General features: G+C 59.6%; 51 protein-coding genes, 5 tRNA genes and 1 pseudogene (2 of these 57 cut by a window edge). 30 read left to right on the top strand and 27 right to left on the bottom strand.

Annotation, left to right across the window (positions count from 1 at the left end):
* The 6 genes from nifE to nifH all read right to left on the bottom strand — a co-directional run.
* On the bottom strand, window positions 1-1,061 hold the 5' portion of the coding sequence (gene nifE, locus ABLX76_RS05945) for a nitrogenase iron-molybdenum cofactor biosynthesis protein NifE (protein WP_087848923.1). 313 nt of this gene lie to the left of the window's left edge; only the first 1,061 of its 1,374 coding nucleotides appear in the window; its start codon is at window positions 1,059-1,061; its stop codon lies beyond the left edge, outside the window.
* Between the two features lie 565 nt (window positions 1,062-1,626).
* Window positions 1,627-2,289, bottom strand: coding sequence for a NifB/NifX family molybdenum-iron cluster-binding protein (locus tag ABLX76_RS05940; protein WP_348874194.1), 663 nt, complete (start codon window positions 2,287-2,289; stop codon window positions 1,627-1,629).
* Between the two features lie 10 nt (window positions 2,290-2,299).
* Entirely contained in the window at window positions 2,300-2,518 is a 219-nt protein-coding gene (nifT, locus tag ABLX76_RS05935) for a putative nitrogen fixation protein NifT (protein ID WP_004203557.1), read from the bottom strand.
* 39 nt (window positions 2,519-2,557) lie between these two features.
* Entirely contained in the window at window positions 2,558-4,120 is a 1,563-nt protein-coding gene (nifK, locus tag ABLX76_RS05930) for a nitrogenase molybdenum-iron protein subunit beta (RefSeq protein ID WP_196536952.1), read from the bottom strand.
* Window positions 4,121-4,175: 55 nt separating this feature from the next.
* Window positions 4,176-5,624, bottom strand: coding sequence for a nitrogenase molybdenum-iron protein alpha chain (gene nifD, locus ABLX76_RS05925; RefSeq protein ID WP_032456353.1), 1,449 nt, complete (start codon window positions 5,622-5,624; stop codon window positions 4,176-4,178).
* 16 nt (window positions 5,625-5,640) lie between these two features.
* Window positions 5,641-6,522, bottom strand: coding sequence for a nitrogenase iron protein (gene nifH / locus ABLX76_RS05920; protein WP_004203553.1), 882 nt, complete (start codon window positions 6,520-6,522; stop codon window positions 5,641-5,643).
* 403 nt (window positions 6,523-6,925) lie between these two features.
* Between nifH and nifJ the strand changes: the two genes are divergently transcribed.
* Window positions 6,926-10,438 (top strand): pyruvate:ferredoxin (flavodoxin) oxidoreductase, encoded by a 3,513-nt coding sequence (gene nifJ, locus ABLX76_RS05915; RefSeq protein WP_243806165.1) that lies wholly within the window; start codon window positions 6,926-6,928, stop codon window positions 10,436-10,438.
* A 19-nt stretch (window positions 10,439-10,457) separates the two neighbouring features.
* Here the strand turns inward: nifJ and ABLX76_RS05910 are convergent, their stop codons facing one another.
* On the bottom strand, window positions 10,458-10,766 hold the full coding sequence (locus ABLX76_RS05910) for a helix-turn-helix domain-containing protein (protein ID WP_023290335.1): 309 nt from the start codon (window positions 10,764-10,766) through the stop codon (window positions 10,458-10,460).
* A gap of 240 nt (window positions 10,767-11,006) precedes the next feature.
* On the opposite strand from ABLX76_RS05910, the gene fusA reads away from it, so the two are divergent.
* On the top strand, window positions 11,007-13,109 hold the full coding sequence (gene fusA / locus ABLX76_RS05905; protein WP_032453436.1) for an elongation factor G: 2,103 nt from the start codon (window positions 11,007-11,009) through the stop codon (window positions 13,107-13,109).
* Window positions 13,110-13,329: 220 nt separating this feature from the next.
* Here fusA and sbcB read toward each other — a convergent pair whose 3' ends face one another.
* A complete protein-coding gene (sbcB, locus tag ABLX76_RS05900) occupies window positions 13,330-14,754 on the bottom strand; it encodes an exodeoxyribonuclease I (protein ID WP_021313318.1) in 1,425 nt (474 codons plus the stop codon).
* 180 nt (window positions 14,755-14,934) lie between these two features.
* Here sbcB and dacD point away from each other — a divergent pair, with 180 nt between their 5' ends.
* From dacD to cobT, 6 genes are all read left to right on the top strand, one after another.
* Window positions 14,935-16,098 (top strand): serine-type D-Ala-D-Ala carboxypeptidase DacD, encoded by a 1,164-nt coding sequence (dacD, locus tag ABLX76_RS05895; RefSeq protein WP_348874190.1) that lies wholly within the window; start codon window positions 14,935-14,937, stop codon window positions 16,096-16,098.
* A 185-nt stretch (window positions 16,099-16,283) separates the two neighbouring features.
* The gene (gene sbmC, locus ABLX76_RS05890; protein WP_086076222.1) at window positions 16,284-16,757 is read left to right on the top strand and encodes a DNA gyrase inhibitor SbmC; all 474 of its coding nucleotides are present in this window, start codon (window positions 16,284-16,286) and stop codon (window positions 16,755-16,757) included.
* Between the two features lie 98 nt (window positions 16,758-16,855).
* Window positions 16,856-17,914, top strand: a complete 1,059-nt coding sequence (locus ABLX76_RS05885) for an FUSC family protein (RefSeq protein ID WP_348874187.1) — start codon at window positions 16,856-16,858, stop codon at window positions 17,912-17,914.
* Between the two features lie 167 nt (window positions 17,915-18,081).
* Complete coding sequence (locus ABLX76_RS05880; protein WP_002911883.1) at window positions 18,082-18,405, top strand: DUF496 family protein; 324 nt, start codon at window positions 18,082-18,084, stop codon at window positions 18,403-18,405.
* A 311-nt stretch (window positions 18,406-18,716) separates the two neighbouring features.
* Window positions 18,717-19,457: an adenosylcobinamide-GDP ribazoletransferase gene (cobS, locus tag ABLX76_RS05875; protein ID WP_023290330.1), complete on the top strand. Its 741-nt coding sequence runs from the start codon at window positions 18,717-18,719 to the stop codon at window positions 19,455-19,457.
* 27 nt (window positions 19,458-19,484) lie between these two features.
* The gene (cobT, locus tag ABLX76_RS05870; protein ID WP_044524049.1) at window positions 19,485-20,552 is read left to right on the top strand and encodes a nicotinate-nucleotide--dimethylbenzimidazole phosphoribosyltransferase; all 1,068 of its coding nucleotides are present in this window, start codon (window positions 19,485-19,487) and stop codon (window positions 20,550-20,552) included.
* 44 nt (window positions 20,553-20,596) lie between these two features.
* Here the strand turns inward: cobT and ABLX76_RS05865 are convergent, their stop codons facing one another.
* Complete coding sequence (locus ABLX76_RS05865) at window positions 20,597-21,706, bottom strand: adenosylhomocysteinase (RefSeq protein ID WP_004203536.1); 1,110 nt, start codon at window positions 21,704-21,706, stop codon at window positions 20,597-20,599.
* 199 nt (window positions 21,707-21,905) lie between these two features.
* Here ABLX76_RS05865 and ABLX76_RS05860 point away from each other — a divergent pair, with 199 nt between their 5' ends.
* The gene (locus tag ABLX76_RS05860; RefSeq protein ID WP_023290328.1) at window positions 21,906-22,637 is read left to right on the top strand and encodes an HPP family protein; all 732 of its coding nucleotides are present in this window, start codon (window positions 21,906-21,908) and stop codon (window positions 22,635-22,637) included.
* A gap of 21 nt (window positions 22,638-22,658) precedes the next feature.
* Here the strand turns inward: ABLX76_RS05860 and ABLX76_RS05855 are convergent, their stop codons facing one another.
* Entirely contained in the window at window positions 22,659-23,048 is a 390-nt protein-coding gene (locus tag ABLX76_RS05855) for a tautomerase family protein (protein ID WP_023290327.1), read from the bottom strand.
* A gap of 116 nt (window positions 23,049-23,164) precedes the next feature.
* Here ABLX76_RS05855 and ABLX76_RS05850 point away from each other — a divergent pair, with 116 nt between their 5' ends.
* Window positions 23,165-24,121, top strand: coding sequence for a LysR family transcriptional regulator (locus ABLX76_RS05850; RefSeq protein ID WP_348874185.1), 957 nt, complete (start codon window positions 23,165-23,167; stop codon window positions 24,119-24,121).
* Here ABLX76_RS05850 and ABLX76_RS05845 read toward each other — a convergent pair.
* Window positions 24,081-24,821, bottom strand: a complete 741-nt coding sequence (locus tag ABLX76_RS05845) for a lipoate-protein ligase A (protein ID WP_101978585.1) — start codon at window positions 24,819-24,821, stop codon at window positions 24,081-24,083. The genes ABLX76_RS05850 and ABLX76_RS05845 overlap by 41 nt on opposite strands.
* 46 nt (window positions 24,822-24,867) lie before the next feature.
* The gene (gene shiA, locus ABLX76_RS05840) at window positions 24,868-26,187 is read right to left on the bottom strand and encodes a shikimate transporter (protein WP_023290324.1); all 1,320 of its coding nucleotides are present in this window, start codon (window positions 26,185-26,187) and stop codon (window positions 24,868-24,870) included.
* 341 nt (window positions 26,188-26,528) lie between these two features.
* On the opposite strand from shiA, the gene ABLX76_RS05835 reads away from it, so the two are divergent.
* Together ABLX76_RS05835 and ABLX76_RS05830 are read left to right on the top strand one after the other, a co-directional pair.
* Window positions 26,529-26,990: a molybdopterin-dependent oxidoreductase gene (locus ABLX76_RS05835; protein ID WP_023290323.1), complete on the top strand. Its 462-nt coding sequence runs from the start codon at window positions 26,529-26,531 to the stop codon at window positions 26,988-26,990.
* A 10-nt stretch (window positions 26,991-27,000) separates the two neighbouring features.
* The gene (locus tag ABLX76_RS05830; protein WP_032428929.1) at window positions 27,001-28,911 is read left to right on the top strand and encodes an EAL domain-containing protein; all 1,911 of its coding nucleotides are present in this window, start codon (window positions 27,001-27,003) and stop codon (window positions 28,909-28,911) included.
* On the opposite strand, the gene ABLX76_RS05825 is transcribed toward ABLX76_RS05830, so the two are convergent.
* Window positions 28,882-29,136 (bottom strand): hypothetical protein, encoded by a 255-nt coding sequence (locus tag ABLX76_RS05825; protein WP_348874182.1) that lies wholly within the window; start codon window positions 29,134-29,136, stop codon window positions 28,882-28,884. The two genes, ABLX76_RS05830 and ABLX76_RS05825, sit on opposite strands and share 30 nt — an antisense overlap.
* Here ABLX76_RS05825 and ABLX76_RS05820 point away from each other — a divergent pair.
* Together ABLX76_RS05820 and ABLX76_RS05815 are read left to right on the top strand one after the other, a co-directional pair.
* Complete coding sequence (locus ABLX76_RS05820; protein ID WP_002911866.1) at window positions 29,135-29,467, top strand: DUF1971 domain-containing protein; 333 nt, start codon at window positions 29,135-29,137, stop codon at window positions 29,465-29,467. The two genes, ABLX76_RS05825 and ABLX76_RS05820, sit on opposite strands and share 2 nt — an antisense overlap.
* A gap of 4 nt (window positions 29,468-29,471) precedes the next feature.
* Window positions 29,472-29,807 carry a DUF1869 domain-containing protein gene (locus ABLX76_RS05815; RefSeq protein ID WP_023290321.1) on the top strand — a complete coding sequence of 112 codons (336 nt, stop codon included), beginning with the start codon at window positions 29,472-29,474 and terminating at the stop codon, window positions 29,805-29,807.
* A 5-nt stretch (window positions 29,808-29,812) separates the two neighbouring features.
* Here the strand turns inward: ABLX76_RS05815 and ABLX76_RS05810 are convergent, their stop codons facing one another.
* Window positions 29,813-30,727 (bottom strand): LysR substrate-binding domain-containing protein, encoded by a 915-nt coding sequence (locus tag ABLX76_RS05810; RefSeq protein WP_048297841.1) that lies wholly within the window; start codon window positions 30,725-30,727, stop codon window positions 29,813-29,815.
* Window positions 30,728-30,858: 131 nt separating this feature from the next.
* Here ABLX76_RS05810 and ABLX76_RS05805 point away from each other — a divergent pair, with 131 nt between their 5' ends.
* From ABLX76_RS05805 to ABLX76_RS05795, 3 genes are all read left to right on the top strand, one after another.
* Entirely contained in the window at window positions 30,859-31,434 is a 576-nt protein-coding gene (locus ABLX76_RS05805; protein WP_289553747.1) for a hypothetical protein, read from the top strand.
* 192 nt (window positions 31,435-31,626) lie between these two features.
* Window positions 31,627-32,463: an alpha/beta hydrolase gene (locus tag ABLX76_RS05800; RefSeq protein WP_023290318.1), complete on the top strand. Its 837-nt coding sequence runs from the start codon at window positions 31,627-31,629 to the stop codon at window positions 32,461-32,463.
* Window positions 32,464-32,667: 204 nt separating this feature from the next.
* Window positions 32,668-33,639: a sensor domain-containing diguanylate cyclase gene (locus ABLX76_RS05795; RefSeq protein ID WP_023290317.1), complete on the top strand. Its 972-nt coding sequence runs from the start codon at window positions 32,668-32,670 to the stop codon at window positions 33,637-33,639.
* Here the strand turns inward: ABLX76_RS05795 and ABLX76_RS05790 are convergent.
* Window positions 33,636-34,739, bottom strand: coding sequence for an AarF/UbiB family protein (locus ABLX76_RS05790; protein ID WP_048297839.1), 1,104 nt, complete (start codon window positions 34,737-34,739; stop codon window positions 33,636-33,638). The genes ABLX76_RS05795 and ABLX76_RS05790 overlap by 4 nt on opposite strands.
* 253 nt (window positions 34,740-34,992) lie before the next feature.
* Window positions 34,993-35,068: transfer RNA gene (locus tag ABLX76_RS05785), tRNA-Asn, on the bottom strand.
* A gap of 193 nt (window positions 35,069-35,261) precedes the next feature.
* On the opposite strand from ABLX76_RS05785, the gene ABLX76_RS05780 reads away from it, so the two are divergent.
* The gene (locus ABLX76_RS05780) at window positions 35,262-36,698 is read left to right on the top strand and encodes an EmmdR/YeeO family multidrug/toxin efflux MATE transporter (protein WP_348874179.1); all 1,437 of its coding nucleotides are present in this window, start codon (window positions 35,262-35,264) and stop codon (window positions 36,696-36,698) included.
* Between the two features lie 126 nt (window positions 36,699-36,824).
* Window positions 36,825-36,900 (top strand) — tRNA-Asn (locus ABLX76_RS05775).
* A gap of 168 nt (window positions 36,901-37,068) precedes the next feature.
* Here the strand turns inward: ABLX76_RS05775 and ABLX76_RS05770 are convergent.
* The gene (locus tag ABLX76_RS05770) at window positions 37,069-38,523 is read right to left on the bottom strand and encodes an AMP nucleosidase (protein ID WP_348874177.1); all 1,455 of its coding nucleotides are present in this window, start codon (window positions 38,521-38,523) and stop codon (window positions 37,069-37,071) included.
* A 129-nt stretch (window positions 38,524-38,652) separates the two neighbouring features.
* The gene (gene pmrD / locus ABLX76_RS05765) at window positions 38,653-38,898 is read right to left on the bottom strand and encodes a signal transduction protein PmrD (protein WP_032453423.1); all 246 of its coding nucleotides are present in this window, start codon (window positions 38,896-38,898) and stop codon (window positions 38,653-38,655) included.
* 272 nt (window positions 38,899-39,170) lie between these two features.
* Between pmrD and ABLX76_RS05760 the strand changes: the two genes are divergently transcribed.
* Window positions 39,171-40,793, top strand: coding sequence for an alpha/beta hydrolase (locus ABLX76_RS05760; RefSeq protein WP_255987960.1), 1,623 nt, complete (start codon window positions 39,171-39,173; stop codon window positions 40,791-40,793).
* Here the strand turns inward: ABLX76_RS05760 and ABLX76_RS05755 are convergent.
* From ABLX76_RS05755 to ABLX76_RS05745, 3 genes and pseudogenes are all read right to left on the bottom strand, one after another.
* On the bottom strand, window positions 40,704-41,636 hold the full coding sequence (locus tag ABLX76_RS05755) for a nucleoside recognition domain-containing protein (protein WP_048336040.1): 933 nt from the start codon (window positions 41,634-41,636) through the stop codon (window positions 40,704-40,706). The genes ABLX76_RS05760 and ABLX76_RS05755 overlap by 90 nt on opposite strands.
* 117 nt (window positions 41,637-41,753) lie before the next feature.
* Complete coding sequence (locus ABLX76_RS05750; RefSeq protein ID WP_224222706.1) at window positions 41,754-42,668, bottom strand: MDR family oxidoreductase; 915 nt, start codon at window positions 42,666-42,668, stop codon at window positions 41,754-41,756.
* Window positions 42,607-43,432 (bottom strand): annotated as a pseudogene (locus tag ABLX76_RS05745) (TetR/AcrR family transcriptional regulator). Before ABLX76_RS05745 ends, ABLX76_RS05750 begins: the two are co-directional and overlap by 62 nt.
* A gap of 66 nt (window positions 43,433-43,498) precedes the next feature.
* Here ABLX76_RS05745 and ABLX76_RS05740 point away from each other — a divergent pair.
* Complete coding sequence (locus ABLX76_RS05740) at window positions 43,499-43,786, top strand: hypothetical protein (RefSeq protein WP_142670073.1); 288 nt, start codon at window positions 43,499-43,501, stop codon at window positions 43,784-43,786.
* Between the two features lie 139 nt (window positions 43,787-43,925).
* On the top strand, window positions 43,926-45,560 hold the full coding sequence (locus ABLX76_RS05735; protein WP_023290300.1) for a Na+/H+ antiporter: 1,635 nt from the start codon (window positions 43,926-43,928) through the stop codon (window positions 45,558-45,560).
* A gap of 94 nt (window positions 45,561-45,654) precedes the next feature.
* Here the strand turns inward: ABLX76_RS05735 and ABLX76_RS05730 are convergent.
* A tRNA-Asn gene (locus tag ABLX76_RS05730) sits at window positions 45,655-45,730 on the bottom strand.
* 330 nt (window positions 45,731-46,060) lie between these two features.
* Between ABLX76_RS05730 and nac the strand changes: the two genes are divergently transcribed.
* The 3 genes from nac (at window position 46,061) to ldtA (ending at window position 49,055) form a co-directional block, all read left to right on the top strand.
* Window positions 46,061-46,978 (top strand): nitrogen assimilation transcriptional regulator NAC, encoded by a 918-nt coding sequence (nac, locus tag ABLX76_RS05725; protein ID WP_004203498.1) that lies wholly within the window; start codon window positions 46,061-46,063, stop codon window positions 46,976-46,978.
* Between the two features lie 106 nt (window positions 46,979-47,084).
* A complete protein-coding gene (cbl, locus tag ABLX76_RS05720; protein ID WP_004180456.1) occupies window positions 47,085-48,035 on the top strand; it encodes an HTH-type transcriptional regulator Cbl in 951 nt (316 codons plus the stop codon).
* A gap of 78 nt (window positions 48,036-48,113) precedes the next feature.
* A complete protein-coding gene (gene ldtA / locus ABLX76_RS05715; protein WP_086075597.1) occupies window positions 48,114-49,055 on the top strand; it encodes a L,D-transpeptidase in 942 nt (313 codons plus the stop codon).
* Window positions 49,056-49,253: 198 nt separating this feature from the next.
* On the opposite strand, the gene ABLX76_RS05710 is transcribed toward ldtA, so the two are convergent.
* Both ABLX76_RS05710 and ABLX76_RS05705 read right to left on the bottom strand, forming a co-directional pair.
* Window positions 49,254-49,490: a hypothetical protein gene (locus tag ABLX76_RS05710; RefSeq protein WP_048297836.1), complete on the bottom strand. Its 237-nt coding sequence runs from the start codon at window positions 49,488-49,490 to the stop codon at window positions 49,254-49,256.
* A gap of 306 nt (window positions 49,491-49,796) precedes the next feature.
* Window positions 49,797-50,717, bottom strand: coding sequence for a LysR family transcriptional regulator (locus ABLX76_RS05705; protein ID WP_101978052.1), 921 nt, complete (start codon window positions 50,715-50,717; stop codon window positions 49,797-49,799).
* A gap of 140 nt (window positions 50,718-50,857) precedes the next feature.
* Between ABLX76_RS05705 and ABLX76_RS05700 the strand changes: the two genes are divergently transcribed.
* The gene (locus ABLX76_RS05700) at window positions 50,858-51,247 is read left to right on the top strand and encodes a RidA family protein (RefSeq protein ID WP_101978053.1); all 390 of its coding nucleotides are present in this window, start codon (window positions 50,858-50,860) and stop codon (window positions 51,245-51,247) included.
* Between the two features lie 279 nt (window positions 51,248-51,526).
* Here the strand turns inward: ABLX76_RS05700 and ABLX76_RS05695 are convergent.
* Both ABLX76_RS05695 and mtfA read right to left on the bottom strand, forming a co-directional pair.
* Window positions 51,527-51,602: transfer RNA gene (locus tag ABLX76_RS05695), tRNA-Asn, on the bottom strand.
* A gap of 100 nt (window positions 51,603-51,702) precedes the next feature.
* The gene (gene mtfA / locus ABLX76_RS05690; protein ID WP_072096628.1) at window positions 51,703-52,503 is read right to left on the bottom strand and encodes a DgsA anti-repressor MtfA; all 801 of its coding nucleotides are present in this window, start codon (window positions 52,501-52,503) and stop codon (window positions 51,703-51,705) included.
* A 90-nt stretch (window positions 52,504-52,593) separates the two neighbouring features.
* Between mtfA and ABLX76_RS05685 the strand changes: the two genes are divergently transcribed.
* Window positions 52,594-52,683, top strand: a tRNA-Ser gene (locus ABLX76_RS05685).
* A 275-nt stretch (window positions 52,684-52,958) separates the two neighbouring features.
* Here ABLX76_RS05685 and ompC read toward each other — a convergent pair.
* On the bottom strand, window positions 52,959-54,095 hold the full coding sequence (ompC, locus tag ABLX76_RS05680; RefSeq protein WP_023290294.1) for a porin OmpC: 1,137 nt from the start codon (window positions 54,093-54,095) through the stop codon (window positions 52,959-52,961).
* Between the two features lie 541 nt (window positions 54,096-54,636).
* Here ompC and drpB point away from each other — a divergent pair.
* The 3 genes from drpB to ABLX76_RS05665 all read left to right on the top strand — a co-directional run.
* Complete coding sequence (gene drpB / locus ABLX76_RS05675) at window positions 54,637-54,918, top strand: cell division protein DrpB (protein ID WP_065881043.1); 282 nt, start codon at window positions 54,637-54,639, stop codon at window positions 54,916-54,918.
* A 42-nt stretch (window positions 54,919-54,960) separates the two neighbouring features.
* Window positions 54,961-55,671, top strand: a complete 711-nt coding sequence (locus tag ABLX76_RS05670) for a phosphohydrolase (RefSeq protein WP_348874172.1) — start codon at window positions 54,961-54,963, stop codon at window positions 55,669-55,671.
* 76 nt (window positions 55,672-55,747) lie between these two features.
* Window positions 55,748-56,325: the beginning of a DNA cytosine methyltransferase gene (locus ABLX76_RS05665; protein WP_348874170.1), read on the top strand. The gene runs 823 nt beyond the window's last position; the window shows 578 of its 1,401 coding nt (coding positions 1-578); the start codon lies at window positions 55,748-55,750; its stop codon lies beyond the right edge, outside the window.

The raw sequence follows: 56,325 nt of genomic DNA, 5'->3' as shown, positions 1-56,325 counted from the left end.
CCGGTGGCCACCACGGTCATGCCGAGATCCTGCAGGGCCGAGACCACCGACCAGGATTTCACGCCGCCGGTGTAGAGCAGCACTTTGCGCCCGCGGAGCTGCTCGCGCCACGGCGCTAGCGCCTGCTCCGCTGCCTGCTCTTCACGGGCGATCAGCGCCTCGGTGCGGCGGCACAGGTCGTCATCCCCCAGCAGCGCCGCCAGCTGGCGCAAGGCGTCGGAGGTGGCGCGGATCCCGTAGAAGCTGCCTTCAAACCACGGCGTGCCGTAGCGTAGCTCCAGCCCCCGGGCGACGTTGATCAGCGCTCGCGAGCACACCAGCATATTGGCCTGCGCCCGGTGCAGGGTCTGGATCTCGGCAAAGCGGCCGTCGCCGGAGAGGCTGCCGAGGACGCGGATCCCCAGTTCGTCGAGCAGCGGCTGGACCTGCCAGAACTCGCCGGCGATATTGAATTCGCCAATCAGGCCGATATCGTGGCGCTGGGCCGGGGCAAAGGGCGTGTTGTCCGGCCAAGGGGCGGGTTCGCGCTGGCCAATCACCTGCCTGAGCATTACGTCGCCCGCCATCCGGTTGCCAAGATTTTTGCTGCCGTAGAAGCCGGCGGCGTCAATGGCGATGACCGGGACGCCGGTGGCGGTCTGCGCGGCCTGGCACACCGCCTCAATGTCATCGCCTTCCATCGCCGGTACGCAGGTGTTGTAGATAAAGACCGCCGCCGGGCGATAGCGGTCGACGATGTGACGCACGGCATGGAACAGGCGGCGTTCGCCGCGGCCCATAATCACATCCTGTTCGTTGAGATCGGTGGTAAAGCCGAGCCGGTTGAGGGCCGGGCCGGCGCTGACGCTGCCGCGGTTATCCCACGAGCTTCCCGCGCAGCCGATAGGGCCGTGCACCAGGTGCGCGACATCGGCGATGGGCAGGAGCGTTATCTGCGCGCCGTCGAAGGCGCAGCCGCCGGCGGTGGCGCCGGGCTTAGGGGCGCTGCAGCCGGATTTTTGCTTCTGGTTGTGCTCGCAGGCGGGTTCGTCCAGCAGCGCCAGAATTTCCTTTCCCTTCATAGTGACCTCGTTGACGGTGGGAGACCGGGGAGGTGATGCAATTCGCGCTCCAGGGAGAGGGGGGTTGATTTTTAAGGAAAAAGGGTTGTGGGCTTTGCGACAAAGGCAACAATCAGACAGGGGGGAGGCATGATTTATCGCGCTGATAACTGGATTTACCGCGACCGTATTGCCGCATATTGGCGAATGACTCGCCGCGAGGGGGTTGGGGCGCGTAAAGAAAATTGGCGAGAACGCAGGCGCACATCAAGGGCTGGCCGCCAGGACGGCGGCCAGAGGGCGGTCGAGACAGGGATGTCGAGTCCGCCCGTCCCGCCAGATGAAGCCGGAGTGGAGCGTACCGCGCAGCGGCAATTTTCAGCGCAATGCCGGGGGTCATGGGGGGCGAGCGAAACGCCCCCCATGCCGTTCACCTGTTGAGAAGTTTATTTATGACTAAGGAGTGAATGTGAACGGAACCTTCTGTTAAACAGAATTTTTTTGCCTTCGTGCGGCAGTGGTTTGCGATAATCTGGCCAGAAAAAAAGGCCCGCGGGGTCGGCGGGCAACAAGCACAACACAACGATTAAAAAACACGTTCCTCCAGAGGGTTATCCCGGTTGAGGCGCTTCGCCAGCCACGGCGGCAAACGGCCGGCCAGCAGCGTATTGATCGCCTCGCACTGGGCCTGGATCGTCGTGCCCGGCGGCGCTTTCATCGGATGGATCTGATGGCGGATCAACCTCGCGGCGGCAGGCCCGCCGATCTCCTGGCAAAACAGCAAATGGCAATCCTCCAGCAGCCTGGCGCGCATCTCGCTGGCGTCAGACGTCGCCGAAGGGGAGGCATAGCGGCGCAGATCCGCCAGCCAGCCGCCCTGGTCATCGAAGGCATAGATAAAAAACAGCCGGTTCTGGCCAAAATGACCATTGATGACCAGGCCATCCTGCGAACAGAAGGCGACCCGCAGCTGCGGCGTCCGCTGGGGTGATCGGGCGAAGCGCAAATGGCCGGGCAGCGCCCCCTGCAGGCAGGCGATGACCCGTGCCCAGCGGGCCGGGGACATCACCGCCGTCGCCGAAGGAAAGCTGGCGGCCAGCTGAGGCTGCGTCAGGGTGGTTAACCGTTCCGGGGTCAAGGTTTCGCCGCACTCCTGCGCCAGCCAGTCGACGACTTGCACCGGCTGCAGCTCCGGCAGCGTCTGGAACAGCGCCAGCAGACGCCAGAAAAGGGTATCGTTATCGGACATTTCCAGCTCCTTATAGCAGCGTGCTGCGGGTGGCGCGCAGGCTTATCGGAAAGACCGGCCGCCCCGGCTGCGGATTGACGTAGTAGCGACGTCCCCCTTCAAGGGCAATCGCGCCTCCCCAGCGGTCCGTCTCGTCATGTTCGACCTGAAGCACCCGGGCCTCCAGATCCTGTTTGGCGATATAGGCATACAGCGCCTCGCCGCGCTCACGGAAAATCACGATGGGCATACTCCCTCCTGGCCCCGCCTGCGGCGGGGCGCCTGATGGTTAACGAACGAGGTCGAAGCTGTAATCGGTTTTGCCCAGCTGGCTGGTGTCGTGGTCCAGTTTTTCCAGCACGGCGTTCACCAGCGTCGTGACGATGTTCATCGCGCCTTCATAGCCCCAGGTGGTCTGGCGGTGCAGATGATGGCGGTCGAACAGCGGAAAGCCGAGACGGATCAGCGGCACTTCGAAGGCTTTGCCCTTCGCCAGGGTATCGCGCTGGATAAACTTGCCGTAGGAGTTACCGATCATAAAGTCCGGCTGACGGGTGAACATCAGCGACCGGAAGTGCCACAGGTCACAGTTGATGAACACTTCGCTGTCCTGGCCGTAGGGCGAGGCGTCGAGCATTTTCTTCATCGCCTTTTGCCAGCGTTTATTGGCGTTATGGCTGAGGATCACCGTCGGCTCGCAGCCCAGCTCCAGCAGGAAGCGCGTCAGGCCCATCACGAAATCCGGATCGCCGTAGAGGCCGAATTTTTTGCCGTGCAGCCAGGTGTGGGAGTCCAGCATCATGTCCACCAGCCGGCCGCGCTCAAGGGTCAGGGCGTCGGCGATCGGTTTGCCGGTCAGCTGACTGACGGTCATCAGCAGCGCGTCGGTAGCGGCCAGACCCAACGGAACGGCCACCTCCGTGGCGGGCTGATTCCACAGCTCCTGAACCACCTTTTTGCTTTTCACCAGCTGCCATGGCTGCAGCAGCAGGGTGTCAATGGCGTCCGGCGCGGTTTTGATCTCCTGCTGGCTGGTGCCGCCGGCGTACATCCGGTAATGGCCGTCGGCGGGGGTGTCGAGCACCTCTGAAGGGTCGGAGAGCAGGCTGCAGGGGACATCCATCTGCGCCATCATCCGCTTCAGCACGCGGAAGTTGCCGAGATAGGTCTCAAATCCGGTCACCAGATTGAGCTTTTGCAGTTTGCCCGGCTGCCCGGCGTAGTCAGCGGTAAAGGTCTTCGCGAACCCTTCGAACATATTGTCCCAGCCGGTGATATGGCTGCCGATAAAGCTGGGGGTATGGGCGTAAGGAATGGCGATACTGTCGTCAACAAATCCCTCTTTTTTGGCGTTGGCGATAAACGCCTGCAGATCGTCGCCGATCACCTCGGCCATGCAGGTGGTGGAGACGGCGATAATCTCGGGTTTATACAACGCGCTGGCATTCTGCAGGCCCAGATTCATGTTGTTGTTGCCGCCGAACACCGCCGCGTCCTCGGTCATCGAGTCGGAGACGCAAGCCACCGGCTCCTTAAAATGGCGGTTAAAGTAGGTGCGGAAATAGGCGACGCAGCCCTGAGAGCCGTGGACGTAGGGCAGGGTGCCGGCGAACCCCAGCGCGCAGAGTACGGCGCCGAGCGGCTGGCAGGCTTTGGCCGGGTCGACGGTCAAAGCCTCGCGCTGGAAGTTCAGCGCTTCATACTCGGCGGTGGTGGTCCAGGCAAATACCTCCTGGACGCGCTGCGCGTCGTGCGCCTCTTCAAGGCTCTTTTTGTTCTGGAACAGGGTCTGGTATTCATCCTGTTCAAACAGCGGATAACAGCTGTGAATTTTATCGATCGTTTGGCTCATGGTGTTCTCCTCCCGCGCCACAAATCGGTGGACTGACGGGACAGTGAAGGGGCAATCACGCAGACTTCAGCCACGGGGCAGTCAGTTCGTTCCACGCCGGATTGTTCAGGGTCATATCCATATCGCGAGCAAAGATGGCGAAGCCGTCATAGCCGTGATAGGGGCCGGAATAGTCCCAGGAGTGCATCTGGCGGAACGGCACCCCCATTTTCTGGAAGATATATTTCTCTTTGATCCCGGAGCCGATGAGGTCGGGCTTCAGCGCTTTGACGAAGGCCTCCAGCTCATAGCTGCTGGCATCGTCAAACAGCAGAGTGCCCTCTTTCAGGTCCGGCAGGGTGCGGTCGTAATCATCGTTATGGGCAAACTCGTAGCCGGCGGCGATGATCTCCATCCCGAGATCCTCATAGGCGCCGATGACGTGGCGCGGCCGCAGCCCCCCCATGTACAGCAGCACTTTGCGCCCCTCCAGCCGCGGGCGATATTTGGCGATGATGGCCGCCATCTGCCCCTCATATTTGGCGATCACCGCTTCCGCATTGGCGCGAATGGTGTCATCAAATTGATCGGCGATCTTGCGCAGCGATTCGGCGATTTTGGTCGGGCCGAAGAAGTTATATTCCATCCACGGGATCTGATGTTTCTCCTCCATATGGCGGGCGATATAGTTCATCGAGCGGTAGCAGTGGACGAGGTTTAGCTTAACGAACGGGGTGTTCTCCATCTCCACCAGGGTGCCGTCGCCGGACCACTGCGCCACTACGCGCAGCCCCATCTCTTCCAGCAGAATGCGCGAGGCCCAGGCGTCGCCGCCGATGTTGTAATCGCCAATGATGGCGACATCATACGGGGTGCTGGCAAACGGCTGCCCTTCGCGGTTGTTCAGCACCCAGTCGCGCACCACGTCGTTGGCGATATGGTGGCCCAGCGACTGCGAGACGCCGCGAAAGCCTTCGCAGCGCACCGGGATCACCGGTTTATCCAGCGCCTTGCTGCTGGCGTTGGCCACGGCGCTGATGTCATCGCCGATCAGGCCCACCGGACACTCCGACTGGATAGTGATCCCTTTGGTCAGCGGGAACAGCAGCTCCATCTCTTCAATCAGTTTGCTCAGCTTTTTATCGCCGCCGAAGACAATATCGCGCTCCTGAAAATCTGAGGTGAAGTTCAGGGTGCCGAAGCTGTCGACGCCGCTGACGCCGGTATAGTAGTTGCGCCGTCCGGCGCGCGAGTACTGGCCGCAGCCGATGGGGCCGTGCGAGATATGGGCCATGTCTTTAATCGGCCCAAACACCACCCCTTTCGAGCCGGCGTAGGCGCAGCCGCGCACGGTCATCACCCCGGGCTGCGATTTACGGTTCGAGATAATGCACTTGCCGACGCTCTCCATCTGCGGATCGCTGATCATCATGTGCTTTCTGCGCTCTTTGCGCGCGGTTTCGGGAAACACCTCCAGGACTTCCTGGATGAGCGCAAGGTTACGTTCGCCTGTTGCGTTGGTCATGGTGAGGATCCTGTGCTCAGGCCGCGTTTTCTTCAGCGGCGGTTTTACCAATGATGCTGGTGTCTTCTTCTTCCATGATGCCGAACTCCATCAGCAGCGACTCCAGCTCGTCCATGGTGCAGGGGGTCGGCACCACTTTTTTGGTGTTATTGACGATCTTCTGCGCCAGCTGACGATATTCGTTGGCCTGCTGACAGGTCGGGTCGTACTCGATCACCGTCATTCGGCGGATCTCTGCGCGCTGCACAATGTTGTCGCGGGGAACAAAGTGGATCATCTGGGTGCCGAGCTTCTCCGCCAGGGCGATGATCAGCTCGTCTTCGCGGTCGGTTTTGCGCGAGTTACAGATCAGGCCGCCGAGGCGTACCTTGCCGGATTTGGCGTACTTCACGATCCCCTTGGAGATATTGTTGGCGGCATACATCGCCATCATCTCCCCGGAGCAGACGATGTAGATCTCCTGGGCTTTGTTTTCGCGGATCGGCATGGCGAAGCCGCCGCAGACCACGTCGCCGAGGACGTCATAGAAGACGAAATCCAGATCTTCTTCATAGGCGCCTTCTTCTTCGAGGAAGTTGATGGCGGTGATCACCCCGCGTCCGGCGCAGCCAACGCCTGGCTCCGGGCCGCCGGATTCGGCGCAACGTACATCGCCATAGCCGATTTGCAGTACGTCTTCGAGCTCCAGATCCTCGACCGAGCCCACTTCCGCCGCCATCTCCATAATGGTGTTCTGGGCTTTCGCGTGGAGGATCAGACGGGTGGAGTCCGCCTTCGGATCGCAGCCGACGATCATCACTTTCTTACCCATCTCGGCGAGGGCCGCGACGAGATTCTGGGTGGTGGTGGATTTACCGATACCGCCTTTACCGTAGATAGCGCATTGACGCATGGTCATGGTGACTTCTCCTGTTGTTGAGTGTTTGCCAGCAGAGAAGTGCAGGGAACATACCAGCTGTGATTTTTTATGCAGTTATTTGATAAATAAGTATTTTCTGTAAACCGGCCGCGCCGGGGGCCTGCGCAAACGGCACAATAACGCCACCAAATGTGCGAAACAGAACAATTTCCCGCCACCGGCCCGGCGCGGCGCTTTGTCGCCTGTTCAACAGCTTGTCGCGCCCTGTGTCTTATTCCCCGCAATTCCGCCGGACGGACCTGCGCCTCTCTTCCCTTAACCTGTTGAATTAATAAGCGACAGGCGGCAATCCGCGAGCTGGCACAGGCTGTGCTTGAAGAGGAAACAGGGTTTGCCGCGGGCTGTCGCGGTAAAGAGAACGCTCACCTTCGAGGATTGAACGATGTCCGGAAACATGAAAACAATGGATGGCAACGCGGCGGCGGCCTGGATCTCCTACGCCTTTACCGACGTGGCGGCCATCTATCCCATTACCCCCTCCACCCCGATGGCGGAGAATGTCGATGAATGGGCCGCTAAGGGGAAAAAGAACCTCTTTGGTCGGCCGGTGCGCCTGATGGAGATGCAGTCTGAAGCCGGCGCCGCCGGGGCGGTGCACGGCGCGCTGCAGGCGGGGGCGCTCACCACCACCTACACCGCGTCGCAGGGGCTGCTGCTGATGATCCCCAATTTGTACAAAATTGCCGGGGAGCTGCTGCCGGGCGTCTTTCACGTTAGCGCCCGGGCGCTGGCGACCAATTCGCTGAATATTTTTGGCGACCATCAGGATGTGATGGCGGTGCGCCAGACCGGCTGCGCCATGCTGGTGGAGAATAACGTTCAGCAGGTGATGGACCTGTCGGCGGTGGCGCATCTGGCGGCGATCGCCGGGCGGATACCCTTTATCAACTTCTTCGACGGCTTTCGCACTTCGCACGAAATACAGAAGATCGAGGTGCTGGAGTATGAGCAACTGGCGGCGCTGCTGGAGCGCCCGGCGCTGGAGCGCTTTCGTCGTCAGGCGCTGCATCCGGATCACCCGGTGATCCGCGGCACCGCGCAAAACCCGGATATCTACTTCCAGGAGCGGGAGGCCGGTAACCGCTTCTACCTCGCGCTGCCCGATCTGGTGGAAAGCTATATGGCGAAGATCACCGCGCTCACCGGGCGGGAATATCACCTGTTTAATTACCACGGCGCGCCGGACGCCGAGCGGGTGATTATCGCCATGGGCTCAGTGTGCGACACCGTCCAGGAGGTGGTGGATGCGCTGAATGCGGCGGGAGAGAAGGTGGGGCTGCTCAGCGTTCATCTCTATCGGCCGTTCTCGCTGGCGCACTTTTTCGCGCAACTGCCCGCCAGCGTGCAGCGTATTGCCGTCCTTGACCGCACCAAAGAGCCGGGGGCGCAGGCGGAACCGCTGTGCCTCGACGTCAAAAACGCTTTCTATCAACGCGACGATGCGCCGCTGATTGTCGGCGGCCGCTACGCCCTCGGCGGTAAGGATGTGCTGCCCAACGATATCGCCGCGGTGTTTGACAATCTTCGGCAGCCGCTGCCGAAGGACGGCTTTACCCTGGGCATTGTCGATGACGTCACCTTTACCTCGCTGCCCGCCCGGCAGGTGCCGCTGGCGGTCTCCCACGCCGGGATCACCGCCTGCAAATTCTGGGGCATGGGCTCGGACGGCACCGTCGGGGCGAACAAAAGCGCCATCAAGATCATCGGCGATAACACGCCGCTCTATGCTCAGGCCTACTTTTCCTACGACTCGAAAAAGTCCGGGGGGATCACCGTCTCGCACCTGCGCTTTGGCGACCGGCCAATCACCTCGCCCTACCTGATCCACCGGGCCGATTTTATCGCCTGCTCTCAGCAATCCTATGTCGACCGCTACGACCTGCTGGAGGGGCTGAAGCCGGGAGGCACCTTTTTGCTCAACTGCAGCTGGTCCGAGGCGGAGCTGGAGCAGCACCTGCCGGTCAGCGTCCGGCGCTATCTGGCGCAGGAAAAGATCGACTTTTATACCCTCAACGCGGTGGACATCGCCCGCGAGCTGGGCCTCGGCGGGCGCTTTAACATGCTGATGCAGGCGGCGTTCTTTAAGCTGACGGCGATTATCGATCCGCAAACCGCGGCGGACTATCTCAAGCAGGCGGTGGAGAAAAGCTATGGCAGCAAAGGGGCGAGCGTCATTGAGATGAACCAGCGGGCGATCGAGCTGGGGATGGCGGCGCTGCGTCGGGTGACGGTTCCCGCCCACTGGGCGACCCTCGAGGCGCCGGCGCCGCAGGCGACAACCCTGATGCCGGACTTCATCCGCGATATTCTGCAGCCCATGAACCGCCAGCGTGGCGACCTGCTGCCGGTGAGCGCCTTCGCCGGGATGGAAGACGGCACCTTTCCCTCCGGCACCGCCGCCTGGGAGAAGCGCGGCATTGCCCTGGAGGTGCCAGTCTGGCAGCCCGACGGCTGCACCCAGTGTAACCAGTGCGCCTTCGTCTGCCCGCATGCGGCGATCCGCCCGGCGTTGCTGAACGCTGAAGAACAGGATACGGCGCCCGCCGGGCTGCTGAGCAAACCGGCCCAGGGGGCCAAAGACTACCACTATCATCTGGCTATCTCGCCGCTGGACTGCTCCGGCTGCGGCAACTGCGTGGAGAGCTGCCCGTCGCGCGGCAAGGCGCTTCAAATGGCCTCCCTCGACAGCCAGCGCGCGATGGCCCCGGTCTGGGACTACGCGCTGGGGCTGGCGCCAAAAGACAACCCGTTTCGCAAAACGACGGTCAAAGGCAGCCAGTTCGAAACGCCGCTGCTGGAGTTTTCCGGCGCCTGCGCGGGCTGTGGCGAAACGCCCTATGCCCGGCTGATCACCCAGCTGTTTGGCGACCGGATGCTGATCGCCAACGCCACCGGCTGCTCTTCGATCTGGGGCGCCAGCGCGCCTTCGATGCCCTATACCACCAACCACCGCGGCCACGGGCCGGCCTGGGCAAACTCGCTGTTTGAGGACAACGCCGAGTTCGGGCTGGGCATGATGCTCGGCGGCCAGGCGATCCGCCAACAGATCGCCGGGGAGATGACTCGCGCCCTGGCGCTGCCGGTCAGCGACGCGCTTCACGCCGCGATGCGGCAATGGCTGGCGCAGCAGGACGAGGGGGAGGGGACCCGCGAGCGTGCGGACCGCCTCAGTGCGTTGCTGGCGGCGGAAAAAGAGGGGGTTCCGCTGCTGGAGCAGCTCTGGCAGAACCGTGACTATTTCGTCCGGCGTTCGCAGTGGATCTTCGGCGGCGACGGCTGGGCCTACGATATTGGCTTCGGCGGTCTCGATCATGTGCTGGCCAGCGGGGAAGACGTCAATATTCTGGTGTTCGATACCGAGGTCTACTCCAACACCGGCGGCCAGTCGTCCAAATCGACCCCGGTGGCGGCGATCGCCAAGTTTGCCGCCCAGGGGAAACGCACGCGGAAAAAAGATCTCGGCATGATGGCGATGAGCTACGGCAATGTTTACGTTGCGCAGATCGCCATGGGCGCTGATAAAGATCAGACCCTGCGGGCCATCGCAGAGGCTGAAGCCTGGCCGGGACCGTCGCTGGTGATCGCCTACGCCGCCTGTATCAACCACGGCCTGAAAGCCGGGATGCGCTGCAGTCAGCGCGAGGCGAAGCGGGCGGTGGAGGCGGGATACTGGCACCTGTGGCGCTACCATCCACAGCGCGAAGCCGAGGGCAAAACGCCGTTTATACTGGACTCCGAAGAGCCGGAAGAGAGCTTCCGCGACTTTCTGCTTGGCGAGGTGCGCTATGCCGCGCTGCACAAAACCACCCCGGATCTGGCGGACGCGCTGTTCCGGCAAACGGAGGAGGATGCCCGGGCCCGTTTCAGGCAGTACCAGCGGCTGGCGGGGGAGTAGCAGGCAGCAGGTTAGCGATTCACGACTGCTGCATCACGTTCAGCAGCGTATCCAGCAGGCCGGGAAAACGGGCGTCCAGATCTTCCCGGCGCAGCGAAATCATATTCTCCCGTCCCTGAGGCCGCTGCCAGATCACACCGCTGTCGCGCAGGACGCGCCAGTGGTGGGTCATGGTGGACTTGGCCACCTCTTCCTGACGCAGAGCGTTACAGCTCTGCTCGCTGCCGTCGGCCAGCGTGCGGATGATCTCCAGTCGCAGCGGGTTGCCGAGCGCGGAAAGGACATTTTCCAGGCGAATTTGTTCTCGTTCAGGGTGATTGGCGATCATAATAATCCTGTGTCGGCGGTGGCGCGGCGCATGGCGGTCGCAGCCCGTATCGGCGGCTGGCGGCTACTATACCCAAACTCCTGTTCGCATGCCACGCGCGCCGCCGCAACCTGACCAATCATAATAATAGTAAAAATAGTTCGAATATACTCGTACAATTGTACTATCATAAGCGGCAGTGAAATGAACTGCGGATCATTCCGACCGCAGACTGACAGTCAAAACGACTAAGGACGCATCATGCCCCGACCCATCCCCCTCGAACGTTATCGCAACATCGGTATCTCCGCGCATATCGATGCCGGTAAAACCACCACCACCGAGCGCATCCTGTTTTACACCGGGATGAGCCATAAGCTGGGTGAAGTACACGATGGCGCGGCAACCACCGACTGGATGGCCCAGGAGCAAGAGCGCGGGATCACCATTACCTCGGCGGCGGTGAGCTGCTTCTGGCCGGGTATGGACCGCAGCTTCGAGCCGCACCGGATCAATATCATCGACACCCCGGGGCACGTGGATTTCACCATTGAGGTGGAACGTTCCATGCGCGTGCTCGACGGCGCGGTGATGGTGTATGACTCCGTCGGCGGGGTGCAGCCCCAGTCGGAGACCGTCTGGCGCCAGGCGAATAAATACCATGTCCCGCGGCTGGCCTTCGTCAACAAGATGGACCGCCCCGGCGCGGACTTCTTCCGCGTGGTGCAGATGATGATCGACCGCCTGAAGGCCAACCCGGTGCCGATTGTCATCCCCATTGGCGCCGAAGAGCATTTCACCGGCGTCGTCGACCTGGTGAAAATGCGCGCCATCCTGTGGGATGACGCCACCCAGGGCATGACCTTCAGCTACGGGCCGGTCCCTGACGATCTGCTGGCGACTGCCCGCGAGTGGCGGGAGAAAATGGTCTCGGCGGCGGCGGAGGCCAGCGACGCGCTGATGGATAAATACCTCGAAACCGGCGAGCTGGACGAGGCGGAGATCGTCGCCGGTCTGCGCCAGCGCACGGTGAAGGGTGAAATCCAGGCGGTGCTCTGCGGTAGCGCCTTTAAAAACAAAGGCGTGCAGCGCATGCTCGACGCGGTGGTGGAGCTGATGCCGTCGCCGCTGGATATTCCGGCGATACAGGGCGTGGATGAGAAAGGCCAGCCGGCGGAACGCCATCCGAGCGACGATGAGCCGCTGTCGGCGCTGGCGTTCAAACTGATGACCGACCCCTACGTCGGCCAGTTGACCTTTATCCGCGTCTACTCCGGGACGCTGAAGAAAGGCGATGCGGTGTGGAATCCGGTGAAGGGCAAGAAAGAGCGCATCGGGCGTATCGTCCTGATGCAGGCCAACGATCGCCACGAAGTCGACGAACTGCACGCCGGGGATATCGCGGCCTGCGTTGGGCTGAAGGATGTCACTACCGGCGATACGTTATGCGACCCGGATGCGGTGATTACCCTTGAGCGGATGGAGTTTCCGGAGCCGGTGATTTCGCTGGCGATTGAGCCGAAGACCAAAGCGGACCAGGAGAAAATGGGCATCGCGCTGCAGCGGCTGGCGGCGGAAGATCCGTCGTTCCGTCTGCATACCGATGAAGAGTCCGGCCAGACGATTATCTCCGGCATGGGCGAGCTGCATCTGGAGATCATTGTCGACCGGATGAAGCGCGAGTTTAACGTCGAGGCCAACATTGGTCGTCCGCAGGTCACCTACCGCGAAACCCTGCGCAAGAAAGTGACGGACGTGGAGGGCAAATTTGTGCGCCAGTCCGGCGGTAAAGGACAGTACGGGCACGTCGTGCTGACCCTTGAGCCGCTGGAGCCGGGCAGCGGTTTCGTCTTCGAGGACGCCACCAAAGGCGGGGTCGTGCCGCGCGAGTACATCCCTTCCGTGGAGAAAGGGCTGCGCGAAGCGATGGGCACCGGCGTGCTGGCGGGCTATCCGGTGGTTGACGTGAAAGCGACCCTGACCTTCGGATCGTACCACGATGTGGACTCCTCGGAGATGGCGTTCCGCATGGCGGCGATCTTCGGCTTCCGGGAAGGGGCGCGCAAAGCGGACCCGGTGATCCTTGAGCCGGTGATGCACGTGGAGGTGGAAACGCCGGAAGAGTACGCCGGGAATATCATGGGCGATCTCTCTTCCCGTCGCGGGATGGTGCAGGGGATGGAAGAGCGCTTCGGCAGCCAGATCATCCGCGCCGATGTGCCGCTGGCGGAGATGTTTGGTTATTCCACCACGCTGCGCTCGATGTCTCAGGGACGAGCAACCTATAGCATGGAGTTCCACCACTACGCGGAAGCGCCGCGCAACGTAGCGGATGAAATCATCGCCAGCCGCGCGAAAAGTTAAGCCAGTCATCCCGGGTAGCGGCTTCGCCTTACCCGGGCTACTCTGGTACCAGCGCCCAGGCCCGGTAAGGCGAAGCCGCCCCGGGCAAAAAGGTAAGCACGAACCGGGGATGCAATGCCCGGCGGCGCTGCGCTTGCGCGGGCCTACGGTCAGGTGTCCTCCCCGGTCATCGTTTGTAGCCCGGGAAAGGCGTTAGCCGCAACCCGGGAATTTCAGCCAATCAGACAATATCCTGCGCGTACTGCCACAGCGCCTTCAGCTGCGCCAGCTTCTCTTTATCATCCGCATATTGCTGATACAGCATCTGCAGCTCATCGGCATAGGCCTGCAAAAACTCAGGCGTAAATACCTGACGACGGTGCTCTAACCAGCGCTGCTGCTCATGTTCATCGAGCGTGCCGGGGAAGTTGCGCGCCCGGTAGTTAAACAGCAGGCGTTCGATGCGCTTGTCGGCGAAGGTGATATCCAGCGCCGGCAGATTGCGCGGTTCGGTTTCCAGCACGATTTTCATCGCCGCGCGGTCGGCATCGCTAAAGAACCCATTGTAAAGCTGGGCGTCGACGTTTTCGGACGGCACGAACGGCTCGGCTTCGGCATACACCGCCACCACTTTCTCCCGCACCTGCGGATTCGCCCGCAGCAGCTGGGCATTCTCCAGACAGCGCTGAATGGAGATCCCCAGCCGGTCGGCATCCTGCGGGCGCAGGGTATTGGCCTGGGCCAGCACCGGACATTTGTTCAAATGCACCAGCTTAATCGGCGCCGCCGGCAGATCGCCAAGCTCGGCGCGCGGGGTGTAAAGCCGCTCGCGCAGGGCGTCCGCATCCAGCTCCAGCAGCGGCGCCATATCCCCCGCCAGATCGACCATAATCACCGCATTGCGGTTTTCCGGATGCCAGGCCAGGGGCGCCACCAGGCTGGTGTTGCCGCGCGCGGCGCCGAACATGCCGGAGACATGCACCAGCGGCTTCATCTGCGGCACGTCGATGAGCGTCGCCAGCTTGCGCTTATTGCGGTGGCTGTAGAGATAGTCAAACAGCCGCGGCTGCCGGGTTTTCACCAGCTTCGCCATGGCGATGGTGGCGTACACGTCGGCCATCGCGTCATGGGCGTTCTGGTGTTCAATACCGTTGGCGACGGTCAGATGTTCAAGGCGGAAGCTCGGCAGACCCTCGTCATTTTCCGGCCAGGCGATCCCTTCCGGACGCAGGGCATAGCAGGCGCGCATCACGTCGAGCAGATCCCAGCGCGAGTTATCGTGCTGCCAGCTCCAGGCATAAGGGTCATAGAAGTTGCGATAGAAGATATTCCGCGTCACTTCGTCATCAAAGCGCACGTTGTTATAGCCGACGATGCAGGTTTGCGGCACCGTGAACAGATCGTGGATGCGGCGGGCAAACGCGGCCTCGTTATCCCCTTTGGCCAGCGCTTCCTGCGGGGTGATCCCGGTGATCATTACCGCCTGCGGCTGCGGCAGGTAATCGTCAGCGGGCTTGCAGTAAAACACCTCGGGCTCGCCCAGCACGTTTAACTCCGCGTCGGTGCGGATGGCGGCGAACTGCGCCGGCCGGTCAAGGGAAGGGCTGGTACCGAAGGTTTCATAATCGTGGAATAAAAATCCGGGCTGGTTGACGCTGTCTTGCATAGTCTGTTCATTATCCGTGGTGGCGTGCGACCGGTATGGTAAACGATTTGCCCGGTCATCAGAAGGGTAACGGCAAGCAACATCCTCCGCCGTGTCATATTTTCTTGCAATTAAACCCTGATATGAAACGCGAAGTTCCGTAAAAAGGACGGCGGATCTGTAAATCTAGAGGATATGCCGTTGAAAGGCCGTTTGTTTATTGCTGTATCTTTGCTCGCTTCGAGCGTTTCCTGCGCATTTGCCGTCGACTTACCTGCTACGGTCGCGCCGCCTTCCATTCAGGCTGGCTCCTGGGTGCTGATGGATTACACCACCGGTCAGGTACTGACCGCGGGTAACGAACATCAGCAGCGCAATCCTGCCAGCCTGACCAAATTAATGACCGGCTACGTGGTCGATCGCGCCATCGACAGCCATCGTATCACCTTTGACGATATCGTCACCGTGGGGAAAGACGCCTGGGCGAAGGGCAACCCGGTGTTCGACGGGTCATCCCTGATGTTCTTAAAGCCAGGGGATCGCGTCAGCGTCCGCGACCTCAGCCGCGGGCTGATTGTCGACTCCGGCAACGACGCCTGCGTCGCGCTGGCCGACTATGTCGCCGGCGGTCAGCCGCAGTTTGTCGCCCTGATGAATCAGTATGTCGAAAAACTGCATTTGCAGGATACCCATTTCGAAACCGTCCACGGCCTCGATGCCCCGGGTCAGCACAGTTCGGCCTATGACCTGGCGGTGCTGTCGCGGGCGATTATCCATGGCGAGCCTGACGTCTACCACATGTACAGCCAGAAAAGCCTGACGTGGAACGGCATTACCCAGCAAAACCGTAACGGTCTGCTGTGGGATAAAACCCTGAACGTCGATGGCCTGAAAACCGGCCACACGTCGGGCGCCGGGTTTAACCTGATCGCCTCGGCGGTGGATGGCCAGCGTCGGTTGATCGCCGTGGTGATGGGGGCCGACAGCCCGAAAGGCCGCGAGCAGCAGGCCGCGAAACTGCTGCACTGGGGGCAGCAAAACTTCGACACCGTGCAGGTGCTGCAGAAGGGGCAGAAGGTCGGCAGCGAGCGCATCTGGTACGGCGATAAAGAGCAGATTAAGCTCGGCACCGATCAGGATTTCTGGTTAGCGCTGCCGAAGGCGGAAGTGTCGCGCATTAAAGCGAAATATGTGCTGGATAAGAAGGACCTTGAGGCGCCGATCGTCGCCAACCAGCGGGTCGGCGAGATTTCGCTGTATGACGGCGACAAGGTCGTGGGCCACTATCCGTTGGTCACCCTCGAAAGCATTAATAAAGGCGGGGTGTTCTCGCGAATGAGCGATTACCTGCACCACGAGCTGTAACCACGCCAACCGCCTCTTTGCAGGCGGTTTTTTTTCGCCTGCCGCCCGGCAGACGCGGGGACAACATCGCCGTTTTTTTCATCAGCCGCAATGGCGACTCTGTGAATTCGCGCACATACTGAGGAGGGATCTCCTGTTAAATTAACTGTATATTCATACAGTCATTTATCTCCAAAGGAGGCAAGATGAACTACAGCGTCACCCCCCTCGGCAAGAAAACCATTGCCGGTTTCCATCTGGTCGGGCCCTGGGATCAAACCGTCAGGCAGGGGTTTGAGCAACTGATGATGTGGGTTGAAGGCCAGCAGGTGCCCGCCCGCGAGTGGCTTGCCGTCTACTACGATAACCCGGAGGACGTGCCGGCGGAAAAACTGCGCTGCGCCACCGTGGTCGCGGTTGACGAGGATTACGTCATTCCCGCCAACAGCGAAGGGGTGATCATAACGGCGATTGCCGGCGGGGATTACGCCTGCGCCCGCGCGCGGGTGGTGGATCACGACTTCGCCACCCCGTGGAGGCAGTTTTTCGACAGCCTGCTGCAGAGCACGGCGTATCGCATCGCCCCTCAGCCCTGCTTTGAGGTCTATCTTAACGACGGCAACCACGACGGCTACTGGGAAATCGACATGTATGTTCCCGTCGCCCGCGTCGCGTCGTAGCGATTTACCCCTGTTCCGGACAAGGATTTTTACATTCCCGGCACGCTCCGGGCGAAAAAGCAGTTACAATTGGCCTTTTCGTTTTGCCGGAGAGGGTTGTGCGCGCTGATAAATCACTCAAGCCATTTGAGATCCGCTTGTATCGCCATTATCGGGTGGTGCATGGTGTGCGGATTGCGCTGGCCTTTGTGCTCACCTTTTTGCTGGTGCGGCTGCTGAACGTGCCTGAGGGGACCTGGCCTCTCATCACCCTGGTGGTGGTAATGGGGCCGATCTCCTTCTGGGGCAACGTCGTGCCGCGGGCGTTTCAGCGCATCGGCGGCACGATCCTCGGCTCGGCGCTGGGGCTGGTGGCGCTGAAGCTTGAGCTTATCTCCCTGCCGCTGATGGTCCTCTGGTGCGCGGCGGCGATGTTCCTCTGCGGCTGGCTGGCGCTGGGCAAGAAACCCTATCAGGCGCTGCTGATCGGCATCACCCTGTCGGTGGTGGTCGGGGCGCCGCCGGGCGATATGCATACCGCGCTGTGGCGAAGCGGCGATGTGATCTTCGGCTCGCTGCTGGCGATGCTGTTTACCGGTATCTGGCCGCAGCGGGCGTTTATCCACTGGCGCATCCAGATGGCCAGCTACGTCACCAACTTCAACCGCCTCTACCAGGCCGGCTTCTCGCCAAATCTGGTGGATCGGCCGCGGCTGGAAAAGCATCTCCAACAGGCGCTCAACGACGTCGTCAAAATGCGCGGGCTGATCACCCCCGCCAGCAAAGAGACGCACATCCAGAAGGCGATCTTCGAGGCTATCCAGACCGTCAGCCGCAACCTCGTGTGCATGCTGGAGCTGCAGATCAACGCCTGGTGGGCAACCCGTCCGGGCCACTTCGTCATGCTCAATGCGCACACCCTGCGGGAGACGCAGCAGATGACCCAGCAGACGCTGTTGGCCATCGCCCACGCGCTGTACGAAGGGAACCCTCAGCCTGTGCGCGCCAATAATGAAAAGCTGAATGATATCGTCCTCGAACTGCGCCAGCTGATGAAAGAGCAGGGGGACGATAGCCTGGCGGAAACCCCGATCCATGGCTATGTTTGGCTCTCTATTGAACTGGCGCGCCAGCTGGAGCTGCTGTCGCATCTGATCTGCCGCGCGTTGCGCAAATAAGCACCAGATGCACCGGGTAACTGCACGGGTTGTTTCGATTCAGCAGCGTTTAGGGTTATGATAAACGCAAAGGAAAAAACATTGTCATCAGCGACTGCTAGCAGTTATGTTAGCCCTATAACGCAGTCGCTTTACGAATCCGAATCTCAATTATTAGGGGTGTAAAAATGGAAACAACTAAGCCTTCTTTCCAGGACGTACTGGAGTTTGTTCGTCTGTACCGTCGTAAGAACAAACTGCAGCGTGAAATTCAGGACGTTGAGAAAAAGATCCGTGATAACCAGAAGCGCGTTCTGCTGCTGGACAACCTCAGCGACTACATCAAACCGGGCATGAGCGTGGAAGCCATCCAGGGCATCATCGCCAGCATGAAGAGCGATTACGAAGACCGCGTTGATGACTACATCATCAAGAATGCCGAGCTGTCCAAAGAGCGCCGCGACATCTCTAAAAAACTGAAAGTGATGGGTGAAGCCAAAGTCGAAGGCTAATCCCAGCTGTCCGGCGGCGGTCAGCGTCGCCGGGCTGTTCTGCACTACCCCCTCCCGTCTCTTTTTCTGCGAAAACTTTGTGCCGGCAACTGCCTCTTTCCACCGACTCTTTGCTATACTGCCCCGCGAAAACGTATTGATATCGGAAAGGTTTCTCTCATCCTGGCCGGGCATCTGACGCAGCGGCGTCAGGGCGATATCTCAACACCTCTCACCTCTCCGACGATCGATTCGCCAGAAGATAAACTCAGGTGCTGACCGGGCGCGACAGAACCTCTTCCGCTGCTTTCGCCGACAGGAGTCAACCCCACGTGATTAAGTCATTCTTTGCCGCACTCTCGTTTATCAGCCGTCTGCCGGTCCCGGCGCGGTTATCTCAGGGCCTGGAGATCGAACAGTACCAGCGCAGTATCGTCACCTTCCCGCTGGTCGGTTTACTGCTCGGCGCCATCGCCGGCGCGGTGGTGTACCTCCTGCAGCCGTGGTGCGGCGTCCCGCTGGCGGCGCTGTTCGGCGCGCTGGCGCTGGCGCTGCTCACCGGCGGATTTCACCTTGACGGGCTGGCCGATACCTGCGACGGCATCTTCTCCGCCCGCACCCGCGATCGAATGCTGGAGATCATGCGCGACAGCCGGCTGGGTACCCACGGCGGGCTGGCGCTGATTTTTGTGCTGGTGGCGAAGGTGCTGGTGGTCGGCGAACTGCTGCTGCGCGATGTCAACCCCATCGCGGCGCTGGCGGCGGCCTGCGCCGTCGGTCGCGGAATGGCGGTGCTGCTGATGTATCGCCATCGCTATGCGCGGGAAAAAGGGCTGGGCAATCTGTTTATTGGCAAAATTAGCCTGCAGCAGACGCTGGTGACGATGGCGCTGGCGATCGCGCTGGCCACCGCCCTGCTGGGGCTGCAGGGGCTGCGCGCCGCGCTGATCGCCCTGGTGCTGATCTGGGGTCTGGGGTGGGCGCTGAAGCGAACCCTCGGCGGGCAGACCGGGGATACCCTCGGAGCGGCGATCGAGCTGGGTGAATTACTCTTTTTACTGGCGCTACTGTAAGGCCTGGCATCAACGGTGAGGAACAGAATGGAAACACTTTCGGCGTTACTGGCTGCCATTCCGCAGCCCGATGTGACGGGCATGGCGCGCGCGCAGCAGCATATTGATGGCCTGTTAAAGCCGCCCGGCAGCCTTGGCCGTCTGGAGAGCCTGGCGGTACAGCTGGCCGGTCTGCCGGGGCTGCAGGGGCAGCTGGCGCTGACTGAAAAAGCCATCGTGGTCATGTGCGCCGACCACGGCGTCTGGCATGAAGGCGTGACCCCTTCCCCGCAGGCGGTCACGGCCATTCATGCCGGCAATATGGTGCGGGGCAATACCGGCGTCTGCGTGCTGGCGGCGCAGGCTGGCGTGAGAGTGGAGGTGGTGGATGTCGGCATCGACGCCGAGCCGCTGCCGGGCCTGATCAACCTCAAGGTGGCCCGCGGTAGCGGGAATATCGCCCGGACGGCGGCGATGAGCCGTCAGCAGGCAGAGACTGTGCTGCTGGCCAGCATGCGTTTCGCCCGCCAGCTCGCCGCCGACGGGGTGAACGTCTTTGGCGTGGGGGAGCTGGGGATGGCCAATACCACCCCGGCCGCTGCGACGATCAGCGTCCTGACCGGCAGCGACCCCGACGCGGTGGTGGGCTGCGGGGCCAATCTGCCGCTGGCGCAGCGGGGCCATAAGGTGGCGGTGGTGCGCCAGGCGATCGCTCATAACCAGCCGAACCCGGCGGACGGGCTGGACGTGCTGGCTAAGGTGGGCGGTTTTGATCTGGTGGGTATGACCGGGGTGATCCTCGGGGCGGCCTCCTGCGGCCTGCCGGTGGTGCTGGATGGCTTCCTCTCCTACGCTTCGGCTCTGGCGGCCTGCCGCATGGCCCCGGCGGCGCACCCGTATCTTATCCCTTCACACCTGTCGGCGGAGAAAGGGGCGCGGATCGCCCTCGACGCGCTGGGTCTGCGCCCGTATCTCGATATGGACATGCGCCTGGGGGAGGGCAGCGGCGCCGCGCTGGCCATGCACCTGTTGGATGCCGCCAGCGCGATGTACCACCAGATGGGGACCCTGGCGCAGAGTAACATTGTGCTGCCCGATAGCGCGCCAGCGTCCTGATGATAAAGCGCATCGTCTCGAGGATGGGGGACGGTGCGCCGGGTTTACAGCGCCTGCTGCCAGACCGCCTGCGGCAGCAGGTAAACCTGCGCCGGGGCGCGCATACCGTCGCTGACAATATGGCCGATACCGCTGGCCATCACCGCCAGGGTAACGTCAAAGGCGTTAAGGCTGTCGCCGAAGCCGGCGGTCAGGTTGAGCATCGAGCCATTGGCCATCAGGTAGACGGTTTTGTCAGCCATGCGGTAGGCGTTGATATACGGCATCACCTCTTCCTGAGGGTACTGGCGCAGGTACTCGCCGTCGATCTCTTCCGCCACGTGGCCGACGTTAAGGATAAACACGCCCGCTTTCGCCCGGTCCAGCGCCTGGCGATTAACCACGTTTTTACCGCCTGTCGCGGTGGCTACCACGTCCGCCGAGGCGATAGCCTCCTGGAGATCGACCACGTGCCAGCCGTCATAGGCCGCCTGCAGCCGACGGGCAGGATCGATCTCCGCCACCATCACCTGGCCGCCAAAGGCTTTTGCCGCCGCCGCGACGCCCTGGCCAACCAGGCCGTAGCCGATCACCAGCACTTTTTTCTCATGCAGGGTGAGATGAGTGGTCTGGAAGAAGGTGTGCCAGGCGGTGAGTCCGACCATATGGCGGTTATGTAGCCCCTCTTTGACCGGCAGATCGTCCCAGTTAAAGATCGGATAGCCGGGCTGAATATCACCCAGCCGATTGACGCCGGAGCCGGTGGCTTCCAGACCCGCCACGATGTTGCCGAACTCGCCGCGCTGATGGAGGAGGGTGGTGATATCGGCCCCCATTTCGCACAGGTGAGTGGGCTGCCAGGCGATCGCTTTTTCCCATGACTGTTGCCAGTCGGCATCGCTCATATTGCGCCAGGCGCAGGCCTCGGCGCCGCGCTCCACCAGCCAGGCCACCACGTCGTCCTGCACGGTGGTGGGGTTACAGGTGGTTAAAAAGACCTGAGCGCCCTTGTCGAGGATCCCCTGCACCAGCGGGATCATTTTCATGTCGAGGTGCATACAGCAGGCAAGGCGGACGCCGCTGAGGTCGGGCAGGGCGGCGACCTGACGCAGGGTACGCGGCATATTCTGGCTGGCCCATGCCACTTCTTTCGCTAAAGAGATTTTATTATTCACTGGGTTATGACCTTCAGTTCGCAAAAGGGGTATCCCCCTGACAGAAAAGGGATTCTATCAGCCCGGGCGAGAATTCACAGCCCTGCGCCGCCCGGAAATCGCCGCCCGCGCGATCCCCTGCTAAATACAGGGTTGTTAATGTAAGGTTAAAAAAAGAAAATAAAATATAAGTAACTCCTATGATCTGAGCGATAAAGCGATGTTGAGTGTTATTCCCGCAGGCCTGTTTTCACGGCTGCGGATTTTCCTTGGGCGGCTGAAGCCGCACGCGCTGCCGGTGGCTCGTCGGCATATTGTGCTGGGCTCCATCGGCGCCGGCACCGGGCTGGCGGTGACCAGCATGTTCAGCCACTGGCTGCTCGGCGAAGTCAATCTGTGGTTTATTGCCCCCATGGGCGCATCGGCGGTACTCCTGTTTGGCGTGCCGAGCAGTCCGCTGGCGCAGCCGTGGTCGATTGTCGGCGGTAATGTGCTGTCGGCGCTGATCGGCGTCACGGTGGGGATGCTGGTGCCCGACCCGGCGCTGGCCTGCGGGCTGGCGGCGGCGCTGGCCATCGCCGGGATGTATTTTCTGCGCTGCCTGCATCCTCCCGGCGGCGCGGTGGCCCTGACGGCGATCCTCGGCGGCGCCGGGGTGCACAGCGAAGGCTATCACTTTGTGCTGACGCCGGTGCTGCTCAACTCGCTGATGCTGGCGCTGCTGGCCATCGTGTTTAACAATCTGGTTGGCCGCCGCTACCCCCATCCGCTGGCGGCGGAGGAGGTCAAATCCCGTGCGGTGCCGCTGGGCATTTCGGTTACCCGGGAAGATATTCACGCCGCCCTGCTGGAAGGCCAGTTCCTCGACATTGACGAAGACGATGTCCAGGAACTGCTGGAAAATATCGAACAGCAGGCGCGCCAGCGCATCGCGGCGGCAGGCCGCCGCTGACAGCGCCCTCCCGGCCGCGGCTTAGAGATCGCCGGTAAGATACTGCGCGACCCCGCGGCCAAAACTCCAGTCGCCTTTCTGGTTGCTGATAATCGACACCATCACATCATCGCCGCTCAGGCCGCAGTGCTCCGCCAGCTCCTCCTGCAGAATGGCGAAGAAACGCTGCTTCTGCGCGTCGCTGCGCGGGCTGGTATAGACCCGCACCACCACCTGATCCCGCGTGCGGGTCAGTCCGAGGCCGGTGTCTTCAATCACCATATGGTGGGCTTTGTTTTCGTGAACAATCTGGTAGCGGTCGCGTTCCGGTACCTCGAAGGCGCGCAGCACGGCGCGATGAGCGGCATCCAGCAAGGTTCTGATCTCCTGTTCCGTACGGCCTTCAATCAGGTCAAATGTCAGTAATGGCATGCAGGTGGTCCTTATCGTTAGGGAATAATCGCTGTCTGATATGGATGCTAGCCGATGCCGTCGCGGGCAAAAACCGCTATAGTTGAATACATTGTTTTTACTGGTGAACAATCAATATGAGCGAGAGTCGTCCGGAGAGTTACTGGGCCCATCTTTACTGGCTGACGGTGCTGGAAGAGCAGAAAAGCTATACCCGGGCCGCGGAAAAGCTGGGGATCAGCAAGTCGGCCATCAGCCAGAAAATCAGCGAGCTGGAGCGGGTGACCGGTAAAACGCTGGTCCATCGCACCACCCGCAGCGTCAGCCTCAGCGACGACGGGCTACGGCTGGTGGCGGAGCTCAGTGAGCCGTTTGGCCAGCTGCGGGATATTTTCACCGGCGCCTGCGATGAGGGCGGACCGCTGCGGGGGACGTTGCGCCTGACCGCGCCGGTGGCCTTTTCCCGTCAGCAACTGGTGCCGGCGATCGCGCCCTTTTTACATCAACATCCCCAGCTGCATCTGCAGCTGGAGGTGACCGACCGGCTGGTCTCTCTCGGCAGCGAAGGGTTCGACCTCGCCATCCGCCACTGTCGGCGCGAGGCGCTCCCGGACACCCACGTCGCCTGGCCGCTGTGCCACACGGCCACGCTGATCGTCGCATCCGCCGACTATATTCGCCGCCATGGCCGCCCGGAGACGCCCGACGATCTGCGTCAACACCAGTGCCTGACCTATCCCCGTGGGCCCCAGCGCCCGCAGTGGACGTTCGCCTCCCGCCAGACGCCCGATGAGCGGGTGACCATCAACGTGCAGGGGCCGTTCGCCACCAACAACAGCGAGTCGCTGCGCGATGCGGTGCTGGCGGGGTTGGGGGTGGCGCTGCTGCCGGATTTTAGCGCCCGGGAGGCTATCGGCCGCGGGCTGGTGCAGGAGCTGCTGCCGGCGTGGCAGCCGGTGGAGGTGTTCGCCGATCGGCTGTACGTCATCCGGCCCTATACTCCGCGGGTGTCGCGCGCGGTGGAGACCTTTAGCCGCTACCTGAAAACGACCTTCAGCGAGCCGCGTCCAGCTCCCGGGCCAGCGCCTCGCTGAAGCGGGGGAGCAGATGGCGCTCGCCGGGAAGCAACTGCGCCAGGGTGACGGTTTTGTCGGCGCGGTAGACCCGCCCGCTGCCGAGCTGCGCTTCGAAGGCGTTCGCCGCCTGATGCGCCGCGCTAAGATCGACGTCAATAAGGATCACCGCATGGGCCAGCACCACATGGCCGCCGCTCGCCGTCTGCGGCCGCCAGTACTGGGCGGTACCGACAATCTTGCGCGCCTCCTCTCCCTCCCCGCAGGCGAGGTTATACCGGCCATCGCAAAAGGAACCGCTCACCGCTTGGGCGTGGCTGGCAACGCCGAAGCGCGCGAAGGTGCGCTGCAGCACAGCGCACAGGGAGTGATAGATGGGTTCGGCGGCCTCGCCGAGCGGCTGCTGCACCGGCCAGGCGAGGCTGAGGTTGATAATCCCCGGCCCCTGGGGCACCAGACCGCCCCCGGAGCGGCGGAGCCATACCGGCCAGCCCCGCGCGGCAAAACGCGCGCTGACCGCCGGCAGGTCCGCAAACTGACGATAGCTCCCCGGCACCACGAATCCCTGCGGCGCCTGCCAGAGCTGGGCGACGGCCTCGCCGGCGCCGGCTTTGGCAAACAGCGGTTGTTCCGCCTGGGTGGGGTCCTCGCAAAACTGCAGCGCCAGCGAGGCGGGGGTAAAGCGGCGTGGCCAGCAGTCGGCCAGGGGCAACAGAGACATGCGTTCTCCTTACCGGAGGGCGCGGGTCGCGCCCTCCGAAGGCTGGTCAGTCGACAGTATGCTTTTTCATCAGCAGCGCGGTGAGCGCTGACAGCAGGCAACCCGCGGTCAGATAGAGGGCCACGCTGTGCCAGGAGCCCCCGGAGAAGGTGACCAGCGCCGCGGCGATAAAGGGCGTAAAGCCGCCGCCGACCACGCTCGCCACCTGGTAGCCGACGCCGGCGCCGCTATAGCGATAGCTGGCGCCGAACAGCTCGGTAAACATCGGCTGCTGGACGCAGACCACCATATCATGGGCGATATTGGCCAGCATCAGGGCGAAGAACAGGATCCAGAAAACGGACTGACTCTCCAGCGCCATAAAGAACGGAAAACCGCTCAGCGTGCCGATCAGCGCCCCGGTAATATAGATCCGCCGACGGCCAAAGCGGTCTGCCAGCCAGGCGAAGCAGGGGATAGTCAGACAGCTGAGGCCGCCCACCAGCAGGCCGATGTTGAGGAACAGCTCGCGCGGCAGGCCGAGGTTTTGCGTCGAGTAGTTGAGGGCGAAGGCGGTGACGATGTACATGGTCAGCAGTTCGCACAACCGCAGGGCAATAATCAGTAAAAACGCCCCGGGATGGCGAAGCAGGGCTTCCACCACCGGCAGTCGCTTTTTCACCTGCGGCGCGTTGGCCTGGCTCTGCTGGGCTTCAAACTCCTGCGATTCGGCCATACCGTTACGGATCCACAGCGCAATCAGAACCAGCGCCACGCTGAACAGGAAGGGTAAGCGCCAGCCCCAGCTGAGGAACTGCTCGTCGGTGGTCAGGCTGCTGATCAGCGATACCAGCCCGGTGGAGAGCAGCAGGCCGACGCCGTAGCCCACCTGCACCCCGCTGCTGTAAAAGGCTTTTTTTCCCTTCGGCGCGTTCTCCACCGAGAGCAGCGCCGCGCCGCCCCATTCGCCGCCGACGGCAAAGCCCTGAACCGCCCGCAGGAACACCAGCAGCACCGGCGCCCACCAGCCGATCTGACTGAATGAGGGGAGCAGGCCGATGCAGGCGGTGGCGATACCCATCATCCAGACGGTCATCATCAGCATCCGCTTGCGCCCGAGACGGTCGCCGAAGTGGCCAAAGATAATCCCGCCCAGCGGGCGAAAAAGAAACCCGACGCCGAAGGTGGCAAACGCGGCAAGGGTGCCCATCGCCGGGCTGATTTGCGGGAAAAATTCGCGGTTGAACACCAGCGCGGCGGTAATGCCATAGAGAAGAAAATCGTACCAGTCGACCACGGCGCCGGCAAAGCTGCCCCATGCCGCCCGCCGGGCCCGATGCAGCGAATCCGGCGCCTCGCCGGGCTGCACGCTTATTGTTGAATCCATACCCTGTCCTGTCAGTCACGTAATTCGTTGTTATTGGAATGAGACGCTTTTAGCGTAGCGTCTGCACTGAGACTACCGCGCAGCGGCCGTGGAGGAAAGTAGTTTGCCTGCTAAGCGGCGAGCTGGTGCAAAAATAAGCGACCGGAAAGGCGGGCGAAATCACACCCTTTACTAAACATTCTGGCAATTTGCCAGCAAGCTTATACTTTTAATTAAATCAACGGATAACAAAGAGGAGCACCTTTTAAGAATTGACGTAAATGGTTTACACTTAACATGTCTCCTTCTCTGGAATGGTGAGTTAAATGCGTCTACTTCTTGCAGTTTTATTTTGTTCTGTCATGTTGCCTTCTGCTTATGCTGAAAAACTGCCTGCGCCGACAGGAAAACCTGTACTGACCATTTCCGGCAAAATCGGAAATACGAACGTCGGTGACAAGGCGGTTTTTGATCTCGCGATGCTGGAAAAGCTGGGCATGAAGACGGTGGAAACCACCACCCCCTGGTACACCGGCAAGGTCCGTTTTGACGGTATTCCCCTTAATAAACTCATGGATTTAGTCGGCGCTAAAGGTCAATCCGTCCGCGTGCTGGCGCTCAACGACTACACCACCATTATCCCGATGGACGATTTTTATAAATTCCCGGTCATTATGGCGTTAAAAATGAACGGCCAATATATGCGCGTTCGGGATAAAGGCCCGTTATTTATCGTCTACCCTTACGACAGCAGCGCTGAATTACAGAACCAGATCTATTATTCCCGATCGGCCTGGCAAGTTTCTAAGATTATAATAGAGTAAGGGTCGGATCTTGAATCGAATACTCACGGCTATTATTTTGTCGTTGTTTATTGTGACTGGATATATTACTTATCTGGTGCATGAGCGACAAAGTGAGTTGCAAAAATTTACCCGCTATACGGACTCGTGGTCAATGTCGCAGATGGTATCGGAATATATGCGACTGGAGTCTCGTCTGGCGGGAATGGCGATTGGGGCCGAAGGGGCGGACCACGATGAGGTGCGCCTGCGCCTCGAGATCATGATGAGCCAGATCGAACTCCTGCAGGAGGGCGATCTGGGTCGCTTTATTAATAAAAGCGAACAGCGGAAGGCGGTGGTCGCCACGCTGATCCGCAATCTCCATTTGCTTGATAAACAAGTTGATACCATGACGCCGGCGCAGGTTAAAGCGATCCTGCCGGTGTTAAGCGAGCTAGATGGCCCCCTGACCTCAATGGCGGCCGCCACGCTGACGCAAGATATTAATATCGTTAATATCACCCATGATAAAATTCAGCATCTCTATTATATCTACTCGGTGATCTCCATTCTGCTGATCGCCATGTGTATTTCCCTCGGGCTGCTGATGCTGCGGCAGAATAATAACCTGCGGCGCGCCCACGTTCGTATGAAAACCCTGGCCAACGATCTGCAGGCCTCGAAAGAGAAGCTGCAGGTGCAGAACCGTCGACTGCAGTACGATGCCTACCATGATTCGCTGACCGGTATGCCAAACCGTCTCTCTTTCTGGCAGCGTCTGCAGGAGATCGTCAATCAGGTTCGCCCCTATAATGGCTGCGCCGTGGTGATGCTTTTCGACCTCGACAGCTTTAAGGATGTAAACGATACCCTCGGCCATGACGCCGGCGATAAGCTGCTGCAGGATCTGGCCAGCCGCCTCTCTTTTTTCCGTAAAACCTCTGAGACGCTGTATCGTCTCGGCGGCGATGAGTTCGCGATGCTCTCTTACGATCTGACCGAAGAGATGGCGCTCGAGCGGGCCAATGTTATCCGGGAGAAGATCAGCCAGCCCTATCAGATCTACGATGCGCAGATTAATATCGACGCCTGCATCGGGATCGTGATCTCTGATGGCGAAAGCCGGACCGATTATCTGTACAAGTGCGCCGACCTCGCCCTGTATGAGGCGAAAAAAGAGGGCAGCGGCCATGTGCAAATCTTCCGGCCGGGAATGCTGCAGCGTCTGCAGGAGAATAAATCGTTTGAAGACGATCTGCTGCAGGCCCTGGCCCATGACGAATTCAAAGTCTACTACCAGCCGATCGCCGATACCGTTACGCGCGAAATCTACGGTTATGAAGCGCTGGTTCGCTGGTTCCATCCGGTGCGCGGCGCCGTGCCGCCGACGGTGTTTATCCCGGTGGCAGAGAAAATCGGCCTTATCAATGCCCTCGGCGAGTGGGTGCTGAAAACCGCCTGTGCCGAAGCGGCCAGCTGGGCGACGCCGCTCAAGGTCTCGGTCAACGTTTCACCGATTCAGCTGATGAACACCTCGCTGACCGACACCATTATCAGCGTATTACAGCAGACTGGCCTCGATCCGCGACGGCTGGATCTGGAGATCACCGAGTCGGATGTGTTCAATGAGAACACCCGTTCGCTGGAAATTCTCAGCCAGCTGCGCGAGCAGGGCATTCAAATCTCCATCGATGACTTTGGTACCGGCTATTCTTCGTTGTCGCGTTTAAGCTACTTCCCGTTCGATAAAATCAAAATCGACCGCTCGTTTGTTATCAATATTCCGGAGCAAAAAGACGATCTGGATATCGTGCGCCTGATTATCAGCATGGGAAAGAGCCTGCATATGCGCATTGTGGCTGAAGGTGTGGAGACCGAAGAGCAGTTGGCCTCGCTGCAGGCGCTGGGCTGCGACCTGGTGCAGGGCTATTTAATCGGCAAACCGAGTCCGCTGCGCTAAATGAAATATGAAGGCCCTTAAAGATATTATTCCGGGCGATTTCAGCAAGCTGAAATCGCTTTTTTTATTTTCCCTTAGCGCTAATCCCAGAGGGGTATAAAAAGGAGTAGAGATAAAATTCGCCAGGAAAATAATATCCTTCACCTTTGAAAGAGGTATATGATATGCATCATATAGGCTATTTCTGACCGTATCCTTTGCAACGGTAAAGCGAGGCGCAATCATGCAGCGAATTATTATTCCCACCCATTACGTTCATACCCGCAGCACGCCGCTGTGGACTAAGGAGACCGCTCCGGCCTCTATCTGGCGCCGCCATCTGGACGCTGGCACCCGCCAGGGGGTCTATCCCCGGCTGTCGGTGATGCAGGGGGCGATCCGCTATCTCGGCTATGCCGATGAAACCAGCCCCGAACCGGTTGAAACCCTGACCATTGAAGCCGGCCAGTTTGGCGTTTTTCCACCGGAAAAATGGCACTGCATTGAGGCCCTCTCGGAGGACACGGTATTTAATGTCGACTTCTATGTTGATCCGAAAATTCTCATCGAGGGATAAAATTATGAACAGTGAAAATAAAGGTTATACCTTAGCGGTAGAGAATGGCCGGCTTCAGCGGAAACAAGAAAAAATATTCCTCAAACCGATGGTCTTGTATATTCCTCAGCAGGCGGTAGAGGCCGTTAATGGGCTGCTGAGCGCTCTGCCGGACGACAATTTAGAGGGGGAGTTTGTGCTGACGGTCACCAATAACAATAACGGCGTCTCGGTCGATAAAAGCTTTTCCTCGCTGGCGGCGCTGCGCGACCCGCTTACCGCGGCCGATGCGGTGAAGGAGTTGATCAATATCGTCCGCGGCTATGAGTCCGACGAAGAGACCAACGTTTGCGGCTGGTAAGGCCGCTATCCCGCTGCCGGCTGGCCGCTGTCGACCAGGGCCATCTGACCCACCAGCCACTCCCGTAGCGCGATAATATCCGCCCGCTGCGCTGCCGCTTCGGTGGTGACCAGATAGTAGCTGGCGCCCGGCAATGCGCCGCTGAATGGCGCGGATAATACCCCGCGCTGCAGCAGATCCCGCGCCAGCAGTTCGCTGGCGATCACCGCCCCCTGGCCGGCCACCGCCGCCTGCAGGGCATGGGTTTCATCGCTAAAGGTTAACCCCGCGTCAATATTCAGCGTCGGCGGTCCATAGCGGCGACGCCAGTTCTCCCAGCTCGGCGAATCGGCCGGTACGTGCCGGTTGGCGACGTGAAACAGCGTCACCTGCGCCAGATCGTCAGGCCGGCTGAGGGCCAGCGTCGGGCTGGCGACCACGATAAAGCGATCCTTATGCAGCAGGGTACAGCACAGATCCGGCTCGGGCGTTTCGCGATAGCGAATCGCGGCGTCCACCGTGCCCAGATGCAGATCCACCCGTTCGACGCTGGTATGCAGACGCAGGTCGATAGCCGGAAAGCGGGCGGTGAAGTCCGCCAGCCGTGGCACCAGCCAGTGGGTGAGAAAATTGGAGGTGGTGGTGACGGTTAAGGATGGCGGCTGGCGGGCCTGGGCTATCTGGACGACGGCCTGCTCCAGGGCGCTGAAGGCGCGCTGGGTAGCGGCGTAGAGGATCTCGCCATCGGCGGTCAGGCTGACGCCCTGCGCGCTGCGTTCGCAGACCCGGCACTCCAGGACCGATTCCAGCAGTTTAATCTGATGGCTGACCGCCGTCGCGCTGACGCCGAGCGCCCCGGCGGCCAGTTTAAAACTACGCTGGCGAGCGACGGCGTGAAAGGCGCGCAGGGCACCCAGCGGCGGCAGGCGGGGGGTTCTCATGGCTGAGTTTTTCTCATCTATGGCTGAAAACTATGCGTTTGTGTGTCCCTGTATAGTGGCGATAGGCTACGGGCATGTAAAGACGATGACATGAGTTATTTTCATGCCGTTTAATGTGCCAGGAGCTGAATATGCACGTTTTACACCACCATGCCGCCGCGAACGCTGCGGGAACCATCGACCCGCGCGGTCGCGCCATCGCCCTCAGCGTAGTCTTCGCCGCCGGGGCCTTGCTGTTCATCATGGCCCCCGTTATCGGGGCGAGCGGCACGCTGGGTCTGCTGGCGCTCCTGATCGCGGCCTTCGGCGCCGGATGGGGATTCGCGCGCGCGCAGCCCTGGCTCTATCGGGCGCCCCTGACGGCGACGCGTTGGGCCTTCCTGGTGTCGGCGGCCGGCTGGCTGCTGGCGCTGGTGGCCTGGTATGGCGGCCAGGCCTGGCCGGCGCTGCTCCCCGGCGTGATGTTCGGCAGCGCGGGGGCGGCTGTCGCCTGGCGCGTTGCCGCGGGACGGGCGGCACTGTCGGGGCGCCGCGTCAGCGGCGCCACGGCGCTGAGCGTGGCTGTCGCTATCGCGGCGACGCTGCTGACCTGGCACACCGCCGGGGCAGGACGCGGCGGCGTGAACTTTGCCTTCGCCGTGCTGCTGGACTGGGCGCTGCTCGGCGCGCTGATTGTGCGGATCCGCCAGCAGGAGAGTGGGGCGTAGTAGCCGCCGCTTGCCGGGTTCAGGCGAGCCGATCAAGCGAAACGGGATAAGTCGTCCGGCGGGGTGATAAATTTCTTCTACACTGTTACTGGCATCACATTCCTGCGCGGCTGGCATCTCCGCCGGCCGCCGTCGGCATTCAGTCCAGGCACGGGCCTGCAGGCTGGTTATCCTGAAAGAGGAGTATGTAACATGGCATTTGTCACCACCCAAGACGGCGTCAATATTTACTTCAAAGACTGGGGTCCAAAGGAAGCTCAGCCGATTGTTTTTCATCACGGCTGGCCGTTAAGCGCCGACGACTGGGATAACCAGATGTTGTTTTTCCTTGCCGAAGGCTTTCGGGTCATCGCCATCGACCGTCGGGGCCATGGCCGCTCCGATCAGGTCAGCGAGGGGCATGATATGGACCATTATGCGGCAGACGTCTCGGCGGTAGTGGAGCATCTGGATCTGCACAATGCGGTCCACGTCGGGCACTCCACCGGCGGCGGCCAGGTCGCCCGCTACGTGGCCCGCTACGGCCAGCCGCAGGGGCGGGTGGCGAAGGCGGTGCTCATCAGCGCCGTTCCGCCGCTGATGGTCAAAACCGAACAGAATCCTGGCGGCACGCCGATCGAGGTGTTTGACGGTTTCCGCAAAGCGCTGGCGGCTAACCGCGCCCAGTTCTATCTCGACGTCGCCTCTGGCCCGTTCTATGGCTTTAATCGTGACGGAGCGGAGGTGTCGCAGGGGACGATCCAGAACTGGTGGCGACAGGGGATGATCGGCAGCGCCAAAGCCCATTATGAGGGCATTAAGGCGTTTTCAGAAACAGACCAGACCGAAGATCTTAAGTCGATTACGCTGCCGGTGCTGGTCATGCAGGGCGATGACGATCAGGTGGTTCCCTATAAAAATGCCGCTATCCTGCAGGACCAGCTGCTGCCCAACAGCCAGCTGATCGTTTACCCTGGCTTCCCGCACGGGATGCACACTTCCCACGCCGATACCATCAACGCCGATCTGCTGGCGTTTATCCGCGCCTGATCTTCCCTTTCGCCGGGCGGAATGCCGCAATGGCCTTCCGCCAGCGCCCCGGCCGCCCGTCGCCGGGGCGCGCCGGTTGACGAGCAGGGGAAATCTGCTTAACTCATGGGATACCTGACGACTATTTTCCCCCTGGCAGGATAAAACGCCGGGTTTCCCGCGGGAAGCCCGGTGGAATTCTGCGCAAGAGACAAGAGAGAGACAATGAAATTAGCCGGACTTCATCCCGACGAGCAGCGTCGCCTGCAATCGCTTCGCTCTTCCGGGCTGTTGAATAGCGGAAAAGAAGAACGCTTTGATCGCCTGACCAGGCTTGCCCGTTCGCTGTATAACCTGCCGGTGGCGTCCATCAGCCTGGTAGGGGAAGATCTGCTGCATATCAAATCCTGTGCCGGTCTGGATGTAGACACGGTGCCGAGAGACATTTCATTTTGCGCCCATACCATTTTGCAAACCGACCCGCTTATCGTTAACGACATGCAGCAGGACGAGCGTTTTCACGACAACCCGCTGGTGATTCAGGCGCCGTTTATCCGCTTTTACGCCGGGTATCCGGTGCAGCTGCCGGATGGCGCGACGGTGGGGTCATTTTGTCTGATGGACCATCAGCCGCGTTCGTTTTCCGCGCATGAAATGCAGATCTTAAGCGATCTGGCGGCGATCGTGGAGGATGAGTTCAAGGTGCTGGATGCGGCAACCTCTGATGAGCTGACGGGACTGTTTAACCGCCGGGGATTCCTCACCCTGGCCGAGTATGCCCTGCTGACGGCCCAGCGCCGTCATGAGCCGGTCAGCCTGGCGTTTGTCGACCTCGATCGCTTTAAGCACATCAACGATACCTGGGGGCATGAAGAGGGCGATCGCGCGCTGATCGCCATCGCCGATTTGATGAAAGCCGCCTTCCGTGAATCCGATATCCTCGCCAGGCAGGGGGGCGATGAGTTTATTATTCTGTTCGCCAATACCAGCCGCCACGATGCCGCGGCGGCGATGGAGACGCTCAGCCACAACGTGGCGCGTTTCAACCAGCAGGCGGCTCACCCCTGGCAGTTGGCGTTCTCCTGGGGCTGCGTGGAGTACGATCCCGCCAGCCACCCCAGTCTCAACGCGCTGGTGGCCACTGCCGACCGCCTGATGTATCAGGCGAAGCAGAAACAGGGGCGCGAGCGCCGTTAATCCTTTGCGGCGGCGGCATTCAGCAGGTACTCCTGTGCCTGCTGCCGCTTCTGCGCATAGTCACCGAGCAGCGCCTGCTGCGATTTCCCCGCGTTGTCATAAAACAGGCCGCCCTGATCGGCGATAAAGTCATAATGCTGTTCCAGCTGGCCTATCACCCAGTCGATACGTTGCAGGGTGAGCAAGGTGCAGGACTGGCCATGCAGGTCGTCTTCAATATCCAGCACGTGTGAGCGGAAGGCCTCCAGGGCAAATAACCGGCTCAGCGCGGCAGGGTCCGCCAGCGCCGTCTCCCAGCGCGCCGTTATCTGCTGAAAATGAGCCTGCACCTGCGGGGATGCCCGCCGGGCGCGAAGCCAGACCAGCTTGCGCCGGTAGCTTTCGACCGCCAGCCGCTTCATCTCGCGATACTGCGCCAGCTGCTGTTCGGCATCGGGCACCCGGGTCATCAGCCAGCTAAAAAAGAAGCGGGTCTCAAAGCGCTCGACAAAGTGAAACAGGGGATCGGCCAGACCGTTGCTGTTGAATTCTCTCAGCGGGTCGAAGGGATACATATAGCCAAAATCGAACAGCCACAGCTGCTCCTCCCGGTCCACCAGCAGGTTCCCGCTACAGAGATCCCACTCCATCAGCCCCTGCTCCTCACAGGCTTCCAGCGTGGTGAACAGCTGAGCGATCAGCGGCGGGGTCAGCTGGTGAATCGCCTCGCCATCGATCCAGGGGGAGAGGAGGATGCCGAGGCGATAATCGGCATACAGCGTCGGGACGATGTGGGTGAAGCGCGGCGCGGTATTTGGGTCATCCTTCAGCCGTTGCAACGCCTGCCGGCGCTGTACCTCGTTTAAAAACGACAGCTGGCCGTTAAGGTTGGCAACGCCGGCGACGGCGCGTCGTTTCTTTAAATTGTACTCCTTGCCGGCGATGCGCAGCCGGTAAACCTCGCCGGTCAGCCCCGAACCGTATACCTGCACCACATAGGGTGAATCCGCAGCCAGCGCGGCGAGGGTCTCCGGCGGCAGTGGACAGTGATTGACGTCGCCGACAATAAGAGGTTCTCCGCTGCGATCGAACGCCTGCTGCTGCTGTTGTCTGAGGTTCATGGCGCCTCCTTAAAAGTCATGGGACAGAGTGATTCATCCACGCTATCTCACCCGCAAGCGTCAGCAAAATCATCCTACCGCCGGGCGCTTTTTCAGGCTGAGCGGTGGCGCGTTCATGGAGGATACCTGGGGCGTAGGGCGGCGGCCCTGACGCCGTTGTCAATGAGGTGTTTGCCAGGCTGGGTGCGATTCAGAGTTAACGCCAGAGACGCAAGAAAGCAAAAAGCCTGCTCGTAAGCAGGCTTTTTAAATTTGGCTCCTCTGACTGGACTCGAACCAGTGACATACGGATTAACAGTCCGCCGTTCTACCGACTGAACTACAGAGGAATCGTGTGGAGTCGTATCTTAGCGGCGAAAAATCTTTTGTCAAACATCAATTCGCCCGTTCAGGTGCAACTGCCGCTTCCATCAACAATTTGTTGTCATTTCCGACAATGATTACGGAAAAATACTTTGCAGGATATCCATTTCTCGATCATCATTTGAAATGTTGTTTCAACATCTCTCACTAAGGTCTCTCTTGAACGTCACCTCCGCCGTACACCAGGCCGTCGAACGGACTTCCTGGTTTAAAAAACGTCAGCGTTATCGTGTGCTGTACTGGCGCGAAATCAGCCCTCTCGCTGTGCCCATTCTGCTGGAAAATGCCTGTGTACTGTTGATGGGGGTGTTGAGCACCTTCCTTGTCAGCTGGCTGGGCAAAGAGGCCATGGCCGGGGTGGGCCTGGCCGATAGCTTTAACATGGTGATCATGTCGTTTTTTGCCGCTATCGATCTGGGTACCACAGTGGTGGTGGCCTTTAGCCTCGGCAAGCGAGATCGGCGGCGGGCGAGAGCGGCCGCGCGCCAGTCGCTGGCCATTATGACCCTGTTTTCCATTGTGCTGGCGGGAGTGATCCACGCTTTTGGTCAGGAGATTATTAATTTTGTCGCCGGCGATGCCACCCCGCAGGTGAAGGACCTGGCGCTGACCTATCTCGAGCTGACGGTGCTGAGCTATCCGGCGGCGGCGATTGCGCTAATCGGCAGCGGGGCACTGCGCGGCGCCGGGACCACCAAAATCCCGCTGTTGATCAACGGCGGGATGAACATCCTCAATATCCTAATCAGCAGCGTGCTCATCTATGGCCTCTTCTCCTGGCCGGGGCTGGGCTTTGTCGGCGCCGGTCTCGGGCTGACCATTGCCCGCTATATTGGCGCCATCGCCACTATCTGGGTGCTGATGGTCGGCCTCAATCCCGCGCTGCGGCTGTCGCTGAAGGGCTACTTCAAACCCTTTAACTTCGCCATTATCTGGGAGGTGATGGGGATCGGCATCCCGGCCAGTATCGAATCGGTTCTGTTCAATGGCGGTAAGCTGCTGACCCAGATGTTTGTCGCCGGGATGGGCACCAACGTTATCGCCGGCAATTTCATTGCTTTTTCGGTGGCCTCGCTGATTAACCTGCCGGGCAACGCCCTCGGCTCCGCCTCGACGATCATTACCGGCAAGCGGCTGGGGAAAGGACAGATTGGCCAGGCGGAATTCCAAGCCTGGCATGTGTTCTGGCTGTCGACCATTATTCTGACGCTGATTGCCTGGGGCAGCGCCCCGTTCGCAGGCTTTATCGCCTCGTTCTATACCCATGAAGAAGACGTAAAAGAGGTAGTGAAGCAGCTGCTGTGGCTCAACGCCCTGTTTATGCCGATCTGGTCGCTGTCGTGGACTTTACCCTGCGCCTTCAAAGGCGCCCGTGACGTACGTTATACCATGTGGGTGTCGATGCTCGGCATGTGGGGCTGCCGGGTGGTGGCGGGCTATACGCTGGGTATCGTGCTGGGGATGGGCGTGATCGGCGTCTGGTTAGGGATGGTGCTCGACTGGGCAGTGCGCGGCGCGCTGTTTTACTTCCGCATGGTGAGCGGCCGATGGCTGTGGAAGTACCCGCGGGTGAAGGCCTCAACGCCGGATACCTGATCCGTTTGCCGGATAAACGCCATTTTTTGCGCAAAGTGAGGAATAATTCGGCAAACGATTCATTTTATTAAAAACAGGCTTTACAGCGTCCGGCGTCATCGTTAATATGCGCCCCGTTCACACGATTCCTCTGTAGTTCAGTCGGTAGAACGGCGGACTGTTAATCCGTATGTCACTGGTTCGAGTCCAGTCAGAGGAGCCAAATTTAAAAAAGCCTGCTTTCGAGCAGGCTTTTTGCTTTTCTGTCTGTCCGTTTCCTTGCGGACTCAACATCCGCAGCCACCGCCGGGACGTTTGTCTCGCTCACCCGGCCACTGACGCTCCCCTGCGGGGAACGCCAGCGTTTTCCTCTCTCTTCCCCCGTTGCCGGTTAGCGGAACGGCGGTTCGTTGAAGGTGCGTAGCTTACGCGAGTGCATGTGATCCCCCTCGGCGCGCAGCAGGTCGATGGCCCGAATGCCGAACTGCAGATGCTCAGAGATGGCCCCCTCATAAAAGCGGTTGGCCTGACCGGGGAGCTTGATCTCACCGTGCAGCGGCTTGTCCGAGACGCAGAGCAGCGTGCCGTAGGGGACGCGGAAGCGATAGCCCTGGGCGGCGATGGTCGCGCTCTCCATATCGATAGCCACCGCGCGGCTGAGATTAAAGCGCAGCGCGGAAGCGGAATAGCGCAGCTCCCAGTTACGGTCGTCGGTGGTGACCACCGTCCCGGTACGCAGCCGCTGCTTCACTTCCTCGCCCGGCATCCCGCTCACCTGCTTGGTGGCGTCGTACAGGGCGCGCTGCACTTCGGCAATGCTGGGGATGGGAATATCCGGCGGTAGCACCGCATCCAGTACATGGTCGTCGCGCAGATAGGCGTGGGCCAGCACATAGTCGCCGATGGCCTGGCTTTCACGCAGGCCGCCGCAGTGGCCGATCATCAGCCAGACATCCGGGCGCAGCACCGCCAGGTGGTCGCAGATGGTTTTGGCGTTGGCCGGGCCGACGCCAATGTTAATCAGGGTGATCCCTTTGCCATCGTGGGTGATCAGATGCCAGGCCGGCATCTGGTGCTTCTTCCACGCCAGATCGGAAATGGCCTGCTCCGGCGCTTCGGTTTCGGCGGTGATCCAGATCCCGCCGGCGCAGGAGAGGGCGATATAGGGGCTGTCAGGATCGAGGATTTGGCTGCAGCCCCAGCTGACAAACTCATCCACGTAGCGGGTATAGTTGGTGAACAGCACATAGGGCTGGAAGTGTTCCGCCGGGGTGCCGGTATAGTGCCGCAGACGCGCCAGCGAAAAATCGACGCGCCGGGCGTCAAAGTGCGACAGCGGATAGAACTCGGTAGGATGGAACAGGCCGTCCGCGGTCTCATCGCCAATCTGCGACAGCTCGGTGGTGGGGAAATAGCGCGTCAGACCGGCGCTCATCGAACGGTCAAGGGTCAGGGTGGAACCGTCTATCACGTAAGGGTAGGGGATTTCATGCTGCGACAGCTCGACGCTAATATGGGCGCCATAGTCCTGATACAGTAGGGTCAGCTGTTCGAGCAAATAGTGGCGGAACAGTTTCGGGTTGGTGATGGTAGTGGTATAGCACCCGGCATGGGTGAAACGTCCCCAGGCGCGCGTTTTAAGGGCTTTATGATCGGCGCCGTCCCAGGAGACCGACAGCTGCGGATAGACAAAAAGGCCTTCCGCGCGGGCTTCGGTATCAGGGAGCGTATGATGGTCAATATAGTCGCCGATGGCTTTGCGCAACGCCGTGACCGAGGCTTCATAACGCGATTCCAGCTCGGCAAGCGCTTGTTCCGGGGTCAGACTGGCGGCCTTGTTATTCATGATTCGCTCCTTGTTTCAGGTCTGCTGACATTCCCGATAGTATGTCACAGCGGGAAAAGGGCGAAGGGGAATTTATCTGTCAGTTGCGAAGATACTCAGATCAATACCGGCACAGGGGCCGGACTCGATTTATTTGCCGGCGTTTGCCCAGCGCGCGCTGCTATAATGGCTGGCGTTGCGGATCTTCAATGTCTGCGTCGGATTATTATTCAGACAATAGCGCGCATCGGCCAGCGGTGTGAGTTTATCCCCTTCCCGCAGGCGGAGGCGACAGGCTTCAATCTCAGCGATCATCTCCAGTGCGCCGCTCTGGAGCACGACGCGGCAGGGGCTGGACGGAGAATTATCCTGGACTTTTTTTACCCACCACTCCATCTGTTTTTTTCCTCTCCTGGTGTCACATCCGCCGATAATTCATGTTTCTTAAAAATCTGACAATAAGATTATCCCGCTGGTTTATGCAGTGTTTAAAAATAGGCGACCAAACGTTGATCTCAGCGGTAGGTTTTTTTTTGCCGGCAGGGAATGATCTGCCGGGTTTAATTTGCCGGAAGCGATGACTATGCTGAAAAGCAGACCGTGAGAAGCGCCTGTCAGGAATAGGGCAGAACGCGTTCGGCTACGCGATAAATATCAGAGAGAGCGTTATGAAGCATCTATTACGACACTGGCGAACGTCGGGCGCCGTTATCGGCTCACTGCTGAAAAAAGGGAGCATTGCGGTGCTGGCGCTGCTGGTGATGTTTCTCGCCGGACGGATCTATGAGTCGCAGCGCGGCCCGGCGCTGCATCGCTGGCATACCTGGCGCGGCAATGAGATGGCGGCCAAAGAGATCGACCAGGCGACCTTTGCCCAATATCTGGCGCGGGAGAAGACCATTTTCGCCGATCTCCAGCGCGAGGTGATGGATGCTTTACCGGAGGAAGATAAAACCCCCGTCAACCGCTTTTATCGCCACAGCCGCGTCTGGCCGGGACAGTTTACACAGGACTGGAACCGTTCTTTTATACTGTTGCCGCAGGGCAAGCCGCGCGGCAGCGTGGTGCTGCTCCATGGCCTGACCGATTCGCCCTACAGCGTGCGCTATCTGGCGCAACTCTGGCGGCAGCGGGGCTATGTGGCGGTGGCGCCGCGTTTGCCGGGCCACGGCACCGCGCCGGGGGCGTTAACCGCCGTTGACTGGGAGACCTGGCTGGCGGCAACGCGTCTGGCGGTGCGGGAAGCGACGCGCCTGGCCGGGGCGGACGTGCCGCTGCATCTGGTCGGCTACTCTAACGGCGGCGCGCTGGCGCTGAAGTATGCCCTTGATAGCCTGGAGGACAGCCACTTGCGCCAGCCGCAGCAGATTATCCTGCTGTCGCCGATGATCGGCGTGACGGCGTTTGCCCGTTTTGCCGGTCTCGCCGGGCTGCCGTCCATCTTCCCGGCGTTTGCCCGCGCGGCCTGGCTGAACGTGGCGCCTGAGTTTAATCCGTTCAAGTACAACTCGTTTCCGGTAAAAGCGGCGAGACAGTCCTGGCTGTTGAGCCAGGCGCTGCAGCAGCAGATTATTCGCGCGTCCCGTCAGGGGGCGCTGAAAGCGCTGCCGCCGGTCCTCACCTTTCAGTCGATAATGGATTCCACCGTCAGCACCCGGGCGGTGGTGGAGTCCCTGTATCGCTACCTGCCGGACAACGGCAGCGAGCTGGTGGTGTTCGACATAAATCAGGCGGCGGATCTCCGGGTCCTGTTCCGTCCCGCGCTCTATGCGGCGGTGAATACGCTGTTGCCGCCGGCGCCGCGGGCCTATACCACGACGGTGGTGACCAACGCGACGGCGCACACCCTGCAGACCATCGCCCGTACCACGCTGGCGCAGGAACGGGAAGAGCATCGTTATCCTTTACACCTTGCCTGGCCGGCGGATATGTACTCCCTGTCGCATGTGGCAGTGCCGTTTCCCCTGAGCGACTCGCTGTATGGTCGCGAGCCGGACGAGAAGAACCGCTACGGCATTAGTCTGGGCACCATTTCACTGCGCGGAGAGACCGGGACGCTGAGCGTGGGGCTGGAGACGTTAATGCGCGTCACCTCCAATCCTTTCTTTCCGTGGATGCTGGCCCGCGTCGATGAGCATATCGCCTGCGGCGAGCAGGCGGCGGTGGTGGCCTGCCTGAAGGCGCAGGCCAGCGCGGAGGCGTTAAAAGAGGATCAGGTGCAGGACGGTGCGCAGCAGAATGCCGACGATCGCCGCGGGAGCCACGAAGCGAAACAGGCGGACAAACCGTGAGCTGATGCCGAGGAAAATACCGATTCCGGGCAGATCGAAGGTTTGGATCAGCAGGCCTGCCGAGGCGTTGACCTGGCTGACGGTGACTTTGCCCTGCTGGATCAGCTCGGAAATGACGCCAAAATAAGCGGTGCCCCCGGCGACGCACTTCACCAGCGCCGGCAGGACAAAGTTCTGCGGAATATGCAGCCAGCCGAGCACCGGTTTCAGCAGCTGCTGCAGCAGGTCGATGACGCCAGCGCCCTGCAGCAGTCCGACAATGGTTAACGACAGGATCAGCATCGGCACCGCGCCGAGCGCCAGGCGGATGGCGTCGGAGCCGGCGCTGTTGATCACCGCCAGAATGCCCTGACTGTTCTGCTCGGCGTTGGGCAGCGCTTCCGCGCGAGGGTTCTCGGCGACCGATAGGCGCCGTCCGGTGACGTGCCAGGCGACCGCCGCCGCGCACAGGCCGCCGACCACTGAGATAACGATCGAGGCCAGCCAGTGCAGGCCGAAAGGGGTGAGGGGATAAAAGACGTTGCCTTGCCCCATGGCGAAGACCATGGCCAGGGTGGCGGCCATTTGCCGGTCAGAAACGCCGCGTTTGTCCATAATCGACAGCGTGGCCAGCGGGGCGGCGAAGCTGACAAAGTTAATCTGGATCAGGGCGAAGGCGCTCATTCCGGTTAAGCCGAAGGGCTTCAGCAATGGCGCAACCCAGCGCACAATCACATCGAGGATGCCGCGGACCTCCAGATATTTCATGATAATCAGCATGATCACCATGATCGGCAACAGCGTATACAGCGCGACGTCAACGGACGATTTGCCCGCCGCCATAATGATGCTTATGACATCCATTTACGTTCTTTACCACTCGCAAAGCCATTCGTTCGCGTCATCATAATCCCGTGGGGAAGGAAATGATATGTCAGGATCGCCCAGGGACCGGCGCCGTGGGGCGCCGGGAGGAGAGGATTACTGGCCGATGTTGACCAGCGTGCGGCCATGAATATTGTTGCTGAGGAAATCTGCGGCATACGCTGGCGCCTGCTCCAGCGTGATTTCGGTGGCTGCCTGTTGGTAGTAGCTTTCCGGCAGCAGCTGGGCCAGACGCTGCCACACCGCGTCGCGTTCTGCGGTGGGCACCATCACCGAATCCACCCCCTGCAGACGCACATTGCGCAGAATAAATGGCATCACGGTGGTTGGCAGATCGAAGCCCCCGGCCAGACCGCAGGCGGCGACGCAGCCGCGATAGTGCGTTTGCGCCAGCACTTTGGCCAGCATCGTGCCGCCAACGGTATCCACCGCGCCCGCCCACAGCTGTTTCTCCAGCGGGCGGGTCTCTGCAAAGTCGCTGCGCGGCAGGATGGCGTCGGCCCCGAGCTGGCGAAGGTAGTCGTGCGTCGACTCGCGGCCCGATACGGCCGTCACCCGGTAGCCGAGCGCTTTCAGCAGTACCACGGCGGTGCTGCCGACCCCGCCGCTGGCGCCGGTGACCAGGATATCACCGCTTTCCGGGGTGATGCCCGCGCTGACGAGGGCATCGACGCACAGCATCGCGGTGAAGCCGGCGGTGCCGATGATCATCGCCTGGCGCGCGCTGAGCGCCTCCGGCAGGGCAACCAGCCAGTCGCCTTTGACACAGGCCTCGGTGGCCAGACCGCCCCAGTGGTTTTCGCCCACGCCCCAGCCGGTGAGGATCACGGCCTGGCCGGGAACAAAGCGCGGATCGCGGCTTTCACTTACCCGGCCGGCAAAATCAATCCCCGGCACCATCGGGAACTGGCGGATGATTTTGCCTTTGCCGGTGATCGCCAGGGCATCTTTATAGTTGAGACTCGACCAGTCGATGGCGACCCGCACGTCGCCTTCGGTAAGGGCGGGCAGGTCAATCGCTTTGACGGTGGCCACGGTGCGGTTGTCAATCTGGTCCAGAACTAATGCTTTCATGACTGAGTATTCCTCGTCTGAAGGGAGTTATCGGCGCTATCGCCGTCCTGTGCAGGTGTTATTGTCATCATAGTGTGCGCAAAGAAATCCCAGTACTGGTTAAGGGGAGCGGCGGACTGGACCAGCCTGGCGCGCATCACCGCGCCTTCCCAGCCGATCCAGAACACCTGGGCCAGCGCCTCCGGCGAGGTGTCGCTGGCGATCGTCCCGGCAGCCCGCGCCTCGTGCAGGCAGCGGGCCACGCGCGCCTCCCATGCCGCCAGGATGGTCTGCAACCGCTGGGGAAATGCCTCGGGCAACAGGGGAGCTTCCTGCAGCAGGTTGCCTACCAGGCAGCCGCGACGAAACTGGTATTTCTCCATTCCCTGACCGGCATCACGCACGAAGGCCGCCATCCGTTCCAGCGGCGGCACGGCGTCGTCCAGCAGGAATTTATCTAATTTATGCGCAAAGTAGTCGCCATAGGCGGCAAGCACGGCGAGGCCAAAGGCCTCCTTGCTTTTGAAACAGTGGTAAAACGACCCCTTCGGCACGGCGATGTTCTTGATCACCGCATCAATACCCGCTGCGAGATAGCCCGTTTCGGTCAGCACCTCCAGGCCCGAGCGGATCAGCGCCTGTCGCGTGTCGACAAACTGGCGATCGGCCTTTGGCGGTCGGCCGCGGCGGGGCTTCTGGTTGGCGGAGGTAGCGGGATTCATCATTTAGACCGTATGGTTTAATTGTTTGTCAGGGTACCCCCAATCCCGGTGGGGGGCAAGCCATGTATGGCAGAGAAGGGCGGGATTTCCAGGCAGTCGGCTTATGAAGGCTACGCGGATTATCATCAATTATTAATGCGTGGTTCTCCGCGCGGCTGCTGCAGAGAATATCAATCCGCTGAGACTATTCCGCTGACCATATATCTCTCCGGCCGCCACGGAATGATAAGGATGAATGGTAGCGATTATATTGCCGGGCTGGCGATGATTTGCAGACTCTGGCGGATTGACAACTCCGGCATGATAAAACACATTGTCCCCCCTGAAGGGGCGCCGGTTGCCACCTCAGTTTAAATAATAACGCCGCAAGGCAGGAAAGCCTGTCCTTTATTATCGGCGTCTGGATAAATAACCCGCCGCCGAAACCACACCTGCGAAAAAGGAATAACAGCCTGATGTACAGAATGAATATTGCCGTCAAAGGAGGGGATGAATGTCGCTAATCGCTATTGTGCTGGTCTTTATGATGGCCATCGTGGTGACGGTGTTCATTTCCCATCTTCTGCCCGTTAAAGTGCCGCTGCCGCTGATCCAGATCGCCGCGGGCGCCGCGCTGGCCGCCGGTGGTTTTCAGGTCGATTTCGATCCGCACATCTTTTTGCTGTTGTTTATCCCGCCGCTGCTTTTCCTTGATGGCTGGCGGATCCCGAAAGACGCGTTTTTCCGCGATATGAAGCCGATTCTGTCGCTGGCGATAGGCCTGGTGATGGTCACTATCCTCGGCATTGGCCTTTTTATTCACTGGCTTATTCCGGCGATCACCGTGGCGGCGGGGTTTGCCCTGGCGGCGATTCTGTCACCCACCGATCCGGTGGCGGTATCGGCAATGACCGCCAGCTCGCCGCTTCCTTCCCGGATGGCGCATATCCTCGAAGGGGAATCGCTGTTAAACGATGCTTCGGGCCTCGTCGCTTTTAATTTCGCCATCGCCGCGGTGCTGACCGGCAGCTTCTCCCCGGGAGAGGCGGTGATGAAGTTTTTCCTGATGGCGTTCGGGGGCATCCTCAGTGGGCTCGTGGTGGTGTGGGTCACCGGCAAATGTAATAACTTTCTGGTGCGGCGCACCCGCGAGGAGCCGGCCATCCAGATCCTGATCAGCCTGCTTATCCCCTTCGCTGCCTACCTGCTGGCCGAGGCGTTCCATGTCTCCGGCATTCTTGCCGCCGTCGCCGCCGGCATTGCGATGCACTATGAACAGCTGTCGGGGCCCCGGCTACCCGCGACGCGCATGAAAAGCAGCGCGGTGTGGTCCATGCTGCAGACTACCCTCAACGGGATGATCTTCCTGATGCTGGGCGAGCAGTTGCCCCGCATGCTCAGGACGTTGCCGGCGGTAGCCAGCCAGGCCGGCGTCCCTTCGCCCTGGTATCTGCTGCTGTACGCCGTGGCCATCACTCTCGCGCTCGGTCTGATGCGTTTCGCCTGGGTATGGCTGTCGATGACGCTGACCATTTTTCGCCGCAAACGCCGGGGCAAAGCCATCACCGTCCGTCCGCGATTCAGCATCCTCGCCGTCATGGCGCTGGCGGGGGTCAAAGGCTCCGTGACGCTCGCCGGTATTCTGACGCTGCCGGCGGTGCTGGCGGATGGTTCACCATTCCCGGGCCGCGAACTGCTGATCTTTCTCTCAATGGCGGTGATCCTGATGTCGCTGGTGGTGGCGGCTATCGGTCTGCCGTTCATGACCCGCTATCTTGCCGATGATTTACCCCATGACACCGGCAAAGACGATATTGGCGCCGTCATGACCGAAGTGGCTATCAACCGGCTGAATGCGCTACTCGACGAGCCGGTGGAGGATCCGACTGAGCAGGCCCTGCGGGCTGATGCCGGCAATATGCTGCTGGAAACCTACCAGCGGCGGCTGCACTATAACGACAATGACGAAGGGCAGGACGTCGGGCTGGAGCTGGCTAAGCGCGCCAGGCTGGAGAAATATATGCAAAGAGAGGTCATTATCGCCCAGCGTCAGGAGCTGTTCCGGCTGCGTCGCGCCCACAACATTAGCGATATCACCTTTTATGAGGTGCTGCGAGAGATAGACCTGAAGGAAGAGAGCTTGCGCTAGGGGCGCCATCGCCGGAGGGGGGATCCTTCGCCTTCCGGCAGCGCAGCTGGCGCGGAAAAGCAAAAAGCCTGCTCGAAAGCAGGCTTTTTAAATTTGGCTCCTCTGACTGGACTCGAACCAGTGACATACGGATTAACAGTCCGCCGTTCTACCGACTGAACTACAGAGGAATCGTGTGAACGGGGCGCATATTAACGATGCCACCCGGCCTTGTCAAAGCCTGATTCAAAGAATTGCGTTCGACTGCTGACAATTTCAGCAACCCCCGCGCATGCGCTGTTTTTTTCACCAGATTGCACCGTTGTAGTGCGAATGTACCCCTAATGGGGCATACCACAATCTGCTTACCGGGCAAATAAAAACCGGATTGCTATCACTATCCCTTATAACACCGCCTGTGGCGGGCAACGGCAGCGGAAATGAAAAGCTGGCAAGCAAATTGCAAAACCAGTTTCATCATACTTCCAGCGTTGACGCTGGCGTTCCTTACAGGAGGCAAAATGAACTTAAGACGACTGAAATATTTTGTGAAAATCGTCGATATCGGCAGTCTGACCCAGGCCGCTGAAGTCTTGCACATCGCCCAACCGGCCCTCAGCCAGCAGGTCGCGACCCTGGAAGGTGAAATGGACCAGCAGCTGCTGATACGCACCAAGCGAGGGGTCACGCCAACGGAAGCCGGTAAAATCCTTTATACCCATGCGCGGACCATCCTGCGCCAGTGTGAGCAGGCGCAGCTGGCGGTCAATAATGTCGGCCAGACGCTGCGTGGCCAGGTCTCGATCGGCCTGGCGCCGGGCACAGCGGCCTCCGCCATTACCATGCCGTTGCTGCAGACGGTGCGTAATGAGCTGCCCGAGGTGATGGTCTATCTGCAGGAAAGCAGCGGCACTGCGCTGAATGACAAGCTGCTGGCGGGCCAGCTGGATATGGCAGTGCTGTATGAGCGTTCGCCGGTGGCCGGCATCGTCAGTCAGCCGCTGCTGAAAGAAGACCTCTACCTGGTCGGCACCCGCGACTGCCCGGGGCAGAGCGTGGACCTCACGGCGGTGGCGGAGATGAACCTGTTCCTGCCGCGGGATTACAGCGCGGTACGGGCGCGGGTCACTGAGGCGTTCACCCTGCGTCGTCTGTCGGCGAAAATTATCGGCGAGATCGAATCCATTACCACCCTGACCGCGGCCATCGCCAGCGGCATGGGGGCAACGGTCCTGCCGGAATCCGCTGCCCGCTCCCTGTGCGGCGCGGCGAACGGCTGGATGGCGCGGATTAGCACGCCGTCAATGAGCCTGTCGCTGTCGCTGAACATGTCGGCGCGCGGCGGTTTGTCGCCGCAGGCGCAGGCGGTGAAGGAGATCCTGCTGTCTCTGGTGAGCCGTCCGTCGCTGGAGAACCGCGAACTGCAGCTGGTTAGTTAGGCTATATTCTCTTAAGGAATAAGTTGCTGGTTTTTATTATTTGTTACCCGGGACAACAGACTTTAACAATAGCAGATACGTTAAGTCCATTGGCCCGGAGGAAAGGGTGAACTTCCAGCAACTGAAAATTATCCGTGAGGCGGCCCGTCAGGATTACAACCTGACGGAAGTCGCGAATATGCTCTATACCTCGCAGTCAGGCGTCAGCCGCCATATCCGGGAACTGGAAGAGGAGCTGGGGATTGAGATCTTTATCCGTCGCGGCAAACGCCTGTTAGGCATGACCGAGCCGGGTAAAGCGCTGTTATCCATTGCTGAGCGGATCCTCAATGAAGCCAGCAACGTCCGGCGGCTGGCGGATCTCTTCACTAACGATGCCTCCGGCGTCTTAACCATCGCCACCACCCACACCCAGGCGCGCTACAGCCTGCCCCCGGTGATTAAAGCTTTCCGCGAGCTGTTCTCCGACGTTCGCGTCGAGCTGGTGCAGGGCACCCCGCAGGAAATCGAAGCGCTGCTGCATAACGGCGGGGCGGATATCGGCATCGCCAGCGAGCGTCTGAGCAACGACCCGACGCTGGCGGCTTTCCCCTGGTTCCGCTGGCATCACAGCCTGCTGGTACCCAAAGACCATCCCCTGACCCAGGTGTCTCCTCTGACGCTGGAGGCGATTGCCCGCTGGCCGTTAATCACCTATCGCCAGGGGATCACCGGCCGTTCGCGGATCGATGAGGCCTTCAACCGCAAAGGGCTGATGCCGGATATTGTGCTGAGCGCCCAGGATTCCGATGTGATCAAGACCTACGTCGAGCTGGGGCTGGGCGTCGGGCTGGTCGCCGAGCAGTCCGGGGATGCCCGGGAAGCGGACACCTTTACGCGGCTCGATACCCGCCATCTGTTTGATGCCAATACCGTATGGCTGGGACTGAAGCGGGGTCAGCTGCAGCGTAATTACGTCTGGCGCTTTATCGAATTGTGCAACGCCGGACTGTCGCTGGATGAGATCAAGCGCCAGGCGATGGAGCCGGAAGAGGCCGCTATCGACTATCAGATTTAAGGAAATGCTGGCCAGCGGATCGGGGAGAGGAAATGCCGCTATAATTCACACACGAGAGTCGCGACTGAGGAAGGGAAAATGACGATGCGGCGTGTGACATTACTCTGTTCGGCGCTGATGCTGTTCGTCAGCCACAGCGCGCTGGCCGTCAGCTATCCGCTGCCGCCGGAGGGGAGCCGTCTGGTGGGCAGCGCTTTTACCATTGCCGTGCCGGAGAACAACACTCAACCACTGGAAAGCTTTGCCGCCCAGTACGGCCAGGGGTTGAGCAATATGCTGGAGGCGAACCCCGGCGTCGATGTTTATTTGCCGCACTCCGGTTCGACGCTGACTATTCCGCAGCAGCTGATCCTGCCTGACACCGTGCGTGAGGGGATCGTTATCAACGTCGCCGAGATGCGCCTCTATTATTACCCGCCGCTGGGCAATAGCGTGGAAGTCCTGCCAATCGGCATTGGCCAGGCGGGACGCGAAACGCCGCGTAACTGGGTGACGGCGGTAGAGCGCAAGCAGGAAGGGCCCACCTGGGTACCGACCGCCAATACCCGCCGTGAATATGCGAAAGAGGGCAAAACCCTGCCGGCGATGGTGCCGCCCGGTCCCGATAATCCGATGGGGCTGTATGCGATCTATATCGGCAGGCTGTACGCCATCCACGGCACCAATGCCAACTTTGGCATCGGGCTGCGCGTCAGCCAGGGATGCATCCGCCTGCGCAATGACGACATTAAATTCCTGTTTGATAACGTACCGGTGGGGACGCGCGTCCAGCTGATCGATCAGCCGGTGAAGTACACCGTGGAACCGGATGGCAGCCACTGGCTGGAGGTGCACGAGCCGCTGTCGCGCAACCGGGCGGAATTTGAATCCGACAGAAAAGTCCCCTTGCCGATGACCTCGGCGCTGCGCGAATTTACTCAGGGACCGGGAGTGAGTCCTTCGCAGGCCGAGCAAACCCTGCAGCGCCGCTCCGGCATGCCGGTGAATATCAGCGCCACAGCGGCGCAGGGGAGTTTGTAGGGGGTCGTTTAGCCTCATTAACGGCTATTGTAAGAAGGCTCTTGTGCTGTCGATGCATTCAACGTTGTTGGGGATAAGGATCGGGAAACCGATCCTTAACTTATCAACAGTGGCGGTGATGGCGTGTTAATGAGGGCGCCAGGAGAGGCTCAGGCGGAGATGATAAAGTCTGCAAATATATCTATGGACTTAATATTGTTACTGAGGATCTTTTTTTTGGCTGCCATTGTCCATGAAAGCGAATATCCCCGTTATGATAGCCAATATCCAGAATATAATACTGATGAGTGCTGCAGAATCCATATTGTCAAAACACTCCTGACCACACCCACTACCGCTGACCCCCATCCCGACGATCATGAAGCTCATCATGCCGCTCAGCAATGCCAGAATCACGAAAACTACGGTGATGATAATTTTTATACCTTTTGTCATAAATTAATATCCTTATTTTATTAAATGCAATTTTCTATAATTATAATGAATGATGCGGGAATGACGCTATTAAATATAAAGTGTACCTCATCGGTAATCCCATGAATACTGTAGTTAGGTAAACAGGCTAGTGTTAGGTAAATATTTCCAGCAAGTTCGGAATAGGACTGCAATCCCGCATTATAGTTCTCGAATTCGTTATAAATATTTAAATTGGGAAAACGATTTCTATTATTCACTTTCGTTCAAAACAACGGGAATGACCCCCATCGTCGTTGATAAGCGAATCAGGGGGCTGGGATGTCGTTATTTATTGTTGGCAATCGGGACATGCTGCTGCATCACTTCAACGATCCAGTCAATAAAAACGCGCAGCTTGGCGTTGACATGGCGGTTCGGTGGAAACGCCAGGTACAGAGGCATTGGGCTAATCCGCCATTGTGTAAATAATGGAATCAAAGCGCCACCGGCCTGATGCGCTGCCGCCATATAGTTGGGCAGCGCAATCACGCCTAAGCCAGCTAACCCAGCTTCGAGGTAAGCATTGCCATCATCCACGGCAAGGACGTAGTTGCCCGTGATTTCAATACGTTCATTCTCACTGCGCAGTACCAAAGGATCAATCTTACTGGTGCGTGAGGACAAGAATCCCACTATGCAATGGTCAGTATTTTGCAGCTCTCGCGGGTGTGCGGGAGAGCCAAGGCGTTCCACATAACGGGGGGCGACGTAGACGCCGATTGGCAAATCGCCGACATGGCGTGCGATTAGGGACTGGTCGGTGATTTCGCCACCGCGCAGGATGCAATCCACGTTGTCGCCGATCAGATCTACCTTCCGGTCGCTCACGCCCATGTCGAACTGGATATCAGGGTAGCGGGCGTGGAAAGCCGGTAGCGCCGGCACCAGGATGAGGCGGGCTAACGGACTGGGCACATCCACCCGTAGCCTTCCCCTGGGCGTCATCGCCGCACTGGACAGGCTGTTTTCAGCATCCTCCATGTCCGCCAGCAGGCGGATGACGCGCTCGTAGTAGACCGCGCCATCGGGAGTCACCCCAAGCTTGCGGGTGGTGCGATGGAGCAATTTGACGCGCAGTCGCGCTTCCAGTTGCTGAATAAGTTGCGTCACCGTGGTTTTGCTCATATGAAGCGTTTGGGCAGCCTTCGTGAAGCTCCCTGCCTCCACCACCCGAGCAAAGGCGCGCATCGCATCGAAACGATCCATTTCTTATCCTGTCTTTCATTGATTGTTTGGATATTACAAACAATGAGGGACAAAGTCGCTTGTTTATCCGCCCGATCTTGCCGTTGTACAGTGTCTTTACATTCACCGGGCTGAATTCGCCCCAGCATAAAGGTACAAACATGACAGCACGCGAAGCCGTTTTTCCCCTCGGTCGGCAGGCGCTCTATGAGCGCAATCGGTATTCACCGGCCATCAAATCCAATGGTTTCTTGTTTGTTTCGGGGCAGGTGGGTAGCCACGAGGATGGTTCGCCTGAGCACGATCTGAAAGCACAGGTCAGGCTGGCGTTCAAAAATCTTAATGCTGTGCTCGCAGCGGCGGGTTGCACGTTTAGGGACGTGGTTGACGTTACCCTCTTTGTCGTCGATCCTGAGTCAAATCTCGACGCTATCTGGAGTATCCTGCCAGAATATTGGGGAGAAGCCCCTTATCCTACGCTGACCGGGATTGGCGTGACGTGGCTTTATGGATTTAAGTTCGAGATTAAGGTTATTGCCAGGCTACCCTAAGCGTTACGGGTCTTTCCGCCAGTTGGGCAGCCCGCGCTGTCTGTAGCGGTAACTGCCGGATCGGGATCGTCTGCTACCCAGCGGCAGACCCAGTGGTTACCGTCGGATCGAAAGTCTGTAGCCATAAGGTTGGGAGCAGCGGCGCTGCTTTTCACCTGCGGGGATCGCATACGGAACGTTGGACGGTACCAACGGTACGATGCTGCTTATACCCGCTGGCGTGGGGCTCACGGAAAGCAAAAAGCCCGCTCAGGTTTCCCTGAGCGGGCTTTTTAAATTTGGCTCCTCTGACTGGACTCGAACCAGTGACATACGGATTAACAGTCCGCCGTTCTACCGACTGAACTACAGAGGAATCGTGTGAACGAGGCGCATACTACTGGCCCGGCATTTTTGTGTCAACACTAAAATTAACCTGCTGATTCAAATGGCTAAATTTAGCTCAACACGTTGTTTTAGTGAACAATGCGCCGCTCGTCTTCGTCCTGCAGGCCATTTTCACGTCTGCGCGCCAGCGGATCCTGGCGGTAAAAATGGCAAAAACGCTGCCACAGGGCCGGGAAGCGGGGCGCGAACAGTTCAGGCGCGCTGAAAAAATATTCCGAAAGGACGGCGAAGCACTCCGCGGGATCGGTGGCGGCATAGGCGTCAATGCTGGCGGCGCTTTCCCCCACCAGATCAATCTCATCCTGAATGTTGTTCATCGCCGCGTGGAGATCGTGCTCCCAGCCGGCGACTTCGCGCAGTGGGATCAGCGGCACCCCGCTGGCCCGATCGCCATTCCGCGCATCAAGCTTATGCGCCACCTCATGCACCACAAGGTTAAAGCCTGACGCATCAAAGGAGTCCTGAATATCCAGCCAGTTCAGCACTACGGGACCCTGCTGCCAGCTTTGCCCCGACTGCACCACCCGCTGGTTGTGGACCAGACCAATATCATCCTCCCATTCATCATCCACGACAAAGGGGGCAGGGTAGATCAGCACTTCATGAAAACCGTCCAGCCACTCAATCCCTAGCTCAAGTACCGGCAGGCAAAAGAGCATAGCTATCCGCGCCTGGTGCAACGGAGTCAGCTCCAGCCCCTGAAGCGCCACCAGACGTTTTTGCTGTAAGAAACGGGCAGCCATCTGCGTCAGCTTGTGTTGCTCAGCGGGCGAAAGGTGGGCTAAAACCGGAATGGCAAGCGCTTGCTCCCAGGGCATCTCTGCGTTGCCGGACTCATCATCTGCTTTCCAGGGCCATTTAAACATCATATTGCTCGCAAAGTCGTCACTTGAACACGATTACCGAAACGGGAGCTATTAAAATGCCAAAGATCCTGGCATTATAGCAACCACAACAGCGGAGAGATGCCGGAGCGGCTGAACGGACCGGTCTCGAAAACCGGAGTAGGGGCAACTCTACCGGGGGTTCAAATCCCCCTCTCTCCGCCAACTATTCTTTCTCTGACCATTCCCCTTCAATAACACCGTTAGCTTCAGGTATAACGCCTGCGCTGGGGTATCGCCATCATCATCGTCCTGGTTTCAGCGTAAAGACGCGGTAGTGCGCCTTGTCCTTTTGTGGTCTTACCGCCGCAATTTGCCCGAACGAGCTTAAACGCATCATAAAGAGGGAAGGTACGCCTGGAAAGCGGCAATGTTGAAAAGAGTGATCTCAACGGAGCGGGAACAAGAAAAAGCCCGCTGAGCGCGGGCTTTGATGGGGATCAGAACTGGTAAACGAGACCGAGGGCCACGATATCATCGGTCGAGATACCGTTGTTGCGGTAGAAGCGGTCGTCTTCATCCAGCAGGTTGATTTTGTAATCCACATAGGTGGACATATTCTTATTGAAGTAGTAGGTCATGCCGATGTCGACATACTTGACCAGATCCTTGTCGCTATAGCGAGAGTAGTTGTAAAGATCTTTCCCCTTCGATTGCAGATAGGCCACGGATGGACGCAGCGGTAAATTATACTCATCGAACTGGTACTGGGCGACGACTTCAAAGTTCTGCGTCTTGTTGGCAATAGCGCCGTTGCCGTAGAAGGTCATGTTGCGGGTTTCCGCATACATGGCGGCCAGATAGATGTTGTTGGCGTCATATTTTGCGCCGACGGTCCAGGCCTCGGCTTTATCACCGTTAGCGTAAATATGGCTGCTGCGTGCTGCCGCCAGCTGGTTATGGGTACGGTCGGAAGCCGAGTAGGCGGCCCCGAAGCTGATGCCCATATCGAGATCGTAGTAGCTGGAGATACCAAACCCGTCGCCATTTTCCCGCGCCAGTTTACGAGCGCCGCCGTTGTTAGTGCCTTCGCCAGAACCGGCGTTTTCATTATTCCCCTGATACTGCAGGGCGAAATGCAGGCCGTCGACGAGGCCGAAGAAATCGCTGTTACGGTAGGTGGCCACCCCGTTGGTGCGGCCGGTCATGTAAACGTCGGTCTGGGTGTAGGTATCGCCGCCGAATTCCGGCAGCATATCAGTCCAGGATTCGATGTCGTACACCACGCCGTAGTTACGGCCATAGTCCAGTGAGCCATAGTCAGCAAACTTCAGACCGGCGAAGGCCAGACGAGTCCATGAATTCGCGCCTTCCCCTTCGCTGGTGTTCGCTTTGACATTGTATTCCCACTGACCGTAGCCGGTTAACTCGGAAGCGATCTGCGTTTCGCCTTTGATGCCTAAGCGAGCATAGGTCTGGTCGCCGTCCTCGCTGGTGTCGTCAGAGAAGTAACGCAGGCCGGCGACTTTCCCATAAAGGTCCAGTTTGTTGGCGTTGTTGTTATAAATTTCTGCAGCATTAACGGCATTGACCATGAGTAATGCCGGTACCATGAGTGCCAGTACTTTTCTTTTCATTATATATTCCCTTTTAATAATAATTTCTGTGAATTATGACAATCCCTCCGGAATGCCTGTCAGATACTAACGACTAAGTTCATTTTTATTTAAAATAAAATATGTAAATAAATAATGTAAGATATTACAAAATGTTTCTGTGTGGTTCATTATATTAAATTTAAATGAATCTGTTTTAATGATTATTTTGTTGTATAGCAATGAGTTATGTGGCTGCGTTGCGATCGTGGTTAACAGAATGAAATCATTTATATTAATTTAAAGCGAGTTGGTCATTCAGCCTTTAAATATAATTTATTAGTCACTTCCGCCGGCGGAGAGATAATTTGAATACACGGCATGGCTGGGTGTCGTTAATGTTTAAGCCCGTGGGTAAAGAATAAAAAAACCACCCCTGCGTATTTCCGTTGGCAGAATAAGTGATAAGTGGGTGCAGAAGACAAGGATGAAACTGCTGCCTGTGGCGCAGTATGGCGGTATAATGTGATGAGCGTCACGTTTTTGAGTGGCGGTAGTATGATTTGTCACGGAGAGGAATGAGATGGAAGAGCAGGCAAAACGCAGCCCGGGCGGCAAACTCGCGCTATGGGCGTTGTATGCCTTTTGCGGATATTGTGTCTGGGTTATTGTGCGTTACTGGTGGGTGGTGGGAAAAATTCACAGCGTCCCCGGCGCCAGCGCGGAGGGCGACTTTGGCACCATGGCAGGGAAATGGCTTGGCGCCCTGTTGGGAATGCTGGTGCTCGCCGGCATTGGCGCGATCCTCGGCGCTGTCGTCTGGTATACACGGCCCTCCGGAAGCAGGCGGGATCATCGGTCGTAAAGTTGCTATGCTCGAGGCTGACCTACAGATAAAGGAACGCCTATGAACCTGGTAGACTGGCAGCAACGATTTGAGCACTGGATACTGACGCACCACGCCCAGGAGGATGCGGCGCACGATCTGTCCCATTTTCGTCGCGTCTGGGCCACCGCCACCCGGCTGGCCGCCGGGGAGGTGGAAGTCGACAGGCTGGTGCTTCTCACGGCCTGCTATTTTCATGACATTGTCAGTCTGCCTAAAAATCATCCGGAGCGAAGCCGCTCCTCGATGATGGCTGCCGAGAAAACCCTGGCGATTTTGCAGTCGTCGTTTACCGATTTTCCCGCAGACCGCTATGCGGCGGTCAGCCATGCTATTGAGGCGCACAGCTTTAGCGCGGCGATCCCGCCGCGCACGCTGGAGGCGAAAATCGTCCAGGACGCCGACCGTCTCGAGTCGCTTGGGGCGATTGGCCTGGCGCGGGTCTTCGCCGTCGCCGGCGCCCTGAACACCATTCTGTTTGATGCCAACGATCCTTTCGCCGACCGGCGAGCGCTGGATGACAGAAAATATGCCCTCGACCATTTCCAGTGCAAGCTCCTGCGCCTGCCGGAAACCATGCAGACCGCTGGAGGAAGGGCTATGGCGCAGCATAATGCGCGCTTCCTCGTCGAGTTTATGGCCAAGATCAGCGCGGAGCTGAAGGGGGAACCCCTGGCGCTGGATGAGGCGGTTTTACGCCGCTTTGCACCGCAGCCGTCAACCGACCAGTGATTTATGGTACTCTCTGCAAAAATCGTCCGCGCTGGTTGAGGATATGCCACAAAAGTTAAGCAAGGAAAACAGGTCGTTGTCATTGACGGAACAGGCCGGTGAAGAGGCTCAGGCGCTGCTGCGCCAGCTGATGACGATCTACGATGTGAAAACGCTGGTCGCCGAACTGGTGAGCGTCGGGGAGCAGCACTGGAGCGCGGCGATCCTCAAGCGCGTGGCGGCCCTCAGCCGCGCGGCAGCGCGTTTGCGTCCGCAGGAGGTCGCTCATCTGGCGACGCTGCTGCCGTCGCCGCCGGCCCATCATCCGCACTATGGATTCCGCTTTGTCGATCTGTTTGCCGGTATCGGCGGGATCCGCAGCGGTTTTGAAGCTATCGGCGGGCAGTGCGTCTTTACCAGCGAGTGGAACAAGCATGCGGTGCGCACCTATAAGGCCAACTGGTATTGTGATCCGCAGCAACACCGTTTCAATGAAGATATTCGCGATATCACCCTCAGCCATCGCCCCGACGTTAGCGATGACGAGGCGGCGCAGCATATCCGCGAGACTATCCCGCAGCATGATGTGCTGCTGGCCGGCTTTCCCTGCCAGCCTTTCTCACTCGCCGGCGTGTCGAAAAAAAATGCCATGGGTCGCGCCCACGGCTTTGCCTG

This window comes from Klebsiella sp. JB_Kp004 (assembly GCF_040065795.1).
Classification (GTDB): domain Bacteria; phylum Pseudomonadota; class Gammaproteobacteria; order Enterobacterales; family Enterobacteriaceae; genus Klebsiella; species Klebsiella quasipneumoniae.
The sequence above is the reverse complement of the archived record's forward strand: the minus strand, read 5'-3'. Positions and strand labels throughout refer to the sequence as shown.

What these genes read in the sequence shown, in the direction of transcription:
- ABLX76_RS05940 (WP_348874194.1), bottom strand. Translation starts at nt 2,289, where the DNA reads ATGTCCGATAACGATACCCTTTTCTGGCGTCTGCTGGCGCTGTTCCAG.
- nifT (WP_004203557.1), bottom strand. Translation starts at nt 2,518, where the DNA reads ATGCCCATCGTGATTTTCCGTGAGCGCGGCGAGGCGCTGTATGCCTAT.
- nifK (WP_196536952.1), bottom strand. Translation starts at nt 4,120, where the DNA reads ATGAGCCAAACGATCGATAAAATTCACAGCTGTTATCCGCTGTTTGAA.
- nifD (WP_032456353.1), bottom strand. Translation starts at nt 5,624, where the DNA reads ATGACCAACGCAACAGGCGAACGTAACCTTGCGCTCATCCAGGAAGTC.
- nifH (WP_004203553.1), bottom strand. Translation starts at nt 6,522, where the DNA reads ATGACCATGCGTCAATGCGCTATCTACGGTAAAGGCGGTATCGGTAAA.
- nifJ (WP_243806165.1), top strand. Translation starts at nt 6,926, where the DNA reads ATGTCCGGAAACATGAAAACAATGGATGGCAACGCGGCGGCGGCCTGG.
- ABLX76_RS05910 (WP_023290335.1), bottom strand. Translation starts at nt 10,766, where the DNA reads ATGATCGCCAATCACCCTGAACGAGAACAAATTCGCCTGGAAAATGTC.
- fusA (WP_032453436.1), top strand. Translation starts at nt 11,007, where the DNA reads ATGCCCCGACCCATCCCCCTCGAACGTTATCGCAACATCGGTATCTCC.
- sbcB (WP_021313318.1), bottom strand. Translation starts at nt 14,754, where the DNA reads ATGCAAGACAGCGTCAACCAGCCCGGATTTTTATTCCACGATTATGAA.
- sbmC (WP_086076222.1), top strand. Translation starts at nt 16,284, where the DNA reads ATGAACTACAGCGTCACCCCCCTCGGCAAGAAAACCATTGCCGGTTTC.
- ABLX76_RS05880 (WP_002911883.1), top strand. Translation starts at nt 18,082, where the DNA reads ATGGAAACAACTAAGCCTTCTTTCCAGGACGTACTGGAGTTTGTTCGT.
- cobT (WP_044524049.1), top strand. Translation starts at nt 19,485, where the DNA reads ATGGAAACACTTTCGGCGTTACTGGCTGCCATTCCGCAGCCCGATGTG.
- ABLX76_RS05860 (WP_023290328.1), top strand. Translation starts at nt 21,906, where the DNA reads ATGTTGAGTGTTATTCCCGCAGGCCTGTTTTCACGGCTGCGGATTTTC.
- ABLX76_RS05855 (WP_023290327.1), bottom strand. Translation starts at nt 23,048, where the DNA reads ATGCCATTACTGACATTTGACCTGATTGAAGGCCGTACGGAACAGGAG.
- ABLX76_RS05850 (WP_348874185.1), top strand. Translation starts at nt 23,165, where the DNA reads ATGAGCGAGAGTCGTCCGGAGAGTTACTGGGCCCATCTTTACTGGCTG.
- ABLX76_RS05845 (WP_101978585.1), bottom strand. Translation starts at nt 24,821, where the DNA reads ATGTCTCTGTTGCCCCTGGCCGACTGCTGGCCACGCCGCTTTACCCCC.
- shiA (WP_023290324.1), bottom strand. Translation starts at nt 26,187, where the DNA reads ATGGATTCAACAATAAGCGTGCAGCCCGGCGAGGCGCCGGATTCGCTG.
- ABLX76_RS05835 (WP_023290323.1), top strand. Translation starts at nt 26,529, where the DNA reads ATGTTGCCTTCTGCTTATGCTGAAAAACTGCCTGCGCCGACAGGAAAA.
- ABLX76_RS05820 (WP_002911866.1), top strand. Translation starts at nt 29,135, where the DNA reads ATGCAGCGAATTATTATTCCCACCCATTACGTTCATACCCGCAGCACG.
- ABLX76_RS05825 (WP_348874182.1), bottom strand. Translation starts at nt 29,136, where the DNA reads ATGATTGCGCCTCGCTTTACCGTTGCAAAGGATACGGTCAGAAATAGC.
- ABLX76_RS05815 (WP_023290321.1), top strand. Translation starts at nt 29,472, where the DNA reads ATGAACAGTGAAAATAAAGGTTATACCTTAGCGGTAGAGAATGGCCGG.
- ABLX76_RS05810 (WP_048297841.1), bottom strand. Translation starts at nt 30,727, where the DNA reads ATGAGAACCCCCCGCCTGCCGCCGCTGGGTGCCCTGCGCGCCTTTCAC.
- ABLX76_RS05805 (WP_289553747.1), top strand. Translation starts at nt 30,859, where the DNA reads ATGCACGTTTTACACCACCATGCCGCCGCGAACGCTGCGGGAACCATC.
- ABLX76_RS05800 (WP_023290318.1), top strand. Translation starts at nt 31,627, where the DNA reads ATGGCATTTGTCACCACCCAAGACGGCGTCAATATTTACTTCAAAGAC.
- ABLX76_RS05795 (WP_023290317.1), top strand. Translation starts at nt 32,668, where the DNA reads ATGAAATTAGCCGGACTTCATCCCGACGAGCAGCGTCGCCTGCAATCG.
- ABLX76_RS05790 (WP_048297839.1), bottom strand. Translation starts at nt 34,739, where the DNA reads ATGAACCTCAGACAACAGCAGCAGCAGGCGTTCGATCGCAGCGGAGAA.
- ABLX76_RS05770 (WP_348874177.1), bottom strand. Translation starts at nt 38,523, where the DNA reads ATGAATAACAAGGCCGCCAGTCTGACCCCGGAACAAGCGCTTGCCGAG.
- pmrD (WP_032453423.1), bottom strand. Translation starts at nt 38,898, where the DNA reads ATGGAGTGGTGGGTAAAAAAAGTCCAGGATAATTCTCCGTCCAGCCCC.
- ABLX76_RS05760 (WP_255987960.1), top strand. Translation starts at nt 39,171, where the DNA reads ATGAAGCATCTATTACGACACTGGCGAACGTCGGGCGCCGTTATCGGC.
- ABLX76_RS05755 (WP_048336040.1), bottom strand. Translation starts at nt 41,636, where the DNA reads ATGGATGTCATAAGCATCATTATGGCGGCGGGCAAATCGTCCGTTGAC.
- ABLX76_RS05740 (WP_142670073.1), top strand. Translation starts at nt 43,499, where the DNA reads ATGGCAGAGAAGGGCGGGATTTCCAGGCAGTCGGCTTATGAAGGCTAC.
- ABLX76_RS05735 (WP_023290300.1), top strand. Translation starts at nt 43,926, where the DNA reads ATGTCGCTAATCGCTATTGTGCTGGTCTTTATGATGGCCATCGTGGTG.
- nac (WP_004203498.1), top strand. Translation starts at nt 46,061, where the DNA reads ATGAACTTAAGACGACTGAAATATTTTGTGAAAATCGTCGATATCGGC.
- ldtA (WP_086075597.1), top strand. Translation starts at nt 48,114, where the DNA reads ATGACGATGCGGCGTGTGACATTACTCTGTTCGGCGCTGATGCTGTTC.
- ABLX76_RS05710 (WP_048297836.1), bottom strand. Translation starts at nt 49,490, where the DNA reads ATGACAAAAGGTATAAAAATTATCATCACCGTAGTTTTCGTGATTCTG.
- ABLX76_RS05705 (WP_101978052.1), bottom strand. Translation starts at nt 50,717, where the DNA reads ATGGATCGTTTCGATGCGATGCGCGCCTTTGCTCGGGTGGTGGAGGCA.
- ABLX76_RS05700 (WP_101978053.1), top strand. Translation starts at nt 50,858, where the DNA reads ATGACAGCACGCGAAGCCGTTTTTCCCCTCGGTCGGCAGGCGCTCTAT.
- mtfA (WP_072096628.1), bottom strand. Translation starts at nt 52,503, where the DNA reads ATGATGTTTAAATGGCCCTGGAAAGCAGATGATGAGTCCGGCAACGCA.
- ompC (WP_023290294.1), bottom strand. Translation starts at nt 54,095, where the DNA reads ATGAAAAGAAAAGTACTGGCACTCATGGTACCGGCATTACTCATGGTC.
- drpB (WP_065881043.1), top strand. Translation starts at nt 54,637, where the DNA reads ATGGAAGAGCAGGCAAAACGCAGCCCGGGCGGCAAACTCGCGCTATGG.
- ABLX76_RS05670 (WP_348874172.1), top strand. Translation starts at nt 54,961, where the DNA reads ATGAACCTGGTAGACTGGCAGCAACGATTTGAGCACTGGATACTGACG.